Source organism: Gemmobacter caeni (assembly GCF_003054195.1).
Classification (GTDB): domain Bacteria; phylum Pseudomonadota; class Alphaproteobacteria; order Rhodobacterales; family Rhodobacteraceae; genus Gemmobacter; species Gemmobacter caeni.
Genome location: NZ_QBKP01000007.1, coordinates 226,638 through 278,988 on the forward strand (window position 1 = coordinate 226,638; position 52,351 = coordinate 278,988).

Sequence of the window (52,351 nt, forward strand, 5' to 3'; positions counted from 1 at the left end):
AGTGGCCAGAGCTCGCTCGCCCGGCTGCGCCCGGCAGAGCGCGCGGCGCAGGTCGCCTGGCTGCCGCAGGCGCGTGAAATCGCCTGGCCGGTCAGCGTGGCGCATCTGGTCTCGCTCGGCGCGATGGCGCGTGGCCGGGCCGAAGATCACCCCTCGGTCGCGGCTGCCATCGCCCGCATGGGGCTGGAGCCATTCCGCAACCGCGTGGCAACGGCCCTTTCTGGCGGGGAGCAGGCGCGGGTTCTGCTGGCACGCGCGCTGGCCCAGGATACTCCGCTCCTGATGGCGGATGAGCCCGTCGCGGGCCTCGACCCTGCCCAGCAGATCCGCAGCATGCGGGTGCTGCGCGCGCTGGCGGACGAGGGGCGCGGTGTTGTGGTCTCGCTGCACGATCTCGGGCTGGCGGCGCGACACTGCACCCGGCTTCTGGTGCTGCATCAGGGCGCGCTGGTGGCCGATGGCACGCCCGAGGCGGTGCTGACGCCTGAGCTTCTGGCCGGGGTGTTCGACATCATCGCCCATCGTGCCGATACGCCCGAAGGCCCCAGTTTCCAGCCGCTCGCTACGGTGTCGGAATGACTGTGCTCACCCTTGCCCGTCCCTGGCTGATCGCCGATCTGGGGCAGGAGATGCGCGTGCTCAGCTTCGCGCCGTGGCGGCCGGGCTTTGCCACTGCGCGCCGCATCCTGTGGCGCGAGGTGCGTAATGCTGATTTGACGCCGGATCTGGACGTGGACCGCTGGTTCGCGGCTGAAATGGCGGGGCAGGGCGCGTCGGGGGATGTCGGCATGCTGACCTCGCGCGATATCGGGCGACATTTCACCGCGCAGGCAGAGGTGGAGGGGATCGCCGTCACCTGTATTGCCACGGTCGGGCTTGGCAATGCCGAAACGGCGGGCGCCCGCCGCGCGACGGCCCCCGCGCCGGTGGGCACCATCAACCTCGCTGTGGTGGTCGGGGCCGGGCTGACCGAAACTGCGCAGCTTGAGGCGCTGACCATCGTGGCCGAGGCGCGCACGGCGGCGGTGATGGACAGCGGGTTGCGCCTCGGGAATGGTGCCCGAGCCACCGGCACCGGCACGGATTGCATCGCGCTGGCCGCCCGGCCGGGAGAGATGCGTTTCGCCGGGCTGCATACCGCCCTGGGCGAGGCACTTGGCCGCGCGGTGCGGCAGGCCGTTGCCGTGGGGGCTGAGGACTGGATGCTGGAAAACGGCAGGGTGGCCGACGGCTATCCGCCGTGAACACGGCGCCGCACGGGGGCGAGGCTTTCTCCGGGCGGGGATTTTTGCTAACCATGGCTCAGGCTGACGCCGTGCCGCACGTTTGAGGAAACGCCGATGTCCGGTCAGGAACCCATCACCGCCACGGCCCCTGCGCTGATGTCCTTCATCGCCATGGGCGGCCCTGCCATGTGGGCCATCGCCGTGCTGTCGGTTCTGGCGCTGGCCCTGATCCTGTGGAAGGTGATGCGGCTTCTGTCCTTCGGGGCCTGGTCCGGCGGGCGGCGCACGGCCGAGGCGCTGGAGCTTTGGCACACAGGGCAGCGGGATGCGGCGATGCAGCTGCTGGCCGGGCGCAGCTCGCTTCGTGCGCAGCTCGCACTGGCCGCAATGCGGGCGGCGCAGAACCCCGCCCTCGATCGTGAGGCAGCCGAGGCGGAAACCGCGCGGGTGGCGCGCAAGCTGCTGGCGCAGGCGCGGGCGGGTTTGCGGGGGCTGGAGCTTGCCTCGACCATCGGGCCGCTTCTGGGGCTGCTGGGCACCGTGACCGGCATGATCGCGGCGTTTCAGGCATTGCAGGAGGCGGGCAGCCGCGCTGATCCGGCCACGCTGGCAGGCGGCATCTGGGAGGCGCTGCTGACCACCGCCGCCGGCATGGCGGTGGCCATTCCGGCGCAGGTGGCGCTGACCTGGTTCGACAGTGTGGTCGATGCGCTGCGGCACGACATGGAGGATGCGGCGACGCAGATCCTGCATGGCGCACCGCCCGCCGCGCCGAAATTGCGACAGGCGGCGGAATGATCCGCTTCGGCCCTGACCGGCCGCGCCGGAGGCCCAATCTGACGCCGATGATCGACGTGGTGTTCCTGCTGCTGGTGTTCTTCATGCTCGCCTCGCGTTTTGGCACCGACCGGGCCCTGCCCGTCGCCACCGCAGGAACGGGGGGCAGTTACAGCGGCCCCCCGCGCCTGGTGGAGCTTGCACCGGCTGGCCTGCGGCTGAACGGTGTCACCGTGACGCCCGATGCGCTGGTGGCCGGGCTGGAACGGCTGACCGAAAGCGGATCGGATGTGATCGTGCTGCGTGCCCGCGACGGTGCTGATCTTCAGGCGCTGGTCGCGGTGATGGACAGGCTGTCGGCGGCGGGCTTCAGCCGTCTGGTTCTGGTGCCCTGAGATGGATTTCTCGGACCCGCCCCGCTGTCGTGGCGATGAAAACCTGCTGCCGATGATCAACGTGGTCTTCCTGCTGCTGATCTTCTTCCTGATTGCTGCCCGGCTGACTGCGCCCGAACCTTTCGCGGTCGAACCACCTGAGGCCCGATCCGGGGCAGAGGCGCTGGGGGAGTTCACGCTGTTCCTGTCAGCAGACGGCAAGATCGGTTATCGCGATGCCGAAGGCGACCAGGCGCTTGAGGCCCTCGCTTCTGCCCGGGTGGAACATTGCGCCGGGGTGGATTGTGCCGCGGTTCCGACCCGGCTGACCCTGCGCGCCGATGCGGCATTGCCTGCCGCCGATCTTGCGGCCTTGCTGCCCCGGCTGTCTTCGCTGGGCTTTGCGGCAATCGAGCTGGTGGCGCGGCCCGGAGGCGCAGAGTGAGCGGGCGCCTGCAAGCCGTGCTGGCGCTGTGTCTGGCGGTGGGCCTTCATCTGGCGGCTTTTGCGCTGCGGCCCGGGGCTGCGGGGGCGGCGTCGTCCGGGGCAGGCGGGCTGGATCTGCTGACGCTGCAAGCCGCTGATCCCGCGATTGCCGGGCTGGTGGCGGAATGGGATCGCCCGCCCGTGCCCGTTGCGGAACCGTCGCTCCCGGATGCGCCCGAGGCCCCGTTACTTTCCGAAGCGCCGGATCTGCCCGCGCCAGAGGCGGCACCACCTGTGCCGCTGGCACCATCCGCGCTGGCGGTGCCAGAGGTGGCGGAGGCTGCCCCGAACCTTGATGCCAGCCCCGCCGCCCCGCCGCCGCCCGAGGTGCTGCCCGAGGCGGCCCGGAAGCCTGCGCCGAAACGACCGGAGCAGAAACAGGCGGCGGAACCGCCCAAGCCCGCCAGGACGACAGAGGCCAAACCTGCCGGAGCACCGAAGGCAGCAGGCGCTCCCAAGGCCGCGCCCGGTCAGAAGGCCAGCCGTGCCGCAGGCAGCGGCGGTGGCGATACGGCGGCGGCAAGCAAACCCTCGCAGGCGCAGACCGCCAATCTGGCGAAGCAATGGGGGGCGGCGATCCAGGCGCGGATCGAGCGCCGCCTGCGCCAGTATCCGGGCGTCGGCAGGGTCACGATTCAGGTGACGGTCGCCCGCTCGGGGCAGGTGTTGGGCATCCGCCTCGTCGCCTCCTCGGGCAAGCCCGCGCTGGACGAGGCGGCGCTGCGGGCCGCGCGTGCGGCGGGCCGGATGCCTGCCGCCCCAAAGGGCCTGACCGAGGACAGCCACAGCTTCAACCTGCGCCTGCGTTTCACTCGCTGACAGAAGCCGCTTCGGCCCTGCGGGGACGCGTGCTACCATCCCGCCGGGACAGGGAGGCGCGAGATGGACACAGGATTGTTCCGCATTCTGATCGGCACCACCAAGGGGGCCTTTCTGCTGACAGCACTGGAGGGGCGGGGCGGCTGGAAGGTTTCCGGCCCGTTCTGCGACGGATGGCCGATCAACCATATCATCGGCGACCCCGAAACCGGCACGATCTGGGCAGGCGGGGGCGGGGACTGGCATGGCGCCGGGGTCTGGCGCTCTGATGATGGCGGGCAAAGCTGGACGGTCACGCGGCTCAGCCGGGGCCAGCTTGACCGCTGGGCCGAAAGCGACGCCGATTTCGCCGCGATGATCGGATGGAGCCCCGAGCCGCTGCCTTTCGGCGAAACCATGACTCAGATCTGGTCGCTGGGGCTGGTCGGGGGCACGCTTTACGCGGGTACCAAACCGGCACATCTTCTGGCCAGCACCGATGGCGGCCAAAGCTTCGCGCTGGTCGAGGGGCTGGACAATCACCCCTCTGCCGGAAGCTGGAGCCCCGGTGCGGCGGGGCTGGTGCTGCATACCATCCTGTCGGACCCGGAAGCCCCCGAAAAGCTCTGGATCGGGATTTCTGCCGCCGGGGTCTTTGCCTCGGAAGATGGCGGCACGACATGGGAGCGCCGGAATCGCTTGTCCAATCTGGGTGGCTGTGCCGGGCATGACCATCCCGCAGGGCCGCAGGGTGGCGAGATCGGCCATTGCGTTCACAACATGATGCGCGCACCGGGGACGGGGGATGTGCTGTATCAGCAGAACCACCATGGAGTCTGGCGATCCCCTGACGGCGGGCGAAGCTGGGATGATATCACCGCCGGTCTGCCTTCAACCTTTGGCTTTCCGATCCGGGTGCATCCGCGCGATCCGAACCGGCTGTGGACGCTGCCACTGAACGGGGATCGTGATGGCCGTTTCCCGCCCGGCGCGGCGGCGGCGGTGTGGCAGTCGGATGATGCCGGGGCAAGCTGGCGGGCGCAGCGCGCGGGCCTGCCGCAACAGGGTTGTTTCTTCACGGTGCTGCGACAGGCAATGGCGGGCGATGCGCGCGACCCCGCCGGGGTCTATTTCGGCACCAATTCCGGCTCGGTCTTCGCCAGCATCGACGAAGGAGAAAGCTGGGAGGAAATCGCCCGCCACCTGCCGACCATCCTGTCGGTGGAGGTGCTGGACCGCGGCTGAGGCCGCGGCCCGGCATGGGTTCAACGTGGCTCGGACATCAGCCCCTTCAGCACGGCCCAGCACATCAGCAGCAGGACCAGCGCAAAGGGCAGCCCGGTCGAGATCACCATGGCCTGCAGGGCGCCGAGGCCACCACCGACCAGCAGCACGATGGCCACCGCGCCCTCGAACGTTGCCCAGAACACGCGCTGCGGCATGGGCGCATCGACCTTGCCGCCCGCCGTGATCGTGTCGATCACCAGCGAGCCGGAATCCGACGAGGTGACGAAGAACACGATGACCAGCACAATGGCGATGACCGAGGTGATGGAACTGAGCGGCAATCCCTCCAGCATTGCGAACAGGGACAGCGGCGGGTCGTAATTGTCGATGACCTGAGCCTTCACCGCCGAAGTGGCGGGGTCCGTCAGAACCTGATCAATCGCCACGCCGCCGAAGACGGCCATCCACAGCACGCAGACCAGCGAGGGAATGATGAGGACACAGGTGATGAACTCGCGCACCGTCCGGCCGCGCGAAACCCGCGCGATGAACATGCCGACAAACGGCGACCAGCTGATCCACCATGCCCAGTAGAACGCCGTCCAGCCCTCGCGGTAGTCGTCATCCGAACGGCCGAAGGGGTTCGACAGCGGCACGAGATCCTGCGCATAGGCCAGAAGCCCCTGCCCGAAATCGCCCAGAATGGCCAGTGTCGGCCCGGCGAGCAGTACGAACAGCAGCAGCAACGCCGCGATGCCCATGTTGATCTCTGACAGCAGCTTCACCCCGCCATCCAGCCCGCGCAGCACCGAAAACAGGGCGACGCCGGTGATCAGCGTGATCAGGATGACCTGCACCGTGGTGTCGACCGGAATGCCGAAGACATGGTTCAGACCGGCATTCGCCTGTTGCGCGCCGAAGCCGAGGCTGGTGGCAAGGCCGAACAGCGTGGCGAAGACGGCCAGAATGTCGATGATATGCCCGGTCCAGCCCCAGATCCTTTCGCCGAAGATCGGGTAAAAGGCGGAGCGGATGGTCAGTGGCAGACCCTTGTTGAAGGAAAACAGCGCCAGCGCCAGCGCGACAACGGCATAGATCGCCCAGGGGTGCAGACCCCAGTGATAGATCGTCGCGGCAAGGCCCATCGCCTTCGCCCGGTCCACATTTTCCGGAATCAGGTTGCCTGCCTCGTCAAAGGGCGAGGGTGTGCCCAACGGGGCGGAAATCGCCATGTGATAGACCGGCTCCAGCACGCCGAAGAACATCAGCCCGATGCCCATCCCGGCAGCGAACAGCATCGCGAACCAGCCGGTGTAGCTGTAATCCGGCGTCGCATCGCGCCCGCCCAGCCGCACATTGCCCCAGGGGCTGACGATCAGCACAAGGCAGAACACCACGAAGATGTTCGCGGCGATCATGAAGAACCAGTCAAAGGTGGAGGTCAGCCAGGGGCGGAGCCAGCCGAAAGCCGCGCCCGCCTGTTCGGGCAGTGCAAGGGCGTAAAACACAAAGGCCACGACCGACAGGGCCGAAACCAGAAAGACCGGGTTGTGGATGTCAAACCCCAGGGGGCCGAGGTTGCCCTCGATATTGTGTTGTCCGATTTCATATTCGGTATCAATGATCTGTGTCGCGCCTTCGGGCGCGGGTATGCCCTGCGTGTCGCCGGACTCGGCCATGGCCTGTCTCCTGTTCTGATACATCATGTGGCGGAATGCGAATGCACCCATCCGCGTGGCAGAAGGGCCGAAACCCTGAACGGGACGTCAGATACGGCGCCTCAATGCCGTTGGGGCGACACCGGGCTGACCCGGCAGGAGCCCCGGAAACTGCGTGACGGCAAGGCTGGAGGCGGACCCGGTTGCGATGGATCGCGTCTTGCCGGTGCGGGCCGGGCGGCGCAGATCCACAGGAACCCAGGTTTTATCCAGCATACTCTTCCCTCACGGTTTCGAGACGTCACCCTAAGGAAAGTGCCTGCGGGAGTCCACCGGCGGGGGCACAAAAGCGACGTATCAGGTCGCTAAATTCCTTTTCCGGACGTTTTGGCGCCCCTATTTGGAGGGTTTTCCCCGGATTCGACGGTGCGCAGGATCGTGGCGATGCGAGTCAGCTGCGGGGCCAGCGGGTTGGTCTTGCGCCAGACCATGCCAATGGTCCGGCGCGGGCGCGGCTCTGTCAGACGGGCCAGCGATACCGCTGCCGACCGGGTTTCGATCGGCGCTGCCATTTCCGGGATCAGCGTGACCCCGATCCCGGCGCCGACCATCTGCACCAGTGTTGAAAGCGAGCTGCCCTCCATCAGATCGCGAGGGGTGGCCGCTGTCATTTCGCAGAACGACAGCGCCTGATCGCGGAAGCAATGGCCCTCTTCCAGCAGCAGAAGCCGCATCTCGCGCAGCTTTTCGGGTTTCGGAACCGGCTTTGCGGCATCCTCCTGTGGCCGCACCAGCACGAATTCCTCGTCAAAGAGGGCCTCTTCATGCAGGAAGGGTTCGGAAATCGGCAGGGCGACGATGGCGGTATCCATCCGTCCTTCGGCCAGATCCTCGATCAGGCGCTGAGTCACCGCCTCGCGCGGGCGCAGGTCAATGCCGGGGAAGGCAGCGGCCAGTTCCTTGATCACGCGGGGCAGGAGATACGGCGCGACGGTGGGAATAACGCCGATCCGCAACTGCCCCACCAGCGGACCCTGCGAGGCACGGGCCAGTGCACCCAGTTCATCCACGGCCCGCAGGATATCCCGCACCCGCAGCGCAAAGGCCTCGCCCAAGGCCGTCAGCCGGATGCGTCGCGCCCCGCGTTCGACCAGAGGCGTGCCAAGGATTTCCTCCAGTTCCTTGATCTGAAGCGACAGTGCAGGCTGCGAGATCGCGCAGGCCTCGGCCGCGCGACCGAAATGGCCATATTGGGCCAGCGCATCGAAATATCGCAGATGGCGCATCGACAGACCGATCATAAGTCCTGCATATCGCCATCATTAGAAAATGCAAATTCTAATTATGGAAGAACCGTGCCACAACCTTGCCATCAAGCGCCGGCCAGCCTTGGGGAACGGGATTCGGACCGACCCTGATGCAGCGGGCAGGAAGCCAGAAGTGGGAGAGCAAGATGGACGGAAACGACATGAACCCCGCCGGGAAATGCCCGGTGATGCATGGCGGGAACACCGAGACCGGCGCATCGGTCGTCAGCTGGTGGCCCAATGCACTGAACCTCGACATTCTGCATCAGCATGACAGCAAGTCCGACCCGATGGGGGCAGAGTTCAGCTATCGCGAAGCCGTCAAGACGCTGGATTTCGATGCGCTGAAAAAGGATATGCATGCGCTGCTGACCGACAGCCAGGACTGGTGGCCGGCGGACTGGGGTCACTACGGCGGTCTGTTCATCCGCATGGCCTGGCACTCGGCCGGATCGTATCGCTTGGCCGATGGCCGTGGCGGTGGCGGCACCGGCAACCAGCGTTTCGCGCCGCTGAACTCGTGGCCGGACAACGCCAGCCTCGACAAGGCCCGCCGCCTGCTGTGGCCGCTGAAGAAGAAATACGGCAACAAGATTTCCTGGGCCGATCTGATGATCCTCGCCGGGACGGTGGCCTATGAAAACATGGGCCTGAAATCCTTCGGTTTCGGTTTTGGCCGCGCCGACATCTGGCACCCCGAGAAAGACGTTTACTGGGGCGCGGAAAAGGAATGGCTGGCGCCTTCGGACAATCGCTATGGCGATGTCGAAAAGCCGGACACCATGGAAAACCCGCTTGCCGCCGTGCAGATGGGCCTCATCTACGTCAACCCGGAAGGCGTGAACGGCAAGCCCGATCCGCTGAAGACCGCCGCTCAGGTGCGCGAGACCTTCGCCCGCATGGCGATGAATGACGAAGAAACCGTGGCGCTGACCGCGGGTGGTCACACCGTCGGCAAGGCGCATGGCATGGGCAATGCCGCGCGGCTCGGCCCGGAGCCGGAAGCGGCTGGGATCGAGGCGCAGGGCTTCGGCTGGGCTAACCCCGACCAGAACGGCCAGGCCAACCGTGCCATGACTTCGGGCATCGAAGGCGCCTGGACCACGCACCCGACGAAGTTCGACATGGGCTTTTTCGAGATGCTGTTCGGCCATGAGTGGGAGTTGCGCAAATCTCCCGCCGGTGCCTGGCAGTGGGAGCCGGTCAGCATCCGCGAGGAAGACAAGCCGCTGGACGCCACAGACCCGTCGAAGCGCCATAATCCGATGATGACCGACGCCGACATGGCCATGCGCATGGACCCGGCCTACAACGCGATCTGCCAGAAGTTCATGGCGGACCCGGAGTATTTCACAGAGACCTTCGCCCGTGCATGGTTCAAACTGACCCACCGCGACATGGGGCCGAAGGTGCGCTACATCGGGCCTGACGTCCCGGCCGAAGACCTGATCTGGCAAGATCCGGTTCCGGCGGGGTCGACCGGCTGGGATGTGGCGGCGGTGAAGGCGAAGATTGCCGCCTCCGGCCTGTCGCTGGCCGATATGGTCGCGACCGCATGGGACAGCGCCCGCACCTATCGCGGCTCTGACATGCGGGGCGGGGCTAATGGCGCCCGCATCCGTCTGGCCCCGCAGAAGGACTGGGCCGGGAACGAGCCGGCGCGTCTGGCGCGTGTACTGTCTGTCCTGGAGCCGATTGCCGCCGCAGCGGGCGCTTCGGTCGCGGATGTGATCGTGCTGGCGGGCAATGTCGGGGTGGAACAGGCGGCCCGGGCTGCGGGCCATGCCGTCGAGGTGCCCTTCGCACCGGGCCGTGGCGACGCGACCGATGCGATGACCGATGCCGAGTCCTTCGACGTGATGGAGCCGTTGGCTGATGGCTTCCGCAACTGGCAGAAGAAGGATTACATTGTCAGCCCCGAGGAGATGCTGCTGGACCGGGCGCAGCTTCTGGGCCTGACCGCGCCGGAAATGACCGTGCTGGTCGGCGGTATGCGGGCCATGGGCACCAACCACGGCGGCACGGCGCATGGTGTGTTCACGGATCGCGTTGGCGCGTTGACCCCGGACTTCTTCGTCAACCTAACCGACATGGCCTATAGCTGGCATCCCGTCGGTTCGGGTGTCTATGAAATCCGCGACCGCAAAACCGGCGCGGTGAAATGGACGGCGACGCGGGCGGATCTGGTGTTCGGTTCCAATTCGATCCTGCGCTCCTATGCCGAGGTCTATGCTCAGGACGACAACGCCGGGAAGTTCGTGAGGGACTTCGTGGCCGCCTGGACCAAGGTGATGAACGCCGACCGTTTCGATCTGAGCGCCTGACAGGGCAACGGAAACATCAGGCCGGGCGCGTGCATCGCGCCCGGCTTTTCATTGTCGTTCAGACCGTTCAGCCGGGCAGGCCTTCAACAATGACCACATGCACCGTTGCCGCCCCTTCACGCCGGGCGCGGGCGGCCCGGTATTCCGCCGAGTCGTAGCAGGCGCGCGCATCCGCCAGGGTCGGAAATTCGATCACTACATGCCGGTCCAGCACCGGACCTTCGAGCACCTCGGAGGGACCACCCCGCGCCAGAAACCGTGCGCCGTGGGCGGTGAAGGCTGCCGGGGCCAATGCCTGATATCCGGCATAGGCATCCGGGTCCGTGACCGTCACATGGGCAATCCAATAGGCGCTCATCCCTGATCCTCCAGCAATTGCCGGGCGATTTCGGCCGCATCCCGCAGATGGGCGCGTACCGCGTCGGCAGCAGCTTCGGGGTCATTGGCGCAGATGGCGGCACAGATTCGCGCCATATGCGCGGGGCCGGAAATCCGACGGTCGGTTGTGGCCAGTGTCAGCGCCCGCAGCCGCGAGATACGGCTGTTCAGGCGCTGCACGATCTCCCATGCGATGTCATGCCCCGCGGAGGTGAAAATCACTTCGTAAAACGCTGTTGTAGCAGCGTAAAGTTTCTGCGGGGCCGCATCGGTGAAGGCGGCCTCAAGCTCTGCCAGCGCGGCGCGCAGCCTGTCCTTCACCGCCGCATCTGCGATGTCTGCACAGGCAGCAGCGGCATCGGCTTCCAGCAAGCGGCGGATATCATAGATCTGGCGTGCGCGCGTCCAGTCCAGCGTTGCCACGACCGGGCCGCTGCGGCCCAGCGTTTCCACCAGCCCCTCGGCCTCCAGATAGCGGATCGCCTCGCGCACCACGGACCGTGACACACCCAGCTGATCGCAGAGCGTGCGTTCGACCAGTCGGTCACCGCCGGTGAAGCGGCCGGTGATGATGGCATGGCGGAGCCGTTCAACCGCCAGCTCCCGCAGGGTGGTAGGTGAATGGGCGATGCGCAGGTCGTGTTCGGGTGTCTGATCCATGGCCGCAGATTAGACGCGCCCCGGTCTTCGCGCAAGTTGTTCTTGACATATCGTATTATGGTATACCAACATACCATCACAACGAACCGGAGGGACTCAGGGCATGTCGGCGCAGATTCGCAAGACGCTCATCACCATCGAAACCACGCTGGTCGAAGGCGGCCGCGCCGCACCGCGTCCGCTGAAACTGATTGCGGCGGCGGCGGTGCTGAAGAACCCCTGGGCCGGGCGTGGTTTCGTCGAGGATCTGAAGCCGGAAATCCATGCCGTCGCGCCGGAACTGGGCGCGCTGCTTACCGGGATGATCCTGGATGCAGCGGGCGGCGCCGATAATGTCGAGGGCTATGGCAAGGCGGCAGTCGTGGGGCTCGACGGCGAGCTGGAACACGCCAATGCGCTGATCCACACGCTGCGCTTCGGCAATCATTACCGTCAGGCACTCGCCGCCAGGACCTATCTGGCTTTCACCAATGTGCGGGGGGCGGCCAACTGCCCGGTGATGATCCCGCTGATGGACAAGAATGACGAGGGTCGCCGCTCGCACTACCAGACCATTCATTTTGCCATTCCCGATGCGCCTGCGGCAGATGAAATCGTCGTGGCGCTGGGGGCCTCGACCGGCGGGCGCCCGCATCACCGTATTGGCGACCGTTATCAGGATCTGAAGGATCTGGGGCATGATGTCTCGAACCCTGCGGCTGTCTGACGGCAGCGCGGTCCGGTTGCTGGAGGCCGGATCCGGCGCGGCGCTGCTGCTGATCCACGGCGTCGGCCTTCGGGCCGAGGCCTGGGGGCCGCAGATCGGGGCGCTGGCCGACACCGCGCATGTGATCGCGGTGGACATGCCGGGCCATGGCGGCAGCGACCCGCTGCCCGAAGGCGCGCGCCTGCCCGACTATGTCTCCTGGGTGGCGCAGGTAGTGGAGTCGCTGGCCCTTGGGCCGGTCGCGCTGGCGGGGCATTCGATGGGTGCGCTGATCGCCGGGGGCCTCGCGGTTGAACGCCCGGATCTCGTGCGCGGGGTTGCACTTCTGAACGGCGTGCATCGTCGCAGTCCCGAGGCGCGCGCGGCGGTCGAGGCGCGGGCGACGGAAATCGCGACCGGGGCCAACGGGATCGAGGTGCCTTTGGCGCGCTGGTTCGGGCCGGGGGACGAGGCGGCGCGCGATCAGGTTGCGGGCTTGCTGCGCAGGGTCGATGCGGCGGGCTATGCCGCCGCCTATCGCGCCTTCGCGGAAGGTGATGATGTCTATGCCGACCGCCTGTCGGCCATCTGTTGTCCGCTGCTGGTGCTGACGGGTGACGGAGATGCCAACTCGACCCCGGCGATGACCGAGGCGATGGCCGCCATGGCGCCGCAGGGCCGGGCGGTCGTGATTGCCGGGCACCGCCATATGGTCAACCTCACCGCGCCCGAGGCGGTGACGGCCGAGATGAAACGCTGGCTTGCAACGATGGAGGCGCAGGCATGACCGGAACCCCGCTGGACCCCCGCGCGCTGCGCGATGCCTTTGGCTGTTTCATGACCGGGGTGACCGTGGTCACCGCCCTCGGGCCGGATGGCAAGCCCTTGGGCTTTACCGCCAATTCCTTCTCCTCCGTCTCACTCGATCCGCCGCTGCTGCTGGTGTCCATTGCCAACAGTTCGATCAACCGCGCCGCTTTTGAAAGCGCGCCGGGCTTTGCCGTGAACATTCTGGCCGAGGGGCAGAAGGATGTTTCCGCCACTTTCGCGCGGCCGGTGGAGGATCGCTTTGCCACCGTCTACTGGCGCAAGGGGCCGGTCGGCTCACCGCTGATCGCGGGGGTTTCGGCATGGTTCGACTGCACGCTGGAACAGGCCGTTGCGGCGGGGGATCACACCATTCTTATTGGCCGCATCGGCGGGTTCGAGGCCACGCCTGCGCCGGGGCTGGGCTATTACCGCGGCGCCTATGTCACCCCGGCCCAGACGGCGGCGCAACTGCCGACCGGGCCCGATGTCGTGATCTCGGCTATTCTGGAGGCGGGTGGCCAGATCCTGTTGATGGATGACGGGCAGGGCGGGCTGACTCTGCCCACCGCGCGGGTGGGCCGCGAAGGTGTCCAGACCGCGCTTGCGCAGTTGATCGCCGCGACCGGGCTGACCGCAGCGCCGGGCTCGATCTACGCCGTTTACGAAGATGTCGCGCAGGGACGGCAGCATATCGCCTTCCGCTGCGCCGCCGAGACAGGCCGCCCCGCACGCGGCGCTTTCGTTGACCTGACAGCCGAAGGCGTGGCCGACGTGACGGACCCGGCGATGCGCGTCATGCTGGAGCGGTTGGCCGACGAGGCGCGGATCGGCAATTACGGCATCTATTTCGGGACCCACGAACAGGGACGCGTGCAAAGGACCGGGGAAAGGTAACCCATGAAATTCTCACTTTTCATCCATATGGAGCGCGTCTCGGCCGAAGAGGACCAGAAGCAGCTTTACGACGAGATGATCGCACTGTGCCGGATTGCCGACGAAGGCGGGATGCATGCCATCTGGACGGGTGAACATCACGGCATGAACTTCACCATCGCGCCCAATCCGCTGTTGAACCTCGTCGATCTGGCGCATCAGACGAAGAACGTGCGTCTGGGCACCGGCACAGTGATCGCGCCGTTCTGGCATCCGATCCGGCTGGCGGGCGAGGCGGCGATGGCCGACATCATCACCGGCGGGCGGCTGGAACTGGGTATCGCACGCGGCGCCTACAACTTCGAATACGAACGGCTGATGCCGGGGATGGATGCCTGGGGCGCGGGCGGCCGGATGCGCGAGCTGGTGCCGGCCATCAAGGCGCTGTGGCAGGGCGATTATGCCCATGACGGCGAATATTGGCAGTTCCCGAAAACCACCTCCGCGCCCTTGCCGATGCAGCAGCCGCACCCGCCGATCTGGGTGGCGGCGCGTGATCCGAACAGCCATGAATTTGCCGTCTCGCAGGGCTGCAACGTGCAGGTGACGCCGCTGCATCTGGGCGATGAGGAAGTGCAAAGCCTGATGGAGCGTTTCAACGCGGCCTGCGCCAAATTCCCTGAGATCGCCCGGCCCAGGATCATGGTCCTGCGCCACACCTATGTCGCGGATAGCGAGGCCGATGCGCAGCAGGGCGCGGAGGAGCTGAACATGTTCTACAACTACTTCGGCGCCTGGTTCAAAAATGAACGTCCCATCTCGATGGGTCTGATCGAAACGCTGACCCCTGAGGATGTCGCCGCCCATCCGTTCTATTCAGCCGAGGCGATGCGCAAGAACCAGATCATTGGCGAGGCGCCCGAGGTTATCGAACGCATCAAATCCTATGAGGCGATGGGCTATGATGAGTTCAGCTTCTGGATCGACAGCGGCATGAGCTTCGCGCGGAAGAAGGCTTCGCTCGAACGCTTTATCCGTGACGTGATGCCCGCCTTCGCCTGAGGACAGACCATGGACCGTTTCCAGCACTATATCGACGGGCGTTTCGAGGATGCCGCGCAGGGGTTCGACAGCATCGACCCCGCGACCGGCACGCCTTGGGCGCGGATGCCCGCCGCCTCGGCCGAAGATGTGGGCCGGGCGGTGGTGGCGGCGGACCGGGCCTTTGGCACCTGGGCCGCGACCACGGCGACCGCGCGGGGCAAGCTGCTTTATCGTCTGGCCGATCTGGTGCAGGAAGCGGCGCCGCGTCTGGCAGCGCTGGAAACCCGTGATACCGGCAAGATCATCCGCGAGACCAGCGCGCAGATCGCCTATGTCGCGGAGTACTATCGCTATTACGCAGGGTTGGCCGACAAGATCGAGGGCGCGCATCTGCCCATCGACAAACCGGATATGGAGGTCTGGCTGCGGCGTGAACCCGTGGGCGTGGTGGCGGCCATCGTGCCGTGGAACAGCCAGCTGTTCCTCAGCGCGGTGAAGCTGGGCCCGGCGCTGGCTGCGGGCTGCACGGTGGTGCTGAAGGCCAGCGAGGACGGCCCCGCGCCGCTGTTGGAATTTGCCCGACTGGTCGATCAGGCGGGGTTCCCGGCAGGGGTCGTGAACATCCTGACCGGCGGGCCCGAGGCGGGGGTGGCGCTGACCACCCATCCGAAGGTTGCCCATATCGCCTTCACCGGCGGGCCGGAGACCGCGCGGCATATCGTGCGCGCGTCTGCCGAAAACCTTGCGAAAACCTCACTGGAACTTGGCGGCAAGTCACCCTTCATCGTGTTTGACGACGCCGATCTGGACAGCGCAGCCAATGCGCAGGTGGCAGGCATCTTCGCGGCCACCGGGCAAAGCTGTGTCGCCGGTTCGCGCCTGCTGGTGCAGCGCAGCGTGAAGGATGCTTTCCTTGCCCGGCTGAAGGCCAAGGCCGAGGCGGTGGCCATCGGCGCCCCCGATGCGATGGAAACCGAGGTCGGCCCGCTGTGCACCGCGCGGCAGCGCGACCGGCTGCACGGGCTGGTGACGGAAACGCTGGCGGCGGGGGCAAAGCTCGTGACCGGCGGGCAGATGCCGCAAGGCGCGGGTTTTTACTATCCGCCGACGATCCTTGATTGTTCCGACGTGCCCGATGCGCCTTCGGTCAGGCAAGAACTGTTTGGCCCGGTCCTATCCGTCGTCACCTTCGATACCGAGGCCGAGGCGCTGCAACTGGCCAATGACACCGCCTATGGCCTTGCCTCGGGCGTGTTCACCCGCAGTCTGACGCGGGCGCACCGGATGATCCGCGGTATCCGCGCCGGGATCGTCTGGGTGAATACCTATCGCGCCGTTTCTCCCATCGCGCCTTTTGGTGGCCACGGTCTTTCCGGCCATGGCCGCGAGGGCGGGCTGGCGGCGGCGCTGGACTACACGACGGTGAAGACCGTGTGGCTGCGCACCTCGGACGATCCGATCCCGGACCCGTTCGTCATGCGCTGAAAACTGAAAACACAACAGGGAAGAATGCCATGAAGAAAACGATGTTCGCGCTGGCCGTCGCCAGCGCCCTGACGGCGCATGCCGCCATGGCCGAGGATATGGTCTTCACCTCCTGGGGCGGCACAACCCAGGATGCGCAGGCCGCCAACTGGGCCCAGCCCTTCACCGAGAAAACCGGCACTGGTGTGATGCAGGACGGGCCAACCGACTATGGCAAGATCAAAGCCATGGTCGAGGCGGGTGCCGTGACCTGGGATGTGGTCGATGCGGAATTTGACTGGGCGCTGCAAGCGGGGAAGCAGGGCCTGTTGGAGCCGCTGGATTTCACGGTGATCGACAAGGCGAAGCTCGACCCGCGCTTCGTGTCGGATTACGCGGTGGGCTCGTTCTATTATTCCTTCGTTCTGGGCTGGAACCCGGCAAATTTCAGCGATGCGCAGCCCGCCACGCTGGCCGATCTGTTCGACACCACCAAATTTCCCGGCAAGCGGACCTTCTACAAATGGTCGGCCCCCGGTGTGATCGAGGCGGCGCTGCTGGCCGATGGCGTGGCCCCGGATGCGCTCTATCCGCTGGATCTGGACCGGGCGTTTGCCAAGCTGGATACCATCAAGTCCGATATCATCTGGTGGGAAGGGGGCGCGCAGTCGCAGCAGCTTCTCGCCTCCGGCGAGGCGCCGATCGGTTTCTTCTGGAACGGCCGTCTGGCCGCGCTGCAAGCTGACGGTATGCGGGTCGGCATCAGCTGGGACCAGAACATTACCGCCGCCGACGCGCTGGTCGTGCCGAAGGGCACCGCCCACAAGGACGCCGCGATGAAGTTCATCGCCCAAGCGACCAGTGCGGAGGGGCAGGCCGCCTTTGCCGCCGCGACCGGCTATGCGCCCGTTAACCTCGGGTCGGCCGATCTGATGGACCCGGCGGTTCGTGCCACGCTGCCCGATGCGCAAACGGCGGTGCAGGTGAATGCCGACATGGCCTATTGGGCCGAGCACCGCGACGAGATCGGCAACCGCTGGTACGCCTGGCAGGCACAGTAACGCCTGATCGCCCGCCCGGATGCCCGCCGTGCGCATCCGGGCCCTGTCCCGACTTTCTGGAGGTTCTGCAATGCTCTCCGCCACTTCCGGCGGCCGCGGTTCGGGGTTGGGCTTCGCCATGCCCGCGATCCTGCTGCTGCTGGCTTTCTTCGTCATCCCCGTCGCATTCCTGCTGATGCGTTCGGTGACCGAGCCTGCGCCGGGCCTGCAGAACTATGCGACCCTGCTGGGCAGCACGACCTATGCGAAGATCTTCTTCAACACCTTCTTCGTGGCAGGGGTGGTGACGGCCATCACCGTGCTGATCGCTTTCCCCGTTGCCTGGGCACTGGCCATCATGCCCGCCCGCTGGTCGGCGGTGATCTTTGCGGTCATCCTGCTGTCAATGTGGACCAATCTGCTGGCCCGCACCTATGCCTGGATGGTGCTGCTGCAACAGACGGGCCTGATCAACCGTATGCTGAAGGCCATCGGGCTGATCGACCAGCCGCTGCAACTGACCAACAACCTGATCGGCGTGACCATCGGCATGGTCTATATCATGCTTCCTTTCATGATCCTGCCGCTGCTGGGCGTCATCAGGAAGATCGACCCCGCCATCCTGCAAGCCGCCGCGCTGTGCGGTGCCACCAGGGCGCAGGCCCTGCGCCGGGTGCTGCTGCCGCTGGCAGGGCCGGGGCTGGCCTCTGGCGGGCTGATGGTCTTCGTGATGTCGCTGGGCTATTTCGTCACGCCCTCGCTACTGGGCGGGACGGCCAACATGATGCTGGCCGAGTTGATCGCCCAACAGGTGCAAAGCCTTGTGAACTGGGGCATGGGCGGCGCGGCTGCCTTCGTGCTGCTGGTCGTCACGCTCGGCCTTTATGCCGTGCAACTGCGGTTCTTCGATCAGGCGGAGGCGCGCTGATGCTTCTGGATTTCGACAAGCTGGGCGCGTGGAAATGGGCGCTGTCGGCCATCTGTGCAGTGATGGCGCTGTTTCTGCTGCTGCCGATCCTGTTCATCGTGGCGCTGTCTTTCGGATCGTCCCGCTGGCTGATCTTTCCGCCACCGGGCTGGACGCTCAAATGGTATGAGGAGCTGTTCGCCGATCCGCGCTGGATCGGGGCGGCGCTGACCTCGGCCAAGATCGGGGTCATCGTCATGGTGCTGTCGGTGGTGCTGGGGTTGCTGGCCTCGATGGCGCTGGTGCGCGGCACCTTCCGGGGCCGGGCGGTGCTGCGTGCCTTCTTCCTGACGCCGATGGTGCTGCCGGTGGTCATCGTCGCCGTGGCGCTTTACGCGGCCTTCCTGCGGTTGGGGCTGAACGGCACCTTGCCCGGTTTTGTTATCGCACATCTGATCGTGGCGCTGCCTTTTGCCATCATCACCATCTCCGGCGCGCTGGAAACCTTTGACCCTTCGATCGAGGATGCGGCCATCCTCTGCGGGGCAAGCCCGTGGGAGGCGCGGCTGCGCGTCACCCTGCCGGGCATCCGCCATGGCCTGTTCTCGGCCGCGATCTTTTCCTTCCTCATCTCCTGGGATGAGGTGGTGCTGGCGATCTTCATGGCCTCCCCCGCGCTTCAGACGCTTCCCGTGAAGGTCTGGACGACGCTGCGGCAGGATCTGACCCCGGTGATCGCCGCCGCCTCCACCCTGCTTGTCGCGCTGACGGTGATCCTGATGATCGTCGCCGCCCTGATCCGCAAAGGCAAATCCGAATGACCACGCCCTTCCTGCACATCAACGGCATCCGCAAGACCTATGGCGATGTCGTGGCGACCGATCATGTGGAGCTTTCCATCGCAGAAGGCGAGTTCATGACCTTCCTCGGCCCATCAGGCTCCGGCAAGTCCACCACGCTTTATATTCTGGCAGGCTTTCAGGACCCGACGGCGGGCGACATCCGCCTGCGCGGGCAGTCGATCCTGCGCACGCCTTCGCACAAGCGCAACATCGGCATGGTGTTCCAGCGCTATACCCTTTTCCCGCATCTGAGCGTGGGCGAGAACGTCGCCTTCCCGCTGCGCGTGCGCCGGATGGGGCAGGCCGAGGTGGCAGCAAAGGTGAAGCGCGCGCTGTCACTGGTGAGGCTGGACGGGTTCGAGGACCGGATGCCGGCCAGGATGTCGGGCGGCCAGCAGCAGCGCGTGGCCCTTGCGCGGGCGTTGGTCTATGATCCTCCGGTCCTTCTGATGGACGAGCCGCTTTCTGCGCTGGACAAGAAGCTGCGCGAGGAAATCCAGTTCGAGATCCGCCGCATCCATCAGGAAACCGGGGTGACCATCCTCTACGTCACACACGATCAGGAAGAGGCGCTGCGCCTGTCGGATCGCATCGCCATCTTCAACCGTGGCAAGATCGAACAGGTCGGCACTGGGCCGGAGCTTTACGCCAACCCCGCCACGCATTTCGTGGCCGATTTCATCGGGGACAGCGCCTTTCTTTCGGGCCGTCTGGCCTCATTGAAGGGTGGCCGCGCTGCGATCCGGTTCGAGGGTGGGCAGCAGATCGTCGACGTGCCGCTGCATGGTGCGGGACAGGAAGGGCAGGCGGCCGATCTGATGCTGCGCCCCGAGCGGATGGAATTGACACCCGAGGCGGGACCGGCGGGCGCCTCGCTGCCGGTGACGGTGCAGGACATCACTTTTCTCGGCAATTGCACTTCGGTCGCGGCGCGCACCGACTGGGGCGATGCGCTGACCGTGCGGCTGAACTTCGGTCATCCGCTGGCAGGCCGCGTGGCGCGCGGTGACCGGCTGAACGTGCGCTGGTCGCCCGAGGCCGCCCATGCCTTCGTGCGGGGGTAAGCGATGCGGTTGAACGATCCGACATTGCTGGAAACCCGCGCCTTCCTCGCCGGGGTCTGGGTGCAGGGCGGAAGCCACATCGCGGTGCATGACCCTGCACGCGGCAGCCTGCTGGCCGAGGTGGCGGATTGCACGCGCGCTGACGCCGCGGCGGCCATCGCGGCCGCGCAGGCGGCGCAACCCGGCTGGGCCGCGCTGACAGGCAAGGAACGTGCGGCTCTTCTGCGGCGCTGGCATGATCTGGTCATCGCCAATGCCGACGACCTTGCCGCGATCCTGACTGCCGAGATGGGCAAGCCGCTGGCCGAGGCGAAGGGCGAGATCCTCTATGGCGCCTCTTACATCGAATGGTTCGCCGAGGAAGCGAAGCGGCTTTACGGCGAGATCATCCCCGGCCACCAGCGGGACAAGCGGCTGTTGGTGATCCGCCAGCCGGTCGGCGTGGTGGCCGCGATCACGCCCTGGAACTTCCCCAATGCGATGATCGCCCGCAAGCTTGCGCCTGCTCTGGCGGCGGGCTGCACCATCGTGGCGAAACCGGCGGCGGAAACCCCGCTGTCGGCACTGGCGCTGGCGGTACTGGCCGAACGCGCCGGGCTGCCGAAGGGCGTGCTGTCGGTCCTGCCGTCAACCGATGCGGTCGGGTTGGGGCTGGAGTTCTGCGAAAACCCGGCGGTGCGCAAGATCAGCTTCACCGGATCGACCAACGTGGGCCGCATCCTGATGCGGCAGGGCGCGGCGCAGATCAAGAAACTGTCGCTGGAGCTTGGCGGCAACGCCCCCTTCATTGTCTTTGATGATGCGGATCTGGAGGCGGCGGTGCAGGGCGCGCTGGTGGCGAAGTTCCGCAACGCCGGGCAAACCTGCGTCTGCACGAACCGTATCTATGCGCAGGCCGGTATCCATGATGCCTTCGTCGCGCGCCTGTCCGAGGCTGTGGCGGCCCTGCGGGTCGGCCCCGGCGATGAGGCAGGCAGCGAGATCGGGCCGCTGATCTCCGTCGCCGCACTGGCCAAGGTTGAAGCGCATCTGGTGGATGCCCGCGCAAAAGGCGCGGTCGTCACCACCGGCGGCGCGCGGCTGGAGGGCACCTTCTTCCAGCCTACCGTCCTTTCCGGCGTCAGGGCGGATATGCAGATTGCGCACGAGGAAACCTTTGGCCCGCTGGCCCCGGTCTTTCGGTTCGATACTGAGGCCGAGGTGATCGCCGCCGCAAATGACACCGAATTCGGGCTGGCATCCTACGTTTTCACCCGTGACCTCGGCCGGGTCTGGCGGGTGATGGAGGCGCTGGAATACGGCATGGTCGGGGTGAACACCGGCCTCATCTCGACCGAGGTGGCGCCTTTCGGCGGCATCAAGCAATCGGGTCTGGGCCGCGAGGGCAGCCGCCACGGGATCGAGGATTACACGGAACTGAAATACTCCTGTCTGAGCCTTGGCTAAGACCCGGGCGGCGGGCGTCGGTGACGCCCGCCATCGCTCAGCCTGTGCCGCGCAGGCGCTTGCCATCGGGGTCGAAGGGCGGTTCAGCGAGAGCCCGCGCGGTATGCGGACGGCCAAGGATCGCCACATGGACCGTGTCACCGGGCTGCGTCGTCCCTGCCTTCAGATAGGCGATGGCCAGTGACTTGCCGACCGAATAGCCATAGGCGCCGGAAGTCACCTGCCCGACGGGCGTGCCGTCGGTCAGAAATATCGGCTCCCCGCCTGTGGCATCGGCATCTGCCGCGTCGATTTCCAGCATGGTCATCACGGCGCGGGGGGGCGTGACCGGCAATGCTCTGCCACGCCGCCTTGTTCAGGAAGTCCTTGTCAGCCCTGATCAGCCGGTCCAGCCCGCTTTCCTGCGGCCAGTATTCGGGGCTGTAATCCCGGCCCCATGAGCCGTAACCCTTCTCGATCCGCAGGCTCATCAGCGCACGGCTGCCCACCGGACCGGCACCAAGGGCGCGGCCAGCGTCCAGCAGCGCGGCGTAAAGCCGGGTCTGGTCGGCCTCGGCGCAGTGCAGTTCCCACCCCAGATCGCCGGTAAAGCTGACGCGGATCGCCACGCAATCCACCCCCGCCACGCTGTTGCGGGCCGAACGCATGAACGGGAAGGCCGTGTCCGACAGATCGGCCCCGGTCAGCCCCGACAGCAGATCGCGCGCCTTTGGTCCGGCGACGTTGAAACCGCATATCGCCTCAGTCCGGCTTGCGAAACGGGTGCCTTCGGGCAGCGGCATCTGACGGAAGAACCGCAAATGAAACCGTTCGGCCATGCCGGAGCCCACGATCAGGAATTCCTCTGCCCCGAGCCGGGTCACGGTGAAATCGCCCGCGATGCCGCCCCGCCGCCCGATCAGCGGCGTCAGGCAGGACCGCCCCACCGCCCTGGGCATATGGTTGGCGAACAACGCGTTCAGCCAGTCCTCGGCCCCCGGCCCGGTGACGCTGTATTTCGCGAAGTTCGAGATGTCGATGATCCCGGCGCGCTCGCGCAGCATCCGCGCCTCGCGCCCGACCGGCGCCCACCAGTTCTGCCGGGTGAAGCCGCAGGTTTCGTGGTCCGGCTCGCCCTCGGCCGCAAACCACAGGGGATGTTCCCAGCCGTAGTTCAGCCCGAAGATCGCGCCCATGTCCTTTTGCATCGCGAAGGCCGGGCGCGTGCGGACCGGGCGGCCCGCAGCGCGTTCTTCATTCGGGAAGTGGATCTTGAAGCGGTGGGAATACTGATCTTCGACCCGCGCTTTGGTGAAAGCCCGCCCCGCCCAGTGGCCAAAGCGCGCCATGTCCCAGCCGAACATATCGAGCGAGGGCTCCCCCTCGACGATCCATTCCGCCGCAAGCTTGCCCAACCCCCCGGATTGCGAAAAACCGGGGATGATGCCGTTGCAGCAGAAATAGCCGGTCAATTCCGGCACCGGGCCGAATAACGCCGCGCTGTCGGGCGACCAGATCATCGGGCCGTTGATGACGCGCTTGATACCCGCCGCGCCCACTGCGGGCACGCGGTCAATGGCGCGCATCATATTCGGCTCGATCCGTTCCAGATCGTCGGCGAAAAGTTCGTGGCCAAACCCCTGCGGCGTGCCGTCCTCGGCCCAGAACTTCATGTTCTTTTCATAGGCGCCGACCAGCAGGCCAAGCCCTTCCTGCCGCAGGTAATATTCGCCGTCGCGATCCGCGACCGAAGGCAGACGGCGGCCCAGATCCGCGATGGCGGGGATGGTTTCGGTGACGAAATACTGATGTTCCGTCGGGATCAGCGGCAGTTCGATCCCCGCCATCCGCGCCACCTCGCGCGCCCAGAGCCCTGCGGCATTGACGACCCATGGTGTGCGGATGTCGCCCTTGTCGGTGCGCACGATCCAGCTGCCGTCGGGCTGCGCCTCGGTCCCGGTGACGGGGGTGAAGCGCAGGATTTCCGCCCCTATCTGGCGGGCCCCTGCGGCATAAGCCATGGTCACGCCGGAGGGATCGACATTGCCGCCGTCGGGTTCATACATGATGCAGCGGATGCCGCTGAAATTGACCAGCGGATGCAGACGCTCGGCCTCGTCCCGGCTGATTTCGTGAAAATTCATTCCGTAGCGGCGGGCCTTGGCCGCCTGAATGCGGAGCTGGTGTTCCCGCGCCTCGGTCTGTGCCAGATACAGCGAACCGGGCTGGAAGATGCCGCAACCCTGACCCGTCTCGGCCTCAAGCTGCTTGTAAAGCGTCATCGTGTAATGCTGAAGCCGCGAGATATTGGTGACATCATGCAGCCCGTGGATATTCGCGGCCGCATGCCAGGTGGAGCCGGAGGTCAGCTCTGACCGTTCCAGCAGGATGACATCGCGCCAGCCAAGCTTCGCAAGGTGATAGAGGATCGAACAGCCGATGAGGCCGCCGCCGATGACGACGGCTTGGGCGTGGGTCCGCATTTTGTGGTCCTTGTGGGTCATGTCGGTCATTCCGGGGCTTCGTCTCCGGCGCTGGTCACTGCGTTGCGGCAGGAGGGGCGGCCTCTGGCGCGCGGGCGGGGACGGGTTGTTGCTATGTTCCATCGCATCTTGCCCACGCACCGTCGCGCGGTTCAGCGACGCCAGCCTTTGCCATCCGCGGCAGCATTTTGCCCGAGATCTGTCAGCTCCAATCTGCCATGGCGCTGAATTTTCGACGTTTTTAATATTTTCGAAAATTCTGTTGACAGAATCCGGGCTGTGATAAAATCTTAACTACAGAGTTAAGAAATTCGCGCGAACGCGAATCGTCAACAGGGAATGAGGAACCGATGCTTCAGGAACGCATCGAGGGGAAATGGCTTGCCTGTTTCCGGCGCGTCTTCGCGCTGAACGGGATCGGGCAGGGCACACCCGTCGCCATCCTTTCGGAAACCCAGTCGCGGCCGGTGCTGGTGCATCTGTCGGAACTGGCCGCCTATGATCTGGAGGCGGATTTCTGCATGATCCAGATGCCCACCCCGGTGCAGACTGCGCCGGTCCCGGTCAAATCCACCGGCACCTCCTGGGCGATCCAGGGCAATCGCGCGGTGATCGAGGCGCTTAAACGCGTCGAGGTGATTGTGGATTGTACGGTCGAGGGGCTGATCCACGCCCCGGAATGGCCGGAGATCGAGGAGGCGGGGAACACCCGCCTGCTGGTCATCACCAACGAACACCCCGAAATCCTGGAACGGACCGAGCCGAAGGCCGAACACGGGCCGAAGGTGCAACTGGGTATCCAGATGCTGCGTGAAGCGTCCGAGATGCGGGTGACCTCGGCGCTTGGTACTGATCTGACGGTGGATCTGCGCGGCGCCCCCTGCGGCGGTACGGCGGGCTTTGGCACCACACCCGGCGCGGTGGCGCACTGGCCGGGCGGCCTGTGCCTCGCCTTTCCCGGCAAGAATGCGGTCAACGGCCGCATCGTCATGGGGGTCGGTGACATGAACCTGACCTTCAAGACTTACCTGACCAGCCAGATCGACTTCACCATCGAGAATGATTTCGTCACCGCGATCCGGGGTGACGGCATCGATGCGCTGCATTTCCGCGAATACATGGAAGCCTGGGACGACCGTAACGCCTATGGCATGAGCCATGTCGGCTGGGGGATGCATCCCGGTGCGCGCTGGATCTCGGCGGCGATGTACGACAAGCGCGACATGCAGGCGGTGGAATTCCGCGCGCTGGCCGGGTCTTTCCTGTGGTCCACCGGGGCCAACCAGTATGCGGGGCGCTACACGCTCGGCCATTTCGATCTTCCGATGAGGAACTGCACCATTGCCCTCGACGGGCGCGTCGTCGTTCGCGACGGCGTTCTGCAAGGAGAGCTTGCCTGATGACCGACCAGAGCGCGATCACTGCCCACCCGCCCATGAGCGACCCGGCCGATTACTATGACATCAGCCGCATCCGCCCCGTTGTGCTGGAAAAGCTGCGCCGGGTGAATGAGCTTGGCGCCACGAAATTTGCCGCCCGCGCAAGGGCGGTGGATGACGAGGCCAGCTTCCCGGTGGAAAACTACCGTGATCTGGCGGAGGAGGGCTTTCTGGGCCTCTGCATCCCCGAGGAATATGGCGGCTGGGGCTTTTCCATGTGGGAATATGCCATGGTCGGGGCTGAGATCGCCAAATACTGCGGGGCGACCGCGCTGACCTTCAACATGCACAATTCCTCGATGGCCTGGTCGCGGTTCATGTTCGACATGCCGAACCTGACGCCCGAGGAAAAGGCGGCCTTCGCCCCGCTGCGCGACCGCCAGTTCCGCCGTGCCATTGCGGAACGGGCGATCTTCTCGCAACCGATCTCCGAGGGGGGGCAGAACTGGACCTCGAAACCCAACCAGACCCAGTGCCGCAAGGTGGATGGGGGATGGCGCATCAACGGGTTCAAGAAGTTCGCTTCGCTGGCAGGCTATTGCGATTACTACACCATCGTCTGCACCGAGGTGTTCGAGGGGGTGGAGCCGCGGCACGAGGACACGATGCTGTTCGTCGTCCACAAGGATGCGCCCGGCCTCAGCGTGAAGGGCGAATGGGATCCGCTGGGCATGCGCGGCACCAATTCGCGCGACCTGATCCTGAAGGATGTCTTCGTCACCGGGGATGATCTGCTGATGCCGCGCGGCATCTTCGGCAAGACGCTGCCGAACTGGCCTCACATGATGGCGACGCTGTCGCCCACCTATATGGGCGTCGCGCAGGGGGCGTTTGATTTCACGGTGGCCTACCTGAAGGGCAAGGTGCCGGGCCAGCCGCCTATCGACCGCCGCATGTATGCGACCAAGCGCATTGCGGTGGGCAAGATGTATGCCCGCCTTGCCAATATGCGCGCCCTCTGGTGGCAGGCGTTTACCGAAGCGAAGGGCTTTCCCACCAAGGGTGAGGTCATGCGCATGTATGCCGCACAGTATAACGTGATGGAAGGCGCGGCCGAGATGACCTCGATGGCTATTCGCACCTGCGGCGGGCAGTCCATGCTGCGCAGCCTGCCGCTGGAGCGGATGTATCGCGACAGCCGCTGCGGGGCGCTGATGCTGCCCTATACCTCTGAAATCATGGAGGACTATCTTTCGATTCTCACCCTCTACGACATGGACGAGATCGACACGGCGCCGGGCGACGAGGGCGGTGCCCGCAACTCGCTGTGGCGGGGGGATTCCGGCACGCTCAGGGCGCTGCGCTAGACCATGCCGCGCGATCAGGTCCATGTGCATGGCCATGTGCCGCTGCCGCCAGAACAGGTCTGGCAGGTGGCAGGCGATTTCTGCGCCGCCTGGCATCCGGCGATCCGCGAGATCGTCGTCGAACGCGATACCCGTGGTGCTTTGATCCGGGCGTTCAGGGTTCATGGTGAGGATACGCTGTACCGCGAACAGCTCACCTATCGGTCAGACAGCGACCGGGTGCTGGGCTATACCCATCTTGAGGGCATCGCCGGCTGCGAGGCCTATGACGCCCGCTTTTCGGTCGCCCCGGCAGAAGGCGGCGGGTCCAGCGTCCTGTGGACGGCGGCGATCCGGGCCCCCGCCGTGCGGCTGGGCCAGATTGCCGAAGGTACGCGGGCGGTGTTCGAGGCTGGAATTGCCACGCTGGCGGTGCTGCGTGTGGCCCCGGCTCCCGCTGTGCAACCGCTGCCTCACCCGATGGGCAGCACCTCGATGATGGTGGATGATCTGCCCCGGCTGGCATTGTCGGTCACGCCAGAAACCGGCGGCCGCACGCTCTGCCTGTTCCTGCATGGGATCGGCGGCGCGCGCGGTAACTGGCTGCCGCAACTGGGTCAGGCAGGGCGGCTGATGCGGGCGGCGGCGCTGGATCTGCGCGGTTACGGCGACAGCACGCTCGGTCCACGGCAATCCACCGTCGACGATTACTGCGCCGACATCATGCGCCTGCGCAGCGTTCTGGGTGCCGACCGGCTGGTGCTGGTGGGGCTGTCCTATGGCTCGTGGATCGCGACCTCCTTCGCGATGCGCCACCCGGAGCTTCTGGCCGGGCTGGTCTTGTCCGGAGGCTGCACCGGCATGTCCGAGGCGGGACCGGAGGAACGCGAGGCGTTCCGGCTCAGCCGTGAGGTGCCCCTGAACGCGGGTCAGGTGCCTGCCGATTTCGCGCCGGCGGTGGTGAAGGTTCTGGCGGGGCCGGAGGCTGATGAGGCGACACGGCAGGCGCTGCATGCCTCGATGGCGGCCATTCCCGCCGCCACTTATCGCGATGCGTTGGTCTGCTTCACCAACCCGCTGGAGCGTTTCGATTTCTCGAAACTGACCATGCCGGTTCTGCTGATGACGGGAGAGCATGACCGCCTGGCGCCGCCTGCCGAAATCCGCGGCATCGCGGGCCGGATCTGGGATCAGGCGCCGCATCCTTCGGTTCAGTTCGAGGTGATCGCCGGGGCAGGCCATGTCTGCAACGTGGAATGCCCCGAAAGCTACAGCCGCATCCTCACCGGCTTTCTGGAGGCGCTGCCGCGATGACCGTCCTGTCCCGCCGCGAACAGAACCGGATCGACCGCGAAAGGCGCATTCTCGATGCGGCGCTGAAGGTCTTTGCCGAAACCGGCTATTCCGGCGCGACGATGGATGCGGTGGCCATGGCGGCGGGGCTTTCGAAGCCGACGCTTTACCAATACTTCGCGTCGAAAGAGGCGCTGTTCTCGGCCATGATGCTGGGCAAGCGCGACCGGATGCTCGATGTCTTTGAACATCCGACCGAAGAGGGCATGGTCAACGACCTGCTGGAGTTTGCCTGGGACTATGCCGACACGGTGATGCGCCCGGACCTGCTGTCACTTGCACGGCTGATCATCGGCGAGGTGCAGCGCTTTCCCGAGATCGGCCGGGCCTATCAGGCCTCTGGCCCCGATCATGTGCTGCAAGGGATCATGGCCTATCTCGTGCGGCGGCGTGACGAGGGGCGGCTGACTTTCGAAGATGCCGAACTCGCCGCGCAGGATCTGTGGGGCCTGATCCTTTCAGCCCCGCGGACGCAGGCGCTTTACATGCCGGACGCGGCGCCGACCCAGGCGCAGCTGGCCCGCTATATCCACAATGGCCTGCGGGTTTTCCTGCGCGCCTATTCGACCGATCCGCAAACCGATCTTCATCAACTAGAGGCGCTGACAGGCGCCCGACCGCTTCCGACAGGGGAACAGGATGACGCTTGAAGACTTCCTTGCCGATCCCGGCAGCCGCTTTGCCACGGTGGCCATGGCCGATACGAACGGGCTTTTGCGGGGCCAGATGGTTTCGGCCCGCAGCCTGAAAGGGATCGCGCAGAACGGCATGGGCATGGCTCCGGCCCAGCTTGCGCTCGACCCGACCGACGAGATGCTGACCATTCCGGGCGTGAATGATGACAGCGGGGATTTTCACGACGATCCGCTGCAACTGGACCCGGCCTCGGCGCGCAGCCTGCCATGGTCGAAGCCGGGGCATGATCTGCTGGTGTTGTCCAACTACACCGGAGCGTCAGCCGCGATCTGCCCGCGCGCGATCCTGAAATCGGTGCTGGCGCGGGCGGCGGATGCCGGGTTCTTCCCGAAATACGGGATGGAACTGGAATATACCCTGTTCGACGAAACCCCGGAAAGCGCGCGTGCCAAGGGATACCGAAACCTCAAGACAGCGACCCCACATGCCAGCCATGACCTGATCCTCTATCAGGTCATGCAGACGGAATGGTATGAGGCGCTGGCCGCGATCTGTGAACCGCTGCGCATCGACCTTGCCAAGATGCACGAGGAAATCGGCGCTGGTTTCATGGAAGCCTGCATCGGGGCGGGCGAGGGAGTGGAGCCTGCCGACCAGATGGTGCTGCTGAAGAACTTTGTCCGCGCGCTGGCGCTGCGGCAGGGGCGCAGCGTCACCTTCATGCCGCGCTGGAACGAACAGGCCGACAGCCAGTCCATCCACCTGCATGTCAGCCTGAAGGGGGACGATGGTCGGGCGCTGTTCCATGACCCGGCAGCGCGGCACGGCATGAGTGCGACCTTCCGCCAGTTCATGGGCGGTTTGCAGAAATATCTCGGCGACATGACGCTGATTTTCCAGCCCACGGTGAATTCCTATCGCCGCTTCGCGCCGGGCACCTTCGCGCCGCCCGGCCTGACCTGGGGGTACGAAAACCGCACGACCTGCCTGCGGGTGGTAGGCCATGACGCGGGCAGCCTGCGGGTGGAGAACCGCCTGCCCGGCGCCGATACCAACCCCTATCTCACCACCGCCGCCACGGTGGCCGCAGGCGTTGCCGGTATCCTTGAAGGGCTGGAACCCGACCCCGAAACCATCGGCTCCGGCTATGCACAGGAAGCGCCGCGCGATTTTGCCCGCTCGATGCCCGAGGCGATCTCGCGGCTGCGCGGCTCTGCCTTCGCGGCCGACTGGCTGGGCCCGCGCTTTGTCGAGGCTTTCACCGCCACGCGCGAATGCCAGTACGATGCCTTCCGCCGTAAGGTTCCCGATGTGGAACTCGAACGCTTTTTCGATCTGGGCTGAGCCATGGCGGATCTGCGCAGCCTGTTTCTGGAAGGCATGAGCCGCGCCGCGACGTTTGTCGCGGTCGCGACCACCGATGGCGAGGGCGGGCGCGAGGCGGTGACGATTTCGTCGCTCACCTCCGTTTCTGCCGATGGCGATCATCCTTCGCTTCTGGCCTGCATTCATCACCAAAGCCCGGCGGCGGCGGCCATCCTGAAGAACCGCGCCTTCTGTGCCAACCTTCTGGGGGAGCACCAGCAGGATGTGTCGAACCTCTTTGCCGGGCGCGGCCTGACCGGCCACCGGGCCGGGCGTTTCGATCACACGCCCTGGCAACCCGGCGAACTGGGCCAGCCGCTGCTGACCGGCGCGACCGCAGCCTTTGAATGCCGTCTTGGCACCGCGCTGCTGTGGGAGACGCATCACATCATCATCGGGCATGTCGTCGGTGTGCGGCTGTCCGAAAGCCCGGCGGCACTGCTTTACGGCCAGCGCGCCTATCGCCGGGCCGTGCATTTCTCCAAGGGCGACTAGGCCCGAGGCACTGCATCGGACAGCTGGCACAAAGACCGGCGTCCGCAATCCAGCAAGGAGTGGACCATGACTGATACGACTGGCGCGGGGGCGAACCGGCTCCGCAGCAATTCTCTCGGGCTTCTGGCGGTCACCTTCATGGTGATCTCAGCCGCGGCCCCGCTGACCGGGGTGGCGGGCGCGGTGCCCATTGCCTTTCTGATCGGCAATGGCACCGGGGTGCCTGCGACCTTCCTTTTCATGACGCTGGTCATGCTGGCCTTCTCGGTCGGCTATGTCGCGATGTCGCGGCATGTGAAGAATGCGGGTGCCTTCTATGCCTATGCGGCGCGGGGCCTGGGCGGCACCTGGGGTGGCGCCACCGCTTTCACCGCGCTGGTGGCGTATAATGCCATGCAGTTCGGGCTGATCGGCCTGCTGGGCGGCATCGCGGCAGGCGTGTTCGGCAGCTTTGGCCTTGTCCTGCCCTGGTGGGTCTGGAGCCTTCTGGCTATCGCGCTGGTGGGCGTTCTGGGCTACCGGCAGGTCGATCTTTCGGCCCGTGTGATGATGGTGCTGGTCGCGCTGGAATACCTTGTGGTGTTCATCGTCGATTTCGCCATCCTCGGCAAAGGCGGGGCCGGGGGGCTGGCGCTGAACATCTTTGACACCGGGGCCATCTTTTCGGGGTCGATGACGGCGGCGATCCTGTTCTGCCTGGGCTCTTTCATCGGCTTCGAGGCGACGACAATCTATGCCGAGGAAGCCCGCGACCCTGACCGCACCATCCCGCGCGCAACCTATCTGTCCGTTCTGATGATCGGGCTGTTCTTCGTTTTCACCACCTGGCTGATGATCGTCGCGGTGGGGGCCGACAACCTGCTGCCGACCATCGGCGGGCTGGCCGATCCGACCGAATATTTCTTCGTGCTGGCCGATCAGTATGTCGGCGGGCCGGTGCCACCCATCGCGGGTATCCTGCTGGTATCGAGCCTTTTCGCCGCGCTGTCCGCCTTTCACAATTACATCGCGCGCTATTCCTATGTCGCCGGACGCGAGGGGCTGTTGCCCGCAGTGTTTGGCCAGACCCATGACCGGCATCAAAGCCCGCATATCGGCTCGGTTGTGCAGACCGTCGGGGCGCTGGTCGTGCTGGCGATCTTTGCCGGGCTGGGGCTTGATCCGATCCTGAACATGTTCACATGGATCAGCCAGGTCGGTACCCTGGGCGTGCTGGGCATGATGACCGTAACCTCGGTTGCCGTCATCGTATTCTTCGGCAAGGGCGCGGCGGGGGCCTCGCCGCTGAAGACGCTGATCCTGCCCGGCGTCTCGGGGCTGATCATGGCGGCGCTCTTCGTCTACATCTTCCTGAACTTCGGCGATCTCACGGGCACCACCGGCGGGGCGCTGGGGATCATCCTGCCCTCGCTGATCCCGCTGGCGGCGCTGGTGGGGGTGCTGGCGGCGCGGCGGCTGAAGGCGGCGAACCCTGCCGCCTTTGCCCGGATGGGGCAGAACCAGCACTGAACCGCCGCGGCCCGCCCCCTCAGCGTGTGACGATGCGGGCCGACAGCGGCACCAGCGCGACCAGCACAGCCAGCAGCCAAAAGGCGGTGGACAGGCTGGTCGCCTGCGACAGCGCGCCGATGGCGGCGGGACCGGCAAGGATGCCAGCGTAGCCGGTCGTCGTCACCGCGGCGATGGCCAGCCCCGCCGGCATCGCTTTCTGCCGCCCGGCAAGGCTGAACAGCACCGGCACGAGGTTCGAGGCACCGAAGCCGATCAGCACGAACCCGGCCATGGCGGGAACCGCCAGCGGCGACAGCAGAAGGACGGCAAAGCCGGCAAGCGCCAGAAGCCCGCCGCAGACCAGCACGCGCCGCGCGCCCAGCAATGCGACCACCCGGTCGCCGCTGAACCGGCCCAGCACCATCGCGACCGAGAACAGCATATAGCCGAGGCCGCCCTGTTCCGCAGGCGCAAGGGCACGATCAAGGATCAGCAGCGCGCCCCAGTCCAGAATGGCGCCCTCGACCAGAAAGGTCACCGCCGCAAGCCCGGCGAGGATCAGGACCAGCCCGCGCGGCAGGGCAAAGGCCGCAGGTTCGCCCGCCGGGGCGGGCAGCAGGCCGGGGGCGGCAAGGATCAGCGTGATCAGCGCCAGCGCGCTGCACCACAGGGCGGCATGCCCCGGTGTCAGGCCCGATGACAGCAGGAAGGTCATGCCGCCCGCACCGGCCACCCCGCCCAGGCTGAACATTGCATGAAATCCGGACATCAGCGGGCGCGCGGAGTCGCGCTCCACCTCGACCGCATGGACGTTTACTGCCACGTCGATCGTACCAAGCGCCGCCCCGAACACCAGCAATGCGCCCCCCAGCATCACCGGCACGCTGACCACCGCCAGCGCAGGCAGGATCAGCACGAGGCCAAGACCGCCCAGCAGGATCATCGGCCGTGCCCCGGCGCGGGTGCTGAACCAGCCTGTCAGCGGCATGGCGATCAGCGAGCCGATCCCGAGGCACAGCAGCAGCAGGCCCAGCTCTCCCTCACTCGCGCCCGTATTGGCCTTGGCATAAGGCACCAGCGGCGCCCAGCAGGACATGACGAACCCGGCAATGAAGAAGCCAAGCCGCGTTGCCCGCCGTGTTGCGGGGGTATTGGCGGAAGGGGTCATGTCATGCTCCGGTCGGGGTGGGCCAGATGCACACGGGCCCCGGCCGCGCGCAGGGCGTCGGCCACGGGGGCAGGAGCATCGGCGGCAAGGATGTAATCGGCCACCGCATCAAGCCCGGCGATGGCATAGGGCGCCGTGGTTTCCAGCTTCGCGGTGGTCATCATCAGGGCGGTTTCCGCACTGCGGTCAATGAGCTGTCGTTTGAAATCGACATCCGCCAGATCGAACCCCGCAAGCCCCTGTTTCTGCGACAGCGCACAGGCACCCAGGAAGCAAAGGTCGAAGCGATACAGGGCCAGTGCGGCCTGCGCGCGGGCATCGGTGCAGCCGCCCGTCGACGGATCGACGCCGCCGCCAATCAACACCAGCGACAGATCATTTCGCTGCATCAGCACTGCGGCGGCGGGCAGGGAGTTGGTAATAACCCGCAGATCGGGCAGAACGGGCAGGTGCGCCGCCAGATGTGCGACAGTGCTGCCGGTATCCAGAAACAGCGTCATGCCGGGCTGGATGAGGCCGCAGGCCACCTGTGCAAGGGCCTGTTTTTGCGCGGGCGCTTCGGCCTGACGTGCGGCAACCGGCCCCGAGGCAGGTGAAAGCGGTAAAGCCCCGCCATAAACCCGTCGACACAGGCCCTGCTGTGCCAGCGCCCTCAGATCCCGGCGGATCGCATCTTCGGAAACCCCGAACTCGGTCGCCAGCGCGCCGGAGTGAACCGATTGCCCGGCGTCAAGCCGGTGGGCAATCAGGTCACGGCGGGCGAGGGGGAGTGTTGAATCGTGCATAATCGTGCATTAACCGGATAAAACAGGAAGGTCCAGCGCGATTACAGGCCCCAGATCAGCAGCGGCCCCAGCACGATGGCCAGCAGGAAAACCGTTTCCGCCACGATCATCAGCGCCGCCGTTGCCCCCACGGTCATCAGCCCCGGCAGATTGGTACGCAGCCCCACCGCGCCGACGGCCATCAGAAGGCTTGCCCGGATCAGCGGGTCCAGCAGATCGCGCAGCGCCTGCGGCACCAGACCCAGCGAATTGGCTGCCGCCAGCACCAGAAAACCGATGACGAAGCCGGGCACCAGCGGCGGGCGCCGCCCGCCTGCCGCGGAGCCATTGCGCAGCGTCAGCGCCGCGATCACGACGACCGGCGCCAGCAGCATCACCCGGAACAGCTTGAACACCGTCGAAATCTCGCCGGTTTCAGGCGAAACCGAAAAGCCTGCGCCCACCACCTGCGCGACGTCATGGATCGTCGCGCCCAACAGCAGGCCGGTGGAGGCATCGGTCAGGCCCAGCCGGGCGGTCAGCACCGGATAAAGGATCATCGCCAGCGTTGACATCACCGTGACCGCGATGACGGTGAAGGCGATGTCCCGCTCGCGCCGGTCATCCTGCGGCAGCAGGGCGCCGATCGCCATGGCAGCCGAGGCGCCGCAGATCGCTACCGCACCGCCGGTCAGAAAGCCGAACCGGCCGGGCTGACCCAGAAGCCGGGCCAGCAGCAGGCCGAAGCCGATGGTCAGCGGCACGGCCAGGGCAACAAGGCTCAGCGGTGCAAGGCCCAGCCCGGCAAGGGTATCGGCGCTGATGCGGATGCCCAGCAGCGCCACCCCGATCCGCAAGACATGCCGTGCCGCAAGCCCGATGCCTGGCGCAGTCCGGGTGTCCTCGCCCAGAAAGTTCAGCGCAAGGCCAATCAGGATCGCCATGAGCATCGAGGGCGCGCCGTAGTGATCGGCCAGAAACTGCGCCGCCAGTGCGACGACGGCAGCAATGGCAAAGCCGGGAAAGTAGCACCGGAACAGCGGAACAAGACGGGTCATGCCCTGTTGTCGGCCATCCCGACCGGCGCTTCAACCGCGATCCGCACCGTGGTGGCCTGATCCCGACATCAGCCTTTTGCCGCTGATAAAAGCCGCAGCGTGACCTCCAGGCCCGGTGTGGCGTTGCGCAGCATCAGTTCACCCCCCGCCGCAGCCGCAATATCCGCCACGATGGCCAGTCCGAGACCATGGTTGTCGCCCGCCTCGTCCAGTCGCGCACCCCGCTGGCGCAGCCGGGTCAGCGCGGCATCGGGCGCCCCCGGCCCGTCATCGCGCAGAGTGATGGCCAGATGCGCGCCGTCGCGCCGGGCCGATATCGCAATGCGTCTCCGGGCATGCTGCACCGCATTTTCGGCCAGGGCGCCGACGGCCTCGGTCAGGTCGGCGGGATCAATGCGGGCGGCGAGGCCGGGCGCCACATCAACCTGCCAGTCCAGTTCAGCGCCTGCGGGCGTGCGTTGCAGCACCGCCACCACCCGGCCGATGACCACGGCGGGGTCCGCAACAGCGGCGACCAGACGGTCCGAGCGGATGCGCGCGCGCGCCAGTTCGTGATCGACCAGACGCCGCATCGACCCGGCCACAAGCTCGATACTCTGCGCGATATCCGCCTCGCCGCGGTCGCGCAGCAGCCTGGCATCACCCATCAGCGCCTGCAACGGCGTCTTGAAACCATGCGCCAGGTCGCCCGCGCGATGGCGAGCCTTGGCCAGTTCGTCGTCGCGGGCATCAAGCAGGGCGTCAATCTCTGCGGCGAGGGGCTGCACCTCCTGCGGCATGTCCGGGCCAAGCCGGGCGCGCTGCCCCGAGCGCAGCGCGGCAACCTGCGCGCGGATCTGGCGCAACGGGTGCAGGCCCACGGTGATCTGCACCGACGAGGCCGCCAGCAAGCACAGGCCCAGAAGGCCCAGATAGGGCAGCAGATCCGACAGAAAACCCTGGCGGGCGTTATCCAGCTCGGCGCGGTCGCGGGCGACGATGATGCGCAGCGGCAGGCTTTCGCCGCCCGAGCGAACCTCCAGCCACCATTCCAGCGCCAGCAACGGTCTTTCCAGCGGTCCGGTCAGCGCCAGAACGCGCCGCCCCTGCGGCGGGGCGGGGTCCGGCGGCGCCTCTGCCGGGGGAAAGCCAAAATCCCACAGTGACCGCGAACGCAGCACTGAAGACCCAAGCCCGATCTGCCAGTAATGCCCGGAAAACGGCTGTTCATAAAGCGGGTCGGAGGCCACCTTGCGGAAGGCCGGCGGCCCGTCGGGCTGCGGCTCCACCAGGGCAGCGACGGCCATGGCGCGGGCCTCCAGATCGGCGACTGCCACCCGTTCCACATGACGCTCGAACAGCAGGGCAAGGCCGAGGGCCGCCAGCACCAGCGCCAGCACGATGGCCCCGCCTCCGGCAAGGATCAGGCGCCAGCGCAAGGACCGCAGGATCATTCCGCAGCTTCCAGATAATAGCCGAAGCCGCGCCGTGTGCCGATGACACCGCTGCCGAGCTTGCGCCGCAGCCGCGCGACGATGGCCTCGACCGCATTCGCCTCCTTGGCATCTTCATCCCCGTACAGATGCTCCAGCAACTCGGTTGGCGGCACCGTCCGGTCGCGGTGCAGCGCCAGATAGGCGACCAGGCGAAACTCCAGCGGTGTCACGGCCACCGGTACGCCGCGCAGCGCTACTATCATGCGGTTCAGATCGACCGAAAGATCCCCCACCGCCTGCTGCGCCGCCCCGCGCCCGCCTGCCCGTCGGACCAGCGCCCGCGCACGGGCCAGCAGCTCTTCCATACGAAAGGGTTTGGGCAGATAATCATCGGCCCCGGCGTCTATGCCCTCGACCCGTTCGGTCCAGGCGCCGCGTGCGGTCAGCACCAGAACCGGGCATTCCACCCCTTCCGCCCGCCAGCGTTTCAGCACGGTGAGCCCGTCAAGCTGTGGAAGCCCGAGGTCGAGGACGATCAGGTCATAGGTTTCCGTCCCGCCGCGAAACCACGCGGTTTCACCGTCCGCCACCCGTTCCACCCTGAACCCGGCCGAGGCAAGCGCCCGGTCCAGATCGCTCGCGATCCTCGGGTCATCCTCGACAACAAGCGCGCGCATCAGGAGGGGTCTTCCTCTTCATAGTCGAGGATTTCCGCCGTGGCGGCGTCAAGCTCCACTTCGATCAACCGTCCATCTGGGGTCACCAGTTCGACCTCGTAAACCATCTTGTCGTCGCTGATTTCCAGTTCAACCTCGATCACCCGGCCGGGATGCACGGTCTGAAGCCGCGCCAGAACCTCGGCCAGTGGCAGGATCTCGCCCCGCGCGACGGCATCGCGCGCGATTTCAAAATCACGGCGCGGCGTGTCGCCATGTCCTGCGGAAGACAGGAGCGCGAGGGCACAGGCAGAGGCAAGGACATGGGCTTTCATGCAGGCAATCTAGCCGATCCATCCTGACATCACACTGACAAATCGGATCAGAGCCGCGTCAGCGCAGCTTTGCCAGAAGGGGGGCGGGCATCATGGCCCGGTCCTCAGGAGGTTGATATGAAACAGGCTATTCTTCCGGCGCTTCTGATGCTGGTGACAGGGGTGTCCGCCGCTGTTGCGCAGACCGAGCCTCGGCTTTCCGGGCTTGTCGCGCAGATTGAGGCGCAGGGCTATCGCGTCAGCGAGGCGGAACTGGACGCGGGCCTGATCGAGGCGAAAGCGATTACCGCCGAAGGGCAGCGGGTCGAGTTGCGTGTCGACGCCGCGACGGGCCGCATCCTGCGCCAGCGTGCTGATGACTGAGACCACATGACCCGGCGGGAACATGCCTGTCTGACAATTGGCTGACATCCGGGATCGGAACACTGTCAGCAGCGCCGGGTTAAGCCAAGCCACCTTCGGGACATATCGTCCTGTATCCAACGCGCAAGAAAAGGAGCCACCGATGGCACGCAAGACTGGAACCCCGACTGCCGATCTGCTGAAAGGCAGCGATGGCATTGACTGGCTGGACGGTCGTGGCGGCAATGACACGCTGAAAGGCTACGCCGGCAATGATGAACTGGACGGCGGCGCGGGCAATGACCGCCTGTTCGGATACAGCGGAAATGATGAACTGGATGGCGACAGCGGTGACGATGTGCTGCACGGCGGCCTTGGCCATGACGAGCTGGACGGCGACGGCGGCAACGACCGGCTGTTCGGTGGTTCCGGCAATGACGAACTGGACGGGGGCGCGGGACGCGACCGTCTGTTCGGTGGCACCGGGCGTGACTGGCTGGAAGGCGGCCGGGGCAATGATACGCTGACCGGCGGTTCGGGCGCCGATGTGTTCGAGTTCGAACGTGGCGACGGCCGCGACCGCATCACCGATTTCACCAACGGGCAGGACCGGCTGCATCTGGATGACTTCAGCCGCGCGCAGGTTCAGGCGGTGATCGACACGGCCCGGCAATCGGGGGACGATGTGGTGCTGAGCCTGTCTGCCGGCAGCTCGGTCCGGCTGGAAAACATGCGCGTGGCCGATCTGGACATCGGCGACTTCGTTTTCTGACTGTGAAACGCACAGGGCGGCGCAGTGTCCCGCGCCGCCCTGTCGATATCAGTCTGCGCCAGGGTCAGGCGAATTTCTTCGTGACCTCGTTCTTGTGCAGTAGGTAGGCGCTGTCGCTGCGCGAGATCAGCGTATAGAACATCGGCACCACGAACAGGGTGAAGACCGTTCCGATCATCAGACCGGCGAAGATCACCACACCCATCGCCTGCCGTGCCGCAGCCCCCGCACCTTCCGCGATGATCAGCGGCACCACAGCCAGTGCCATGGCGGCAGTGGTCATCAGGATCGGGCGCAGACGGGTCTTGGCGGCGGCCACGATGGCCTCCTTGCGGGACAGGCCGTGTTCCTCACGCTGCTGGTTGGCAAATTCCACCATCAGGATGCCGTGCTTTGTAATCAGCCCGATCAGCGTGATCAGCCCGACCTGTGTGTAGATGTTCAGCGTGCTCACGCCAAAGAACAGGGGCAGCACCGCGCCGAAGATCGAGAGCGGCACCGACATCATGATGATGAACGGATCCCGGAAGCTTTCGAACTGCGCGGCCAGCACCATGTAGATGACGATAAGCGCGGCGCCGAAGGCCAGAAGGATGGTGTTGCCTTCCGTCTTTTCCAGCCGCGACTGGCCGGAATAGTCGATAAAGAACCCGTCCGGCAGCACCTCGCCCGCGATCCGCTCCAGCTCGGCCAGGGCGACCCCGGTGGACAGACCGATCATCGGCATGGCGGAAAGCGTGGCGGAGTTGAGCTGGTTGAACTGCTCGATAGAGGCCGCCGCCACACCGGGTTGCAGCGAAACCACCGAGGACAGCGGTACCATCTCGCCCGATGAGGAGCGGACGAAGAACTGTTCCAGCCGTTCAGGGTTGTTCCGCCACTCCTGCGGCACCTGCGTGATCACGTCATAGCTGTTGGAGTCGCGGTCAAATTGCGCGATGGCCCCGCCGCCGACCAGCAGGCCCAGCGTATTGCCGATCTCGCTGACCGACACGCCCAGTTCCGCCGCCCGGTCGCGATCAATGGTAATGCTGATCTGCGGCGCGTCGAAAGCAAGGCTGTTCTGCACCACGATGAACTTGCCGCTTTGCATGGCTTTCATGCGGATTTCATCGGCGATCTCGACCACGCGGTCGGGCGAGTGGATCGACTGGATCACCATGGAAATCGGCAAGCCACCCCCGGCACCGGGCAGCGACGGCGGGGCGAAGGCATAGCCTTGCAGGCCGGGTGTCGTATCCAGTTTGCCCTGGATCTCGGCCTGGATCTCTGCCTGACTGCGGCTGCGCTCGGACCAGTCCTTCAGCGCCCAGATATAGAAGCCGGTATTGTCTGCCCCGCCCATCCCGGCGACCGAGAACGAAGTATCGACCTCGGGGATGTCGGCGGTACGCTTGCCGATCTCGCGGGTGAAGGCGTCGGTATAATCCAGTGTCGCATAGCGCGGGCCGTTCAGGATCGCGAACAGCGCACCCTGATCCTCTTCCGGGGCCAGTTCGGAGGAGGTGTTCATGAACATAAATCCGGTGGCCCCCAGCAGCGACACCACCATCAGCAGCGTGACCGGGCGGTAATCCAGAGACGAGGACACCCGGCGTTCATACCAGTTGGCGACGCCGCCCAGCACCCGGTCCACCGTGCGCTGGAAGCGGCCCGGGGCATCGTGGCTCAGCAGACGGGCGGACATCGTGGGGGTGATGGTCAGCGCGACGATCCCCGACAGGATGACCGACCCGGCCAGCGTCAGCGCAAATTCGGTGAACAGCGACCCGGTCAGCCCGCCGGTAAAGGCCAGCGGCGCCAGCACGGCGGCCAGCGTGATGGTCATGGCGATGACCGGCCCGGTAATTTCCTTCATACCGACAATCGCAGCACGCGCCGGAGACAGGCCCTCGTCAATATGGCGATGGATGTTTTCCACCACCACGATGGCGTCATCGACCACCAGACCGATGGCCAGCACCATGGCCAGCAGCGTCAGCAGGTTGATCGAATAGCCCAGCGTCAGCATGATGGCGCAGACCCCGATCAGCGACAGCGGGATCGTGACGATGGGCATGAGAACCGACCGGAACGAGCCGAGGAACAGCAGGATCACCACCACCACGATGGCCACGGCCTCGCCAATGGTCTTGAACACCTCCTGAATGGAGGCGGCGATGGTTTCGGTGGAATCGTAGACCAGCTTGATGGTCATGCCCTTGGGCAGCGTGTCGTTCAGCGCCGGAAGGGCCGCCAGCACGTTGGCGGCGACATCCAGCTGGTTCTCGCCCGGCGCGGGAATGATACCGATGAAAGTGCCCGGCTCGCCCGCGAAGGTCACGATGGCATCCTGCTCGCCCGAGGCCAGTTCGATCCGTGACACGTCGCGCAGGCGCACGGTGCCGTTCTTGCCCTGCACCAGCGGCAGCGCGCCGAAAGCTTCGGCCGACTGTACGGTGGAGGCCAGCGTCAGCGAGTAGATGAAGTATTCATTCTCGGTCTTGCCTGGCGCCGACAGGAAGTTCGAGGCCCGGATCGCGCCCAGCACGTCGGAGGCGGTGACACCGCGTGCGGCCAGTTGCAGCGGATCGAGCCAGATCCGCATGGCATATTCCGAGGCGCCCATGATTTCCATTTGCGCCACGCCGTCGATATTGGTCACGCGCGGACGGACCACGCGTTCCAGATATTCGGTCAGCTGCTCGGGGGTCATGTTGGGGTTCTGGACCGCCAGATACATCAGCGCGAAGGTCTGGCCGGTGCCTTTCACGATCACCGGGTCTTCGGCATCCGACGGCAGTTGCCCGCGCACCTGCTGCACCTTGGACATGACTTCGGTCAGGGCGATATCCGGGTCGGCGCCCAGTTTCATCTGTACCGTCACGACCGAGGCAGAGGGCCGCGATGCGGTGCTGATATAATCGACATGCTCCGTCGTCGACACCGCCGAGGCGATGGGCGAGGTGACGAAGCCCTGGATCAGATCGGCCGATGCGCCGGGATAGACTGTGGTGATGGTCACCACGGTTTCCTCGACTTCGGGATACTGGCGAACCGGCAGGTTCACCACCGAAACCAGACCCAGAAACAGGATCAGTGCGGCGACGACGGTGGACAGGACCGGGCGTCGGATGAAGATTTCCGAAAAATTCATCTTTCGGCCCTCACTCGCCCGCAGGGGCGTCAAGCACCACCGAATTGTCGACCTTGACCCGTGCGCCCGAGGTCAGGCGGTTCTGGCCCGAGGTCACGATCTCGTCGCCGGCAGCGATGCCCTTGACCACTTCGATCCGCGCGCCGGAACGGCGACCGATGGTAACGAACACCTGTTCGACCTTTTGCTCCTCCGCCGTGTCTCCCGGCCGCAGCACATAGATCGAATCCCCGTAGAGTGTGGAACTGACGGCCGTTTGCGGCACGGCGATCACGCCTTCCTCTTTCGGCAGGGCGATACGCACGCGCAGGAACTGGCCCGGATACAGCTCGCCGGAGGGGTTATCCACCTCGGCCCGGACCGAAACCATGCGCGAGTTGGAATCGACGCGCGGTTCGATGGCGATGATGTTGCCCTTCGCGCTGAAATTGCCGACCTCGGAGGTCACGCTGACCGGCCCGCCCATGGTCAGATCAGCGATCTGCTGTTCCGGCACGGCGAAATCTACCCGCATATGCGACAGATCCTGCAAGGTGGCGTAGATCGTGCCGGGGGTCACATATTGCCCGACCTCGATCTGCGGAATGCCGATCACCCCGTCGAAGGGCGCCACCAGTTTCTTGCTGTCCAGCGCGGTCTGCACCTGGGCGACCTGTGCACGGGCGCTTTGCACCTGGGCATCGGCGCTTTCGACGGTATTCGCCGCACCGACGCCGCGTTCGGACAGCGTATGCGCGCGGTTGGCATCGGCCAGCGCGACGCTCAGCCCCGCTTTCGCGGCGGCCAGCGAAGCAGCCTCGCTGTCATCGTCGATCTGAACGAGATGCTGGTCTTTCGAAATCTTGTCATTGGCGGAGAACTGGATCGCGCGCACCAGCCCGCCGGATTCGATGGCGAGATCGACGCCGCGCGCCGAAAGGGCGGTGCCGATCGCCTCGATCCCCGGCTCCCATGTGACGGCCTCGACCGTCTCGGTGCTGACGGGAACCGGCGGCGGAACCATGCCGCCGAGATACTGTGCGATCATATCGTCCCGGAAGTACTTGAACCAGACAATGCCGCCGACAATCAGCCCCAGCAAAATGACCGCGATTACCAGCCGCTTGAACATCGAGGGTCTCCAATAGCTACAAACCGGGAAGGGAAGGGTTCGTTATATTCTGTTCGCCGCACCTTGCTGGTTCAGCCAGCGGGCGAGGTCAAGAGAAAGCATTCCCATTTTGGTGGCAATACTGCCTTACGTTAGGTCATTCACGGCTTTCCATGCTGTGTTATCAGAGACTTGCCCCGCCAGACGACAGCCGGTTTCCCGCATTGCGCCATGCCGCACCCGATGGTCTTATGGAACAGCCCGCGCAATCAGGATACCGCATCATGACCGTCCTGCACACGTTGAATCTGACGCTCCGCCCGTGTCACCCGGCGGACGGGCCGGATTTCATCGCGCTGGAGCGGGATGCCGAAGTCATGCAATTTCTGAACGGCGGTCCGGTCGATCATGGCCGCGTGGACCCGGACAAGGTGACCTTCCTGATGCCGCGGGGTCACGAACCGCATGTCTGGACGGCCCGGCGTCGCGCGGATGAGGCATTTGTCGGCTGGTTCGGCCTGTTTCCCGAAGGTGGTGGGCTGGCCGAGCTTGGCTATCGGCTGCGCCGCGATCACTGGGGCAGGGGGCTGGCCAGTGAAGGGGCGATGGCCCTGATTGACTGGGGGTTCGGTCATGCGGGCCATGACCGGATCATCGCCTGCACACTGGCGGTCAACCACGGCTCGCGTCGCGTCATGGAAAAGACGGGGATGACCTATGAGCGGACGGAGTATCCCGCAGCCCCGGTTCCGGTTGCCGGGTCCGAACAGGGTGAGGTCTGGTATGGTCTCAGCCGCGACCGCTGGGCCAGCCGGCGCTGAGCCAGCGTCACGCAAGATCGCGCAGGATGGCGGCGGTGTCCGGCATCCGCGACAGGCTTGCCCCGATCCGTTGCCGCCAGCGCGGGCCACGCGCCTGCGCCTCTGCCAGAGCTTCGGCCAGATCGTCCGGCCGGTCCTGCGCCAGAATCCCGATCAGGAAAGCCGCCTGGCCGCGATCCTTGCGGGCCTTGGCCTGATCGGCCCCGCCGCGCCGCCGGTCTGCGACGATCAGCTTGTGGATGGCGAACCGCTCGGGCCGGGGGATCTGCACCAACACGCCGGAGCGGTAAAGCGCGATGGCCGGGATCGGATCGGCGATCAGGTAATTCAGGTAGTTCAGCGCCTGCGCGCTGACCCCCAGCGCGGGCAACGGCTTCACGGTTTCATCGCCGAAAGCCGGGGTCAGGAACTCCACCAGCGCCTCGCCCCGGTTCTGCCGCCACTTCCACACCTGCCGGTCCGGCATCCCCGGCACCGGGTCGAATTTCAGCGCCTGAAGGATGTCGCCGGGGTTTTCCTCCACCCGGTCCCCCAGTGCCACGGACAGCCGTTCGAAACTGGCGAAATCAATGTCGCCGGTCTGGGCCAGTTCGTCTGAATCGAAACGCACGCCCAGTTCGCCCTGATAAAGCGCATAGGCCGCCGTTCCGACCAGCGTGCCACCCAGCCGGAACACCCCGGCCCGCGCAAAGGCAAGCAGCAGGGAGCCGGTGTCACGGTCGGTGGCGATGAAGCCTTCGGCCCGCAGGATCCGGGCAAGCCGTGTCATCCCAGCCCTGCGTGCCCCGGCCCCCGCCCGCAATTCCGCCGCGCGCGCCAGCCGGGCGCGCAACTCGGGCGTGCCTTCGCCCAGATAGCGGCTTTTCATCTCGGTCCCGAGGCGGAACCTGTCATAAAGATAACTGCGCCCGTTGCGCACCCGCTCTTCGACACTGCCGATGAGTTCTGAGGCGGTTTCTTCCAGATGCAGGCGCAGCAGATCCTGATAGGCCACCTGCGCGGCGCGGGAATGGGAAAGGGCGGGCATGGCAGGGTCCGGCTTGTGTGTAGCGAATATATGTTTGATGCACACAAAAGCACATGTGCAGCAAGAATTTTCTTGCTGCACATGAAGGAGGCGGTCAGACCTCGACGGTAATGGCACCCTGCGGGTGCGAACAGCAGGCGAGGATAAGCCCCTCGTCAATCTCGTCATCCGAGATGCCGCCGTTATGCACCATGACCACTTCGCCGGAGGTTTTCTTCACCTTGCAGGTGCCGCAAAGGCCAAAGTTGCAGCTGGACGGAATGTTCAGCCCGGCGCGTTTCGCCACGGTCAGCACGGTTTCCGAGCCGTCGCAGCCCAGCGTTTTGCCCGATAGCGCGAAGGTCACGCTGGCCGCGCCGCCAAGCTCCACCGTCTCGACCGGCTGTTCGACCAGCGCGGGGGCAGCAAAGCTTTCCTCGTGATAGCGCGCCATGTCGTAGCCCAGCGAGGCCAGCATCTCGCGCACCGCCCGCATGAACGGTTCGGGGCCGCAGCAGAAGATCTCACGTTCCAGATAATCCGGCGCCATCAGGCCCAGCATGATCTGGCTGAGCCGCCCGCGATAGCCGGGCCAGACCTCGAACGGGTCCACCTCTTCCACCGTGAAGCGCAATTGCAGCCCCGGCACGCGGGCGGCGAACTGTTCAAGCCTGCGGCGGAAGATGATTTCGGCCGGGCGGCGGGCGGCATGGACGAAGGTGATGTCGGGCATTTCGCCCGAATCCCAGGCCCACATCGTCATCGACATCATCGGGGTGATGCCTGATCCTGCCGAAATGAACAGATATTTCGGTGCCTTGTGGCGCAGGAAGGTGAACTGCCCCGCCGGGCCATGGGCGCGCAGACGCATGCCGGGCTTCAGATGGTCGATCAGCCAGCGCGTGCCTTCGGACCCCGGCTGCGCCTTGACGGTGATCGACAGCGACAGCGGCCGCGAGGGCGAGGAAGAGATGGTATAGGTCCGGCTGACCATGCCCGAAGGCAGTGGCAGATCCAGCGTCAGGAACTGCCCCGGCTGATAGTCGAACCACGCCCCGGAAGGGGCGCGGAAGGCGATGGTGGCGCAATCGGGCGCTTCGGGGATGACCATGGCGCATTCAAGCTCCTCGTGGTCATCCCAGGGTTCTGCCGTCCAGTTCTGGCGCTGCGGCATCGGTTTACTCTGCCGCCAGCCGGGCGCCGCCGGGGGCCTGCGCCGCGATCATCGCGCGGACATACCAGTCGACAAACTGGATCACGCCGCTTTCCTGTTTCGCCGAATAAGGGCCGGGTTCATAGGCAGGCGAGCTTACGCCGATCTGGTTTTCCTCGACCACGCGGCGATCCTCGTCATTGGTGGCAAGCCAGACCTCGGTCAGGCGTTTCAGATCGTAGTCACGCCCTTCCACGGCATCCTTGTGGACCAGCCAGGTGGTCACAACCTCGGTTTGGGTGGCGCTGATCGGCAGGACGCGGAAGTTCAGCACATGATCCGACAGGAAGTGGTTCCAGGTGTTCGGATAGTGGAAGAACAGCAGCGACCCGGCATTGGCGAAGGGCATGCCCGGCAAGCGCGGTGCGGCGGCGGCGCCATCCATGGTGTAGCTGACACCCTCGCCCACGAAGGGGATGCGCACCAGACGCCACTGATCGTTCGGCGCGATGACATAGCGCGAGGGCAGCCCAGCCTCTTCGCAGCGGTTCACATGGGCGGCACCGGCGGGCGAGGACAGGCTGTCATCCGCGCCGACCAGATCGGGGTCGTCGCTGAAGGTGCGGCAGAGCGACGGATGCGATCCCGCGCAGTGATAGCATTCGCGGTTGTTTTCCAGCACCAGCTTCCAGTTGCCTTCCTCGACGATGCGCGACTGGAAGGCGACCTTAAGGTCGGCCATGCCATGCGGCGCGGCATAGCGATCCGCCTCGGCCTGCACGGCGGCGAAATCCGGCGCTTCCTCGGCCAGACAGACAAACACCATCCCGGCGGCCTGAGTGCAATGCACCGGCTTCATCCCGTGCTTGGAGGCGTCGAAATCCGTGCCCATGTCGCGCGCCCACAGCAGGCGCCCGTCCGGGTCATAGGTCCACTGGTGGTAGGGGCAGACCAGCTTTGCCGCCTGACCCGAGGGTTTGGAGCAGATGCGCTGTCCGCGATGGCGGCAGACATTGTGGAACGCGCGGATCACACCATCCGCACCACGCACCACGACCACCGGATAGGCGCCCAGTTGCAGCGTCACATAGCTGCCGGTCTTGGGAAATTCCGCGATCGAGGCGGCGAAGATCCATTCGCGCTGCCAGATGGCGCGCAGGTCCTCGGCAAAGACCTCGGGGTCGGCATAGAAGGGCCGGGCCAGCGAGAAGCCAGAGCGTTGTTCATTCAGCAGAGAAAGGAGATCGCCTTGCATGACGGTGTTTCCTGAAGGGAGGAGGGAGAGGAGGGGAGGAGGAAAAGCGGGGCGGTCAGCCCACCTTGGGAACGAGCGCGCGCACCACGTCGCGCATGTCGATCCGCCCGGCGGGCTGGCCCTTGTTCAGAACGGTATAGGCGCGATGGGTGTCGCCATCGGACAGCGCGATCAGCGCCTCCAGCGTGGTTTCGGTATCCACCGTCTCGGGCGGCATGTCGTCCGACAGGCCCGGCGTCATCACCGACCGTACCCGCAGCACGCGGGCGCGGTTGATGTCGCTGACGAAGTCCACGATGTAGGGATCGCGCGGATGCAGCACGATGCTCTGCGGATCGCCCTGCTGCACCACACAGCCATCCTTCAGGATGACCAGATGATCCGCCAGCTTCAGCGCCTCGTCCAGATCGTGACTGATGAAGATGATGGTCTTGTGCAGTTCTGTCTGCAATTGCAGCAGCAGGTTCTGCATGTCGGTGCGGATCAGCGGGTCAAGCGCCGAGAACGCCTCGTCCATCAGCAGAATCGGCGCGTTGGAGGCCAGCGCGCGGGCAATGCCCACCCGTTGCTGCATCCCGCCCGATAGCCGGTGCGGATGGCTGTCGGCGAATTTGCCCAGCCCGACACGCTCCAGCCATTTCATCGCTTCGGCGCTGCGTTCCGACAGCGGCACGCCCTTGACCTCCAGCGCCAGCGCCGCGTTTTCCAGAACCGTGCGATGCGGCAGCAGCGCGAATTTCTGGAACACCATGGTCATCTGGTCCTGACGCAGCCTGCGCAACCCTTCGGGCGACAGGCCGGTGACATCGGTGCCGTCAATCAGGATCTGACCGGCCGTCGGTTCGATCAGCCGGTTCAGGTGGCGCACCAGCGTGGATTTGCCCGAGCCCGACAGCCCCATGATGACGGTGATCTGCCCCGCCCGCATGTCGATGTTGATGTCGGAAAGGCCCAGCACATGCTTGCCGTTTTCCAGAAGCTCGGTCTTGCCCATGCCTTTCCGGACATCGGCAAGCGCCGCCTCGGGGCGTGGCCCGAAAATCTTGTAGAGATTGCGGACCGAAATCTTGACCGGGGCGGGCGCGTTCATTGCTGGTCTCCGGCATTCATGCGCGACAGCGCGGTCTTGGTCACCCGGTCGAGGATGATGGCCAGCAGCACGATGCCCAGACCGGCCACCAGACCCACGCCCAGCTCAAGGTTGTTGATGCCGCGCAGCACCAGCACGCCCAGGCCCGGCGCCGACACCAGCGAGGCGATGACGACCATAGCGAGGCTCATCATGATGGTCTGGTTCAGGCCCGCCATGATATTGGGCATGGCCAGAGGCAGCTCGACCTTCACCAGCTTCTGCCAGCGGGTCATGCCGAAGGCATCGGCGGCCTCGGTCACATCGGGATCGACCAGACGGATGCCCAGATCGGTCAGCCGGATGATCGGCACGATGGCGTAGAGGATGATGGCGATGCCATAAAGCTTTGGCTCGGTCACACTGAACAGGAAGATCAGCGGGATCAGATACACGAAGGACGGCAGGGTTTGCAGCAGGTCCAGAACCGGCAGCGCCACTTTCTGCGCCCGGTCGTTTTTCGACATCAGGATGCCGATGGGCAGGCCAAGCAGCACCGAAATCACTGTGCAGACGAGGATGATGGTGAAGGTCTGGATCGCCGCGTCGAAATGGTTGATGAGGGCCAGAACCAGCATGGCTGCGCCGACAAAGGCGGTCAGCCCGCGCGACCGGGTCACGCGCTGCACCACCAGCAGGATCAGCAGCATGGTCAGCCACCAGGGCAGGAAAGCAAAGCCCTTCAGCGTGCCGGTCAGCGCCCAGCTCAGCGGCTGGGTCAGCGGGTCCAGCACCAGCTTCAGACCGTCTTTCATGCTCATGAACAGGCTTTCGACCGCGGCGGTCAGATCGCGCGTGCGCCAGATGGCGTTGCAGCTTTCATTCAGCACATCCAGCGACGGAAAGGGCCGCGACCAGAACGCGACCTCCTCGGCCCCGCCGGATTGCGCCTTCGCCTTGGCCATCAGTTGCGCCATGGTCATCGGCCCGCCGGTCGATCCGGCGTCGCACCAGGCGCGCAGGCCCAGCGTATCGAAAAGTTGAGTATAGGCTGCCATCGGTCCTCACCGGAAGGTGGGGGGCGCAAGACCGCCCCCCGATCAGGGTCACTGTGCGAAAGCGGCCAGTTTTTCCTTGGCTTCCGGGCTGACCCATGCCGTCCAGACATCCGGGTAGGTCATCAGGAAGTGCACCACGGATTCGTCAATCGAGGCCTTGTTTTCTTCCTGCCACGCCAGAACCTCGCCCATCTGCTGGTTGGTGAAGGCGACTTTCGACATCAGATCGACGACTTCGGGTTCGCGGGCGGCGAAATCGGTGGTCACGGCGGTCACGACCTCGGCGCTGGGGAAATCCGATTTTTTCGGATTGGCGCAGCCGACAGTCTGGTTGCAGACATGCGCCTCGGCGTCATAGGGGCCGACATCGACCTTCACCATCGGATATTTGCCCAGAACGGCGGTCGGTGCCCAGTAGTAGCCGAACCACGGTTTCTTGTCGGCATAGGCTGAGGCGATGGAGGCGGCCAGCGTCTCGCCCGAGCCGTGGTCGAAAACCGTCACGCCATGTCCGGCCAGATCATAGGCAACCTTCAGGTTATCGTTGGCCACCCGGCAGCCCCAGCCTTCGGGGCAGTTGTTGAACACGCCGCCCACCATGTCGGGATGCGCCAGAATACCGTCGATCTTGGTCAGCTCAGGATGTTCGGCCGCCAGATAATCGGGAATCCACCAGCCTTCGACACCGCCATCGGACAGTACATGCGCCACGGTCCTGACTTTGCCCGCTTCCTCCAGCGGCTTGTACTCCGGCAGCGAGTTCAGCCAGAGTTCGGTCACGATATCCGGTTTGCCGGTTTCCGCCACCGAGGCGAGCGCGGGCACAGTGTTCGAAGGAACCACTGTGACTTTGCAGCCATATCCTTGTTCCATAAGGAATTTCGATACACCGGTCACGATCCCGGCCGAGGCCCAGTTCATTTCGGTGATCGTCACATCGCCACAGGCCGCAGCGGTCTGGGCTGTGGCAATCGTGGCCAGGACGGCCGATGTCACGAAGAGGCTGGCTTTCATCATTTGCTCCCTGCGCCGGGGAGGCGCCTCCCCGGCCTGTTGCTTTTGCCGGCTTGTTCCGCCGACTGGTAAGTGCCGTTGACGTTCCGTTGCGGAAGCTTTTCGCTCAACCGCAAAAATTCTCGACGTTTAGATAACTCTGAGTTATGCGTTTCGTAAAATCGCGACAGGAGGTCGAAAATGGTCAGTCTGCGGCGAACGATTTCCTCGCTTGGCGCATTGACCACCTTCGAGGCGGCGGCACGGCTGGAAAGTTTTACCCGTGCGGCCTCGGAACTGGGGGTGACGCAAGCGGCAGTGAGTCGGCAGATCAAGCAGCTTGAGGCCGAGCTGAACACCGCGCTTTTCGTTCGCGCGCATCGCAAGGTCGTGCTGACCACGCAGGGTGCGGCGCTGTCCTCGGTGCTGTCCGGCTCGTTCCAGCGCATCGCCGAGATGATCGAGACGATCCGCCAGCCTGTCGTGCATGACAGCATCACCGTCGGGGCGACGCTGGCCTTCACACATTTCTGGCTTCTGCCGCGTCTGGCCGAGTTTCGCGCGGCTTATCCCGACATCAAACTGCGCCTGGTGGCCGAAGACAGCATCACGGACCTGCGCCGCGACCGGCTGGACCTGTCGATCCGCTACGGCAAGCCGCCCTTTGAAGATGCGCGCAGTCTTGCCACCATCGCGGACGAGGTGTTCCCCGTGTGCAGCCCGCGCCTGCTTGCGCGGCTGGGGATGCAGGCGGCCACCGCCGATCTGGCGAAGATGCCGCTTCTGGCCTCGGATTGGGTGGACCCGGCCTGGCTGTCCTGGCGGTCCTGGGCCAAGCTGGCGGGGGAATCCCCGGCCATCGCCAAAGCCTCGGATACCAGCCGTCTGCGGTTCAACCATTACACCGATACGATTCACGCTGCCCTGCACGGCGAGGGTGTGGCGATTGGCTGGGCTACGCTGATCAACCCCTATCTGGTGGAAGGCCGTCTGATTCAGGTGGGCGGGCGCCGGGTGATGCTGGAGGAGCGCTATCACCTGATGGAACCGCATGGCCGCGAACTCTCGCCCGCTGCTGCGGCCTTCCGCGACTGGATCATCGACGAATTCGCTGCCGGTATATAACCTCAGATCATCGACTCGGGCCTTTTTTCTGCTCGTCACAACTGCCGCGCGGCGGCCTTAAGGTCATGCTGTCCCACGCTCTGCCGAAGGTGAAATCATGGATGACCTCAATACCGACATGAACGAGTCCGGCCGCGGGCGGCGCCGCAGCGGCGGGCGCGACATGCGCCGCAGCGAGCGCGGCACAGGTGCCACGCGCGGCGTGCATGTGCCCTACATCACGCGGGGCATCCCCACCTATGACGTGATGGGCGAGGAAAACCTGCTGAAGATCGAGGCCGCCGCCGACCGCATTCTGGCGGAAACCGGGCTTGAGTTTCGCGACGACCCCGAGGCGCTGGACCTCTGGCGCCGTGCCGGGGCGAAGGTGGAGGGCGTCTCGGTGAAGTTCGAACCCGGCATGCTGCGCGAGATCGTGCGCACCGCCCCGGCCGAATTTACCCAGCACGCCCGCAACCCGGCCAACAATGTGCAGATCGGCGGGCGCAACGTGGTCTTCGCCCCGGCCTATGGCAGCCCCTTCGTGATGGATCTCGACCGGGGCCGCCGCTTTGGCACCATCGAGGATTTCACCAATTTCATCAAACTGGCGCAGTCGTCCCCGTGGTTCCACCATTCCGGCGGCACGATCTGCGAACCGACCGACGTGCCGGTGAACAAGCGCCATCTCGATATGGTCTATGCCCATATCAAATATTCCGACCGCGCCTTTCTGGGTTCGGTCACGGCGGCGGAACGGGCCGCCGACAGCGTGGAAATGGCGCGCATCCTGTTCGGCGCCGATATGGCCGACCGCAATTGCGTGATCATGGGCAATTTCAACGTGAACTCGCCGCTGGTGTGGGATGGCACGATGACTCGTGGCATGCGGGAATATGCGCGGGCGGGACAGGGCACCATCCTCGTGCCTTTCATCCTCGGCGGTGCCATGGGGCCGGTCACCAGCGCGGGCGCCATCGCGCAGGCATTGGCCGAAACACTGGCCGGTTGCGCGCTGACGCAGCTTGAACGCCCCGGCGCGCCGGTGGTCTTTGGCAATTTCCTGTCGTCGATGAGCCTGCGCTCCGGCAGCCCCACGTTCGGGACGCCCGAACCCGCCATCGGCAGCATGGTCATTGGCCAGCTTGCCCGGCGGCTGAACCTGCCCCTGCGCTGCGCCGGCAATTTCACCACCTCGAAACTGCCCGACGCGCAGGCGATGATGGAGGGCACGATGTC

49 protein-coding genes and 1 pseudogene (1 of these 50 running past the window's edge) are annotated in these 52,351 nt (G+C 65.5%); 30 read left to right on the top strand and 20 right to left on the bottom strand.

Features of this window, described 5'->3' with window-relative positions; translation table 11 throughout:
* The 7 genes from C8N34_RS12875 to C8N34_RS12905 all read left to right on the top strand — a co-directional run.
* Positions 1-579 carry the 3' portion of an ABC transporter ATP-binding protein gene (locus tag C8N34_RS12875; protein ID WP_108129174.1) on the top strand. 165 nt of this gene lie to the left of the window's left edge, so the window shows 579 of its 744 coding nt (coding positions 166-744); the start codon falls outside the window, past its left edge; the stop codon is at positions 577-579.
* A complete protein-coding gene (locus C8N34_RS12880; protein WP_054302845.1) occupies positions 576-1,244 on the top strand; it encodes an adenosylcobinamide amidohydrolase in 669 nt (222 codons plus the stop codon). The genes C8N34_RS12875 and C8N34_RS12880 overlap by 4 nt, the downstream gene beginning before the upstream one ends.
* 96 nt (positions 1,245-1,340) lie before the next feature.
* Entirely contained in the window at positions 1,341-2,024 is a 684-nt protein-coding gene (locus C8N34_RS12885) for a MotA/TolQ/ExbB proton channel family protein (protein WP_108129175.1), read from the top strand.
* Positions 2,021-2,398, top strand: coding sequence for an ExbD/TolR family protein (locus tag C8N34_RS12890; RefSeq protein WP_054302847.1), 378 nt, complete (start codon positions 2,021-2,023; stop codon positions 2,396-2,398). The genes C8N34_RS12885 and C8N34_RS12890 overlap by 4 nt, the downstream gene beginning before the upstream one ends.
* 1 nt (position 2,399) lies before the next feature.
* Positions 2,400-2,822 (top strand): ExbD/TolR family protein, encoded by a 423-nt coding sequence (locus C8N34_RS12895; RefSeq protein ID WP_108129176.1) that lies wholly within the window; start codon positions 2,400-2,402, stop codon positions 2,820-2,822.
* Complete coding sequence (locus C8N34_RS12900; protein ID WP_108129177.1) at positions 2,819-3,682, top strand: TonB family protein; 864 nt, start codon at positions 2,819-2,821, stop codon at positions 3,680-3,682. The genes C8N34_RS12895 and C8N34_RS12900 overlap by 4 nt, the downstream gene beginning before the upstream one ends.
* Positions 3,683-3,745: 63 nt before the next feature.
* Positions 3,746-4,906: a WD40/YVTN/BNR-like repeat-containing protein gene (locus C8N34_RS12905; protein ID WP_108129178.1), complete on the top strand. Its 1,161-nt coding sequence runs from the start codon at positions 3,746-3,748 to the stop codon at positions 4,904-4,906.
* Positions 4,907-4,926: 20 nt separating this feature from the next.
* On the opposite strand, the gene C8N34_RS12910 is transcribed toward C8N34_RS12905, so the two are convergent.
* From C8N34_RS12910 to C8N34_RS12915, 3 genes are all read right to left on the bottom strand, one after another.
* Complete coding sequence (locus C8N34_RS12910; protein WP_054302851.1) at positions 4,927-6,567, bottom strand: BCCT family transporter; 1,641 nt, start codon at positions 6,565-6,567, stop codon at positions 4,927-4,929.
* 87 nt (positions 6,568-6,654) lie between these two features.
* A complete protein-coding gene (locus C8N34_RS26365) occupies positions 6,655-6,822 on the bottom strand; it encodes a hypothetical protein (RefSeq protein ID WP_158640692.1) in 168 nt (55 codons plus the stop codon).
* An 89-nt stretch (positions 6,823-6,911) separates the two neighbouring features.
* Positions 6,912-7,847: a hydrogen peroxide-inducible genes activator gene (locus C8N34_RS12915; protein ID WP_108129179.1), complete on the bottom strand. Its 936-nt coding sequence runs from the start codon at positions 7,845-7,847 to the stop codon at positions 6,912-6,914.
* A gap of 152 nt (positions 7,848-7,999) precedes the next feature.
* Here C8N34_RS12915 and katG point away from each other — a divergent pair, with 152 nt between their 5' ends.
* Positions 8,000-10,177, top strand: coding sequence for a catalase/peroxidase HPI (katG, locus tag C8N34_RS12920; protein ID WP_108129180.1), 2,178 nt, complete (start codon positions 8,000-8,002; stop codon positions 10,175-10,177).
* A 67-nt stretch (positions 10,178-10,244) separates the two neighbouring features.
* Here katG and C8N34_RS12925 read toward each other — a convergent pair whose 3' ends face one another.
* Both C8N34_RS12925 and C8N34_RS12930 read right to left on the bottom strand, forming a co-directional pair.
* Complete coding sequence (locus C8N34_RS12925) at positions 10,245-10,535, bottom strand: DUF1330 domain-containing protein (RefSeq protein WP_108129181.1); 291 nt, start codon at positions 10,533-10,535, stop codon at positions 10,245-10,247.
* The gene (locus C8N34_RS12930; RefSeq protein ID WP_108129182.1) at positions 10,532-11,215 is read right to left on the bottom strand and encodes a GntR family transcriptional regulator; all 684 of its coding nucleotides are present in this window, start codon (positions 11,213-11,215) and stop codon (positions 10,532-10,534) included. The genes C8N34_RS12925 and C8N34_RS12930 overlap by 4 nt, the downstream gene beginning before the upstream one ends.
* Positions 11,216-11,318: 103 nt before the next feature.
* On the opposite strand from C8N34_RS12930, the gene C8N34_RS12935 reads away from it, so the two are divergent.
* The 10 genes from C8N34_RS12935 (at position 11,319) to C8N34_RS12980 (ending at position 21,390) form a co-directional block, all read left to right on the top strand.
* Positions 11,319-11,921 (top strand): amino acid synthesis family protein, encoded by a 603-nt coding sequence (locus C8N34_RS12935; RefSeq protein ID WP_054302855.1) that lies wholly within the window; start codon positions 11,319-11,321, stop codon positions 11,919-11,921.
* Complete coding sequence (locus C8N34_RS12940) at positions 11,893-12,687, top strand: alpha/beta fold hydrolase (RefSeq protein ID WP_108129183.1); 795 nt, start codon at positions 11,893-11,895, stop codon at positions 12,685-12,687. The genes C8N34_RS12935 and C8N34_RS12940 overlap by 29 nt, the downstream gene beginning before the upstream one ends.
* Entirely contained in the window at positions 12,684-13,604 is a 921-nt protein-coding gene (locus tag C8N34_RS12945) for a flavin reductase family protein (protein WP_108129184.1), read from the top strand. Before C8N34_RS12940 ends, C8N34_RS12945 begins: the two co-directional genes overlap by 4 nt.
* A 3-nt stretch (positions 13,605-13,607) precedes the next feature.
* On the top strand, positions 13,608-14,645 hold the full coding sequence (locus tag C8N34_RS12950) for an LLM class flavin-dependent oxidoreductase (RefSeq protein ID WP_054302858.1): 1,038 nt from the start codon (positions 13,608-13,610) through the stop codon (positions 14,643-14,645).
* 9 nt (positions 14,646-14,654) lie between these two features.
* Positions 14,655-16,112, top strand: coding sequence for an aldehyde dehydrogenase (locus C8N34_RS12955; RefSeq protein WP_108129185.1), 1,458 nt, complete (start codon positions 14,655-14,657; stop codon positions 16,110-16,112).
* Between the two features lie 29 nt (positions 16,113-16,141).
* Positions 16,142-17,152, top strand: a complete 1,011-nt coding sequence (locus tag C8N34_RS12960; protein ID WP_108129186.1) for an ABC transporter substrate-binding protein — start codon at positions 16,142-16,144, stop codon at positions 17,150-17,152.
* Positions 17,153-17,222: 70 nt separating this feature from the next.
* Complete coding sequence (locus C8N34_RS12965; protein ID WP_108129187.1) at positions 17,223-18,059, top strand: ABC transporter permease; 837 nt, start codon at positions 17,223-17,225, stop codon at positions 18,057-18,059.
* Entirely contained in the window at positions 18,059-18,859 is an 801-nt protein-coding gene (locus C8N34_RS12970; RefSeq protein ID WP_054302862.1) for an ABC transporter permease, read from the top strand. The genes C8N34_RS12965 and C8N34_RS12970 overlap by 1 nt, the downstream gene beginning before the upstream one ends.
* Entirely contained in the window at positions 18,856-19,944 is a 1,089-nt protein-coding gene (locus C8N34_RS12975; protein WP_108129188.1) for an ABC transporter ATP-binding protein, read from the top strand. The genes C8N34_RS12970 and C8N34_RS12975 overlap by 4 nt, the downstream gene beginning before the upstream one ends.
* A 3-nt stretch (positions 19,945-19,947) precedes the next feature.
* Complete coding sequence (locus tag C8N34_RS12980) at positions 19,948-21,390, top strand: NAD-dependent succinate-semialdehyde dehydrogenase (RefSeq protein ID WP_108129189.1); 1,443 nt, start codon at positions 19,948-19,950, stop codon at positions 21,388-21,390.
* Positions 21,391-21,427: 37 nt separating this feature from the next.
* Here the strand turns inward: C8N34_RS12980 and C8N34_RS12985 are convergent.
* Positions 21,428-23,852, bottom strand: a pseudogene (locus C8N34_RS12985) (GcvT family protein).
* Between the two features lie 350 nt (positions 23,853-24,202).
* Here C8N34_RS12985 and C8N34_RS12990 point away from each other — a divergent pair.
* The 7 genes from C8N34_RS12990 to C8N34_RS13020 all read left to right on the top strand — a co-directional run bounded on the left by C8N34_RS12990 (position 24,203) and on the right by C8N34_RS13020 (position 31,935).
* Positions 24,203-25,252, top strand: coding sequence for a 2,5-dihydroxypyridine 5,6-dioxygenase NicX family protein (locus C8N34_RS12990; RefSeq protein WP_108129190.1), 1,050 nt, complete (start codon positions 24,203-24,205; stop codon positions 25,250-25,252).
* Positions 25,252-26,598 (top strand): acyl-CoA dehydrogenase family protein, encoded by a 1,347-nt coding sequence (locus tag C8N34_RS12995; RefSeq protein ID WP_229825367.1) that lies wholly within the window; start codon positions 25,252-25,254, stop codon positions 26,596-26,598. The genes C8N34_RS12990 and C8N34_RS12995 overlap by 1 nt, the downstream gene beginning before the upstream one ends.
* A 3-nt stretch (positions 26,599-26,601) precedes the next feature.
* On the top strand, positions 26,602-27,891 hold the full coding sequence (locus tag C8N34_RS13000) for an alpha/beta fold hydrolase (RefSeq protein ID WP_108129191.1): 1,290 nt from the start codon (positions 26,602-26,604) through the stop codon (positions 27,889-27,891).
* A complete protein-coding gene (locus tag C8N34_RS13005) occupies positions 27,888-28,580 on the top strand; it encodes a TetR/AcrR family transcriptional regulator (RefSeq protein ID WP_054302867.1) in 693 nt (230 codons plus the stop codon). Before C8N34_RS13000 ends, C8N34_RS13005 begins: the two co-directional genes overlap by 4 nt.
* On the top strand, positions 28,570-29,910 hold the full coding sequence (locus C8N34_RS13010) for a glutamine synthetase family protein (RefSeq protein ID WP_108129192.1): 1,341 nt from the start codon (positions 28,570-28,572) through the stop codon (positions 29,908-29,910). The genes C8N34_RS13005 and C8N34_RS13010 overlap by 11 nt, the downstream gene beginning before the upstream one ends.
* A gap of 3 nt (positions 29,911-29,913) precedes the next feature.
* Positions 29,914-30,426: a flavin reductase family protein gene (locus C8N34_RS13015; protein WP_108129193.1), complete on the top strand. Its 513-nt coding sequence runs from the start codon at positions 29,914-29,916 to the stop codon at positions 30,424-30,426.
* Positions 30,427-30,492: 66 nt separating this feature from the next.
* Entirely contained in the window at positions 30,493-31,935 is a 1,443-nt protein-coding gene (locus tag C8N34_RS13020; RefSeq protein ID WP_108129194.1) for an APC family permease, read from the top strand.
* 19 nt (positions 31,936-31,954) lie between these two features.
* On the opposite strand, the gene C8N34_RS13025 is transcribed toward C8N34_RS13020, so the two are convergent.
* The 6 genes from C8N34_RS13025 to C8N34_RS13050 all read right to left on the bottom strand — a co-directional run bounded on the left by C8N34_RS13025 (position 31,955) and on the right by C8N34_RS13050 (position 37,313).
* The gene (locus tag C8N34_RS13025) at positions 31,955-33,085 is read right to left on the bottom strand and encodes an MFS transporter (protein WP_108129195.1); all 1,131 of its coding nucleotides are present in this window, start codon (positions 33,083-33,085) and stop codon (positions 31,955-31,957) included.
* Positions 33,082-33,870 (bottom strand): DeoR/GlpR family DNA-binding transcription regulator, encoded by a 789-nt coding sequence (locus C8N34_RS13030; protein WP_108129196.1) that lies wholly within the window; start codon positions 33,868-33,870, stop codon positions 33,082-33,084. Before C8N34_RS13030 ends, C8N34_RS13025 begins: the two co-directional genes overlap by 4 nt.
* A gap of 41 nt (positions 33,871-33,911) precedes the next feature.
* Positions 33,912-34,907 carry a YeiH family protein gene (locus C8N34_RS13035; RefSeq protein ID WP_108129197.1) on the bottom strand — a complete coding sequence of 332 codons (996 nt, stop codon included), beginning with the start codon at positions 34,905-34,907 and terminating at the stop codon, positions 33,912-33,914.
* Between the two features lie 68 nt (positions 34,908-34,975).
* A complete protein-coding gene (locus C8N34_RS13040) occupies positions 34,976-36,340 on the bottom strand; it encodes a sensor histidine kinase (RefSeq protein WP_170120555.1) in 1,365 nt (454 codons plus the stop codon).
* Positions 36,337-36,999 (bottom strand): response regulator transcription factor, encoded by a 663-nt coding sequence (locus C8N34_RS13045; RefSeq protein ID WP_108129198.1) that lies wholly within the window; start codon positions 36,997-36,999, stop codon positions 36,337-36,339. Before C8N34_RS13045 ends, C8N34_RS13040 begins: the two co-directional genes overlap by 4 nt.
* Positions 36,999-37,313 (bottom strand): PepSY domain-containing protein, encoded by a 315-nt coding sequence (locus C8N34_RS13050; protein ID WP_054302875.1) that lies wholly within the window; start codon positions 37,311-37,313, stop codon positions 36,999-37,001. The genes C8N34_RS13045 and C8N34_RS13050 overlap by 1 nt, the downstream gene beginning before the upstream one ends.
* 117 nt (positions 37,314-37,430) lie before the next feature.
* Between C8N34_RS13050 and C8N34_RS13055 the strand changes: the two genes are divergently transcribed.
* Both C8N34_RS13055 and C8N34_RS13060 read left to right on the top strand, forming a co-directional pair.
* Complete coding sequence (locus C8N34_RS13055; protein ID WP_108129199.1) at positions 37,431-37,676, top strand: PepSY domain-containing protein; 246 nt, start codon at positions 37,431-37,433, stop codon at positions 37,674-37,676.
* A gap of 142 nt (positions 37,677-37,818) precedes the next feature.
* Positions 37,819-38,427, top strand: coding sequence for a calcium-binding protein (locus C8N34_RS13060; protein ID WP_054302877.1), 609 nt, complete (start codon positions 37,819-37,821; stop codon positions 38,425-38,427).
* Positions 38,428-38,491: 64 nt separating this feature from the next.
* On the opposite strand, the gene C8N34_RS13065 is transcribed toward C8N34_RS13060, so the two are convergent.
* Both C8N34_RS13065 and C8N34_RS13070 read right to left on the bottom strand, forming a co-directional pair.
* Positions 38,492-41,563: an efflux RND transporter permease subunit gene (locus C8N34_RS13065; RefSeq protein ID WP_108129200.1), complete on the bottom strand. Its 3,072-nt coding sequence runs from the start codon at positions 41,561-41,563 to the stop codon at positions 38,492-38,494.
* A 10-nt stretch (positions 41,564-41,573) separates the two neighbouring features.
* Complete coding sequence (locus C8N34_RS13070; RefSeq protein WP_054302879.1) at positions 41,574-42,674, bottom strand: efflux RND transporter periplasmic adaptor subunit; 1,101 nt, start codon at positions 42,672-42,674, stop codon at positions 41,574-41,576.
* Between the two features lie 263 nt (positions 42,675-42,937).
* Here C8N34_RS13070 and C8N34_RS13075 point away from each other — a divergent pair, with 263 nt between their 5' ends.
* On the top strand, positions 42,938-43,474 hold the full coding sequence (locus C8N34_RS13075) for a GNAT family N-acetyltransferase (RefSeq protein ID WP_108129201.1): 537 nt from the start codon (positions 42,938-42,940) through the stop codon (positions 43,472-43,474).
* A 7-nt stretch (positions 43,475-43,481) separates the two neighbouring features.
* Here the strand turns inward: C8N34_RS13075 and C8N34_RS13080 are convergent, their stop codons facing one another.
* From C8N34_RS13080 to C8N34_RS13105, 6 genes are all read right to left on the bottom strand, one after another.
* Positions 43,482-44,501: a nucleotidyltransferase family protein gene (locus tag C8N34_RS13080; protein WP_108129202.1), complete on the bottom strand. Its 1,020-nt coding sequence runs from the start codon at positions 44,499-44,501 to the stop codon at positions 43,482-43,484.
* A 94-nt stretch (positions 44,502-44,595) separates the two neighbouring features.
* Positions 44,596-45,654 (bottom strand): FAD-binding oxidoreductase, encoded by a 1,059-nt coding sequence (locus tag C8N34_RS13085; RefSeq protein ID WP_054302882.1) that lies wholly within the window; start codon positions 45,652-45,654, stop codon positions 44,596-44,598.
* 4 nt (positions 45,655-45,658) lie between these two features.
* Positions 45,659-46,888: an aromatic ring-hydroxylating oxygenase subunit alpha gene (locus C8N34_RS13090; protein WP_108129203.1), complete on the bottom strand. Its 1,230-nt coding sequence runs from the start codon at positions 46,886-46,888 to the stop codon at positions 45,659-45,661.
* 55 nt (positions 46,889-46,943) lie between these two features.
* Complete coding sequence (locus C8N34_RS13095; protein ID WP_108129204.1) at positions 46,944-47,978, bottom strand: quaternary amine ABC transporter ATP-binding protein; 1,035 nt, start codon at positions 47,976-47,978, stop codon at positions 46,944-46,946.
* Positions 47,975-49,015, bottom strand: coding sequence for an ABC transporter permease (locus C8N34_RS13100; protein WP_108129205.1), 1,041 nt, complete (start codon positions 49,013-49,015; stop codon positions 47,975-47,977). The genes C8N34_RS13095 and C8N34_RS13100 overlap by 4 nt, the downstream gene beginning before the upstream one ends.
* A 48-nt stretch (positions 49,016-49,063) precedes the next feature.
* A complete protein-coding gene (locus C8N34_RS13105) occupies positions 49,064-50,029 on the bottom strand; it encodes an ABC transporter substrate-binding protein (protein ID WP_054303037.1) in 966 nt (321 codons plus the stop codon).
* Between the two features lie 180 nt (positions 50,030-50,209).
* On the opposite strand from C8N34_RS13105, the gene C8N34_RS13110 reads away from it, so the two are divergent.
* Positions 50,210-51,133 (top strand): LysR substrate-binding domain-containing protein, encoded by a 924-nt coding sequence (locus C8N34_RS13110; protein ID WP_054302886.1) that lies wholly within the window; start codon positions 50,210-50,212, stop codon positions 51,131-51,133.
* Positions 51,134-51,230: 97 nt separating this feature from the next.
* Positions 51,231-52,351, top strand: a 1,121-nt coding sequence (locus C8N34_RS13115; RefSeq protein WP_108129207.1) for a trimethylamine methyltransferase family protein, incomplete at its 3' end; no start/stop codon positions are given.

Coding starts and splice junctions, on each gene's coding strand:
- C8N34_RS12930 (WP_108129182.1), bottom strand. CDS start 11,215: ATGGATCAGACACCCGAACACGACCTGCGCATCGCCCATTCACCTACC.
- C8N34_RS12915 (WP_108129179.1), bottom strand. CDS start 7,847: ATGATCGGTCTGTCGATGCGCCATCTGCGATATTTCGATGCGCTGGCC.
- C8N34_RS26365 (WP_158640692.1), bottom strand. CDS start 6,822: ATGCTGGATAAAACCTGGGTTCCTGTGGATCTGCGCCGCCCGGCCCGC.
- C8N34_RS12995 (WP_229825367.1), top strand. CDS start 25,252: ATGACCGACCAGAGCGCGATCACTGCCCACCCGCCCATGAGCGACCCG.
- C8N34_RS13105 (WP_054303037.1), bottom strand. CDS start 50,029: ATGAAAGCCAGCCTCTTCGTGACATCGGCCGTCCTGGCCACGATTGCC.
- C8N34_RS12980 (WP_108129189.1), top strand. CDS start 19,948: ATGCGGTTGAACGATCCGACATTGCTGGAAACCCGCGCCTTCCTCGCC.
- C8N34_RS13060 (WP_054302877.1), top strand. CDS start 37,819: ATGGCACGCAAGACTGGAACCCCGACTGCCGATCTGCTGAAAGGCAGC.
- C8N34_RS13110 (WP_054302886.1), top strand. CDS start 50,210: ATGGTCAGTCTGCGGCGAACGATTTCCTCGCTTGGCGCATTGACCACC.
- C8N34_RS12935 (WP_054302855.1), top strand. CDS start 11,319: ATGTCGGCGCAGATTCGCAAGACGCTCATCACCATCGAAACCACGCTG.
- C8N34_RS13065 (WP_108129200.1), bottom strand. CDS start 41,563: ATGAATTTTTCGGAAATCTTCATCCGACGCCCGGTCCTGTCCACCGTC.
- C8N34_RS12910 (WP_054302851.1), bottom strand. CDS start 6,567: ATGGCCGAGTCCGGCGACACGCAGGGCATACCCGCGCCCGAAGGCGCG.
- C8N34_RS13085 (WP_054302882.1), bottom strand. CDS start 45,654: ATGCCGCAGCGCCAGAACTGGACGGCAGAACCCTGGGATGACCACGAG.
- C8N34_RS13005 (WP_054302867.1), top strand. CDS start 27,888: ATGACCGTCCTGTCCCGCCGCGAACAGAACCGGATCGACCGCGAAAGG.
- C8N34_RS13010 (WP_108129192.1), top strand. CDS start 28,570: ATGACGCTTGAAGACTTCCTTGCCGATCCCGGCAGCCGCTTTGCCACG.
- C8N34_RS12890 (WP_054302847.1), top strand. CDS start 2,021: ATGATCCGCTTCGGCCCTGACCGGCCGCGCCGGAGGCCCAATCTGACG.
- C8N34_RS12950 (WP_054302858.1), top strand. CDS start 13,608: ATGAAATTCTCACTTTTCATCCATATGGAGCGCGTCTCGGCCGAAGAG.
- C8N34_RS12895 (WP_108129176.1), top strand. CDS start 2,400: ATGGATTTCTCGGACCCGCCCCGCTGTCGTGGCGATGAAAACCTGCTG.
- C8N34_RS12945 (WP_108129184.1), top strand. CDS start 12,684: ATGACCGGAACCCCGCTGGACCCCCGCGCGCTGCGCGATGCCTTTGGC.
- C8N34_RS12940 (WP_108129183.1), top strand. CDS start 11,893: ATGATGTCTCGAACCCTGCGGCTGTCTGACGGCAGCGCGGTCCGGTTG.
- C8N34_RS13025 (WP_108129195.1), bottom strand. CDS start 33,085: ATGACCCCTTCCGCCAATACCCCCGCAACACGGCGGGCAACGCGGCTT.
- C8N34_RS12990 (WP_108129190.1), top strand. CDS start 24,203: ATGCTTCAGGAACGCATCGAGGGGAAATGGCTTGCCTGTTTCCGGCGC.
- C8N34_RS13015 (WP_108129193.1), top strand. CDS start 29,914: ATGGCGGATCTGCGCAGCCTGTTTCTGGAAGGCATGAGCCGCGCCGCG.
- C8N34_RS13070 (WP_054302879.1), bottom strand. CDS start 42,674: ATGTTCAAGCGGCTGGTAATCGCGGTCATTTTGCTGGGGCTGATTGTC.
- katG (WP_108129180.1), top strand. CDS start 8,000: ATGGACGGAAACGACATGAACCCCGCCGGGAAATGCCCGGTGATGCAT.
- C8N34_RS13035 (WP_108129197.1), bottom strand. CDS start 34,907: ATGACCCGTCTTGTTCCGCTGTTCCGGTGCTACTTTCCCGGCTTTGCC.
- C8N34_RS12925 (WP_108129181.1), bottom strand. CDS start 10,535: ATGAGCGCCTATTGGATTGCCCATGTGACGGTCACGGACCCGGATGCC.
- C8N34_RS13020 (WP_108129194.1), top strand. CDS start 30,493: ATGACTGATACGACTGGCGCGGGGGCGAACCGGCTCCGCAGCAATTCT.
- C8N34_RS13100 (WP_108129205.1), bottom strand. CDS start 49,015: ATGGCAGCCTATACTCAACTTTTCGATACGCTGGGCCTGCGCGCCTGG.
- C8N34_RS13050 (WP_054302875.1), bottom strand. CDS start 37,313: ATGAAAGCCCATGTCCTTGCCTCTGCCTGTGCCCTCGCGCTCCTGTCT.
- C8N34_RS13080 (WP_108129202.1), bottom strand. CDS start 44,501: ATGCCCGCCCTTTCCCATTCCCGCGCCGCGCAGGTGGCCTATCAGGAT.
- C8N34_RS13045 (WP_108129198.1), bottom strand. CDS start 36,999: ATGCGCGCGCTTGTTGTCGAGGATGACCCGAGGATCGCGAGCGATCTG.
- C8N34_RS13040 (WP_170120555.1), bottom strand. CDS start 36,340: ATGATCCTGCGGTCCTTGCGCTGGCGCCTGATCCTTGCCGGAGGCGGG.
- C8N34_RS12960 (WP_108129186.1), top strand. CDS start 16,142: ATGAAGAAAACGATGTTCGCGCTGGCCGTCGCCAGCGCCCTGACGGCG.
- C8N34_RS12885 (WP_108129175.1), top strand. CDS start 1,341: ATGTCCGGTCAGGAACCCATCACCGCCACGGCCCCTGCGCTGATGTCC.
- C8N34_RS12965 (WP_108129187.1), top strand. CDS start 17,223: ATGCTCTCCGCCACTTCCGGCGGCCGCGGTTCGGGGTTGGGCTTCGCC.
- C8N34_RS13030 (WP_108129196.1), bottom strand. CDS start 33,870: ATGCACGATTCAACACTCCCCCTCGCCCGCCGTGACCTGATTGCCCAC.
- C8N34_RS12905 (WP_108129178.1), top strand. CDS start 3,746: ATGGACACAGGATTGTTCCGCATTCTGATCGGCACCACCAAGGGGGCC.
- C8N34_RS13055 (WP_108129199.1), top strand. CDS start 37,431: ATGAAACAGGCTATTCTTCCGGCGCTTCTGATGCTGGTGACAGGGGTG.
- C8N34_RS12955 (WP_108129185.1), top strand. CDS start 14,655: ATGGACCGTTTCCAGCACTATATCGACGGGCGTTTCGAGGATGCCGCG.
- C8N34_RS12880 (WP_054302845.1), top strand. CDS start 576: ATGACTGTGCTCACCCTTGCCCGTCCCTGGCTGATCGCCGATCTGGGG.
- C8N34_RS13000 (WP_108129191.1), top strand. CDS start 26,602: ATGCCGCGCGATCAGGTCCATGTGCATGGCCATGTGCCGCTGCCGCCA.
- C8N34_RS12970 (WP_054302862.1), top strand. CDS start 18,059: ATGCTTCTGGATTTCGACAAGCTGGGCGCGTGGAAATGGGCGCTGTCG.
- C8N34_RS13075 (WP_108129201.1), top strand. CDS start 42,938: ATGACCGTCCTGCACACGTTGAATCTGACGCTCCGCCCGTGTCACCCG.
- C8N34_RS12975 (WP_108129188.1), top strand. CDS start 18,856: ATGACCACGCCCTTCCTGCACATCAACGGCATCCGCAAGACCTATGGC.
- C8N34_RS13095 (WP_108129204.1), bottom strand. CDS start 47,978: ATGAACGCGCCCGCCCCGGTCAAGATTTCGGTCCGCAATCTCTACAAG.
- C8N34_RS13090 (WP_108129203.1), bottom strand. CDS start 46,888: ATGCAAGGCGATCTCCTTTCTCTGCTGAATGAACAACGCTCTGGCTTC.